This is a genomic window from Nocardia sp. NPDC101769, assembly GCF_044766925.1.
GTDB lineage: Bacteria > Actinomycetota > Actinomycetes > Mycobacteriales > Mycobacteriaceae > Nocardia.
Genome location: NZ_JBIWMX010000036.1, coordinates 1 through 56181, shown reverse-complemented (window position 1 = coordinate 56181; position 56181 = coordinate 1). Strand labels below are relative to the sequence as shown.

The window sequence follows — 56181 nt, the reverse complement described above, 5'->3', positions numbered from 1 at the left end:
GGTTCGCGGCGGGTCTCGTTCTGGACTGCGCTCCGCCTCCCCGCGCTGGGAGCGGACCCGGGAGCGAAGCGGAGGAGCGGAGGGAAGAACGAGACCTCCAGCGCCGCGAACCCGCCCGGAGCGAAGCGGAGGGCAAATTAGACACAGGAGGACTGACGATGCGCGATATGGTCGAGATCGGCATGGGCCGGACCGCCCGGCGCACCTATGAACTGGACGATATCGACATCGTTCCGTCCCGTCGGACCCGCTCGTCCAAGCAGGTGTCGCTGTCCTGGCAGCTGGACGCCTACCGCTTCGAGATCCCGTTCCTGGCGCATCCCACCGACGCGCTGGTGTCGCCGGAGTTCGCCATCGAGCTGGGTAGGGCCGGCGGTCTGGGCGTCATCAACGGTGAGGGCCTGTGGGCCCGGCACGCCGATGTGGCCGCCAAGATCCAGCAGCTGACCGAGGTCGGCGAGAAGGAGGGCACCGAGGCCGCGGTGGCGCTGCTGCAGGAGCTGCACGCCGCGCCGATGCAGCCCGATCTGCTGGCCGCCGCGGTCGCGCAGGTGCGCGCGGCCGGTGTCACCACCGCGGTGCGGGTGAGCCCGCAGAACGCGCGGGCGCTGACCCCGGCGCTGGTGCAGGCGGGCATCGACCTGCTGGTGGTGCACGGCACCATCATCTCGGCCGAGCACGTGGGCGACGGTGAGCCGTTGAATCTGAAGACCTTCATCGCCGAGCTGGATGTGCCGGTGGTGGCGGGCGGCGTGTCCGATCACCGCACCGCGCTGCACCTGATGCGCACGGGCGCGGCGGGCGTCATCGTCGGCTACGGCTCCATGCAGGGCGCCACCACCACGGGTGAGGTGCTCGGCATCGGGGTGCCGATGGCCACCGCCATCGCCGACGCCGCGGCCGCGCGTCGCGACTACCTGGACGAGACCGGTGGCCGCTACGTGCACGTCATCGCCGATGGCGAGACGCTGACCTCGGGCCACATCGCCAAGGCCATCGCCTGTGGCGCGGACGCGGTCATGCTTGGCGTGCCGCTGGCCATGGCCCGGGAGACCCCGGGCAACGGCTGGTACTGGCCGTCGGCCGCCGCGCACCCGTCGGTGCCGCGCGGCGCGGTGCTGCCGTACGCCGTCGACGAGGAGCGCGTCCCGCTGGACCAGGTCCTCAACGGCCCCTCCAACGACCCGTTCGGTTCGCTGAATCTGGTTGGCGGCCTGCGTCGTTCGATGGCGAAGACCGGCTACAGCGACCTCAAGGAATTCCAAAAGGTCGGTTTGAACATCCGCGCCTGACCGCGAATCACGGCCTAGCGCCCTTGCGTATTCACCCGAATGTGCAAGGGCGCGAACCATATCCGACATCCGCGCTACCGGACTTCGACCGCTGACGAAGTTCTGGATCGGTCGTCTCCTCCGCCTCCCCCGTGCCTTCAGCGCATGGCTTGGGAGCTGTGGATGGTCGTGCACGTATGCCGGCGGTCGGGTGCCGAAACGATTGTGGACCTATCCGACGAGTTACCCGGATCGGTCCGAAATCAGTTGTCACCTTTGCGAACGGAGTCAACGGCTCCCGAGTTGGGCGCTGAAAGCGCGGGGCGGCGGGGGAGCCAACCCGCGGAGGAATTCTCGGACGGCGGTGTTGACGGCCACGGGGTGGGTCATGTTCACCGTTTGGCGGGCGCCTTCGATTTCGAGGTAGTGGGCATTGGGGAGGCGGTCGGCGAGTTCGCGGGCGTGGGAGCGGAGGACGCCGGAGCGGGTGGGGTGGATGACCAAAGTGGGGCAGGTGATTTCGGATAGTCGGTCCAGGACCGAGTCGCGGCCCAGCAGGGCGCCGGCGGCCACCTCGGTGGCATTGGGGTCGCGGGCGAGCCAGCGTTTCACCCAGACGGCGCGGTACCAGTCGTCGTCGCCGATGAGCCAGCGGGCGAGGTATTCGGCGAGGGCGGGGCGGGGGCCGTCTTCATGCCATTTGTCGAGGAACCTCCGGGCGTTGGCGAGTTCGGTCGGGGTGGGTTCGTGCGCGTCGCAGGAGAGCAGGATGAGGGCGGCGACGCGGCCGGGGGCCAGTAGCGCGGTGCGCAGGGCGATGAAGCCGCCCTGTGAAATCCCTCCCACCACGGCGCGTTCCGCGCCGAGTTGATCCAGTACGGTCAGCGCGTCCCGGGCGGAGGTCCAGTACGTGAACGGCAGCCCCTCGTCGCGGGTGCGGCCGTGCCCGCGCGCATCCCAGGTCACGATCCGGAACTCGGGTGTCAGCGCCGCCTGTTGCGACGCGAACATCGTTCGGTCCATGAGGAATTCGTGCCCCAACAGCACCACCGGACCTTCGCCCCCGCTGTCCTCGTAGTGGATCTCGGCATCGATCGCACGGGCGAATGGCACGTGGTAGAGGATAGCCAGCACCGGTGACAATCCGGCGAGCTTTACTCCCCCGCCTCCCCGAATCTTCGGCGGGCAGCTGAGTGCCGTTGACTGTTGTGAACCCCGCACCTGGCCGAGGATTCGTCCTTTTCAGAGTTATCGGATGTTCGCTACCGGTCGCTGGGCGCGCTTCAACGGCGCCATGCCGAGGACGACGGGAACGGGGACGGAAGTCCCTATCGCCGGCTCGCGCGATGCGAATACCGTTCCGTTGCCACCACTTCCGGGCCGGGCCGGTCACCGCTTCCGAGGCCGCGGTGCGCCTCGGCCCGGGGTGGAGGTCCATCCCCGAGACTCCGGCGGGCGGCTCGGTGCCGTTGACTGCCGTGCACCCGTGCCGACGGTTGGGTGCCGAACCGATTGTGGACGTACCCGGTCAGTTGCCCGCATCTCACAAGATCAGTTGTCACCTACCGATCCGCAGGGATACCCAGCGGATGCTGAAGGCGGGGGAGGCGTGATCAATGTGGCGTGTATCGCTCACTAGACTGTGGGCCGTGGCAGAAACCCAGCGACCAGTCCTTGTCGTCGACTTCGGCGCGCAGTACGCGCAGCTGATCGCGCGCCGGGTGCGCGAAGCGAGTGTGTATTCCGAGGTGGTCCCGCACACGATCACCGTGGAGGAGATCGCGGAGAAGAACCCCGCCGCGGTGATTCTCTCCGGCGGGCCGAGCAGCGTGTACGCCGAGGGCGCGCCGCAGTTGGACGCGCGGCTGTTCGATCTGGAGCTGCCGGTCTTCGGTATCTGCTACGGGTTCCAGGCCATGGCGCAGGCGCTCGGCGGGACGGTGGCGCACACCGGGACTCGTGAGTACGGCCGCACCGAGCTGAGCGTGGACGGCGGCATCCTGCACGGCGGCCTGCCGACCCGGCAGCCGGTGTGGATGAGCCACGGCGACGCCGTCACCGATGCCCCCGCCGGGTTCGAGGTGACCGCGACCTCCGCGGGCGCACCGGTCGCCGCGTTCGAGGATCGGGCGCGCAAGCTGGCGGGTGTGCAGTACCACCCGGAGGTGCTGCACTCGCCGCACGGCCAGCAGGTGCTGAGCCGGTTCCTGCACGAGATCGCTGAGATTCCGGGCGCGTGGACGCCCGCCAATATCGCCGACGCGCTGATCGCCCAGGTGCGGGAGCAGGTCGGGGACGGGCACGCCATCTGCGGTCTGTCCGGCGGCGTGGACTCCGCGGTCGCGGCGGCGCTGGTGCAGCGTGCCATCGGTGATCGTCTCACCTGTGTGTTCGTCGATCACGGTCTGCTGCGCGCGGGTGAGCGTGAGCAGGTGCAGCGTGATTTCGTCGCCGCGACCGGGGCCAAGCTGGTCACCGTCGACGCGGTGGAGAAATTCCTGGGTGAGCTGAAGGGCGTCACCGATCCGGAGGAGAAGCGCAAGATCATCGGCCGGGAGTTCATCCGGTCGTTCGAGGACGCGGTCTCCGAGGTGGTCGGCGAGCAGGGCGAGACCAAGGTCGAGTTCCTGGTCCAGGGCACCCTGTATCCGGACGTCGTGGAGTCCGGCGGCGGTGCGGGCACCGCGAACATCAAGAGCCACCACAATGTCGGCGGCCTGCCCGACGATCTGGAGTTCGCGCTCGTCGAGCCGCTGCGGCTGCTGTTCAAGGACGAGGTGCGCGCGGTCGGCCGCCAGTTGGGGCTGCCCGAGGAAATCGTTGCGCGCCAGCCGTTCCCGGGTCCGGGTCTGGCCATCCGCATCATCGGCGAGGTGACCCACGACCGGCTGGAGCTGCTGCGCCAGGCGGATGCCATTGCGCGCGAGGAGCTTACGGCCGCGGGCCTGGACAAGTCGATCTGGCAGTGCCCGGTGGTGTTGCTGGCCGATGTCCGTAGCGTCGGCGTGCAGGGCGACGGCCGCACCTACGGCCATCCGATCGTGCTGCGCCCGGTCTCCAGCGAGGACGCCATGACCGCCGACTGGACCCGCCTGCCCTACGAGGTGCTGGAGCGCATCTCCACCCGCATCACCAATGAGGTGGCGGAGGTCAACCGCGTGGTGCTCGACGTGACGAGCAAGCCGCCGGGGACCATCGAATGGGAGTAGGAATTTCCCGCTGACAAAGAGATGGCCCGCACCCAGAGGTGCGGGCCATCTCGTTCCCTCGTCTCCCAGAGTGACAACTGATTTCGTGCCGACGGGGGTAACTCGTCGGGTACGCCCGAAATCGATTTGGCACTCGACCGCCGGCACGCGTGCCTGGCGGTCGACGGCACCCGAGTCGTGCGCTGAAGGGCCGGGGAGGCGGGGGAGCGGTGCGCTACCCCGGCGAGGGAAGGGGCAGCGCGGTCGGTCAGTCGCGGTTCTTTCTCGGGGTGAGAACCAGGACGATACCGACGACAATGGCGGCGATCACCACGATCCAGCCCAGGGACAGGCCGCCGGAGACGGGCCAGAAGTGGGGGCCGACGAAGGCCCACACGCTCACGCCCAGGCCGAGCAGGCCGGCCAGCAGGAGTCCGAACGAGGGACGACGGTTCTTGTTCCGGTTCTCAGCCACGGTTCACCTCCGCATTTCCCATCTGTACATCGACGGTCAGGTTCAGGACGGGACCCGTCGCCGGGCCGGACATTCCGCTCAGGCAATTCGAATCGCCCATGCGGACAGTGCATGTCGTATTGACGCGGAGGTTGGGCGGCAGCACCACGCGGGCGTCGCCCATGCGTACCTTCACGGCGACGTCACGGTCCTCGGTCAGCTGCAGCCTGCTCAGGTCGAGGGTGCCCGACCCCATCGTGACGTGGTACTCGGGCAGCAGTTCGGAAGCCGTTGCGGCGGTCCACCGGTGGTCGCCCATCGCGCCCTGATCGAATTCGATGGGACCCACCAGCGAGGCCAGGATGACGAATCCGGCCAGCGGTGCGAGCAGCACCATGAGGCCGTGGCCGCGACGCAGGAACGCGCCGATGATCAGTCCGAGCGCGATCACCGCGAGGGCCGCGGCCCCGATCCGGGCCGGGGTCATCCAGTCCACGCCCGAGGCGGCCACGGAACCCGCTGCGGCGGCGGCCAGGATCGCGAGGCCGATGGTGACCGCGGTCAGCCGGGAGCGAGGGCGGCGCGGGGGCGCCTGTACTGCGGTCTGCTGCAGCGGCATGCCAGGCTCGGGGAGCTGCCAGGCCAGCGGGGCCACGCCGAGCGGATCCCAGCCGGGCGGGGTGGGCCCGAAGTCGGGGGAGATCGGCGCGGGCCCGAATCCGGCCCGGGGGCGATCGGCGGCCGACGGAATCGGGTGCAGCACACGGGGTTCGCCGGTCTCGGGGATGGCGGGCGCCTGATTTCCGCCGCTGGCGCCATCGGCCGGTGCGGAGGGGCTGTCGAGGGCAGACAGGGCAGGGCTCGGCTTGCTCATGTCGACCGGTGCCGCAGGACCTGTGCTGCGGGGCTGCCCGGAATCCGTCGCATCGCCGCGTTGTCCCGGTCCGGTCCGGCTCGAGTCGGTCGTCCCCGCAGGGCCGGCACCGGCGGCAGCCTTACTCCCGGCGGATGCGTCCTGATTCGCGGTCCCGGTTCGAGCGGCGTCGGTCGGTTCTCCGGAAGCGACCGGGCCCGAGGGAGATCCGGACTTCTGCATCACCACGGTGTCGGCCACGGAGGATGCTGGGGCGTAGCGGGTGTCGAGGACTTCGGTGGTCGCGGTGTCCGGAAGGTGTTGCGGGGTAGGTGATTCCGGGTGCCGGACGGCGGTGTCGGCGTCGGGCGGATTGGCGCGGAGTACCGCCGTGTCGGCGTCGCCGGTCGGAGAGGGGTGCTGCGCCGTGCCGGGCTGCGACATGGGCTGGGCGGCGGCGGATTCCGGCGCGGGCGGCTGGTTGGGGTCGGGCTCGTAGTGGTCCGGGAGGGTGGTATACGGGCCGTAGGTTTGGAAGGTGACGGCGTTGGTGCCCGGGTAGCCGGTCCAATACGAATTGGTGGTGCCGGGGTAGCCGGTATTGAGGAGGCTGTCGGCGGCCGTCTGGTCGAAATAGGCGGCGGGCGGCTGGGTTTGGCGCTGGTAGAGCAGCCACCAGCCGGCCAGCATGAGCGCGAAGCTGATGACACCGGACCCGCCGAGCCCGACGCCGACGGGTCCCATCGTGCTCACGGCGATCCCCAACGCCACCATGAGCACGATGGTCCGGGACGAGTTCTGCGAGGACTGGCCGCGGCCGAACAGCGATTCCGCCGGCGAGGACTGGTCGCCCGCCTGCGGGAGCAGCAGCCAGCCGAGCAGGTAGAGCACGATGCCCGCGCCGCCGAAAAGCGCCGACACCACGAACGCCACCCGCACCAGGACGGGGTCCACGTCGTAGCGGCGGCCGAAGCCGACGGCCACGCCCGCGAGCGGTCCGTCCTTCGGGAAGCGCATCGGCCGGGTCCGCCACAGATCGTGAAGTTGATCGGAGAAGCCGGTACGCCCGGCGCCCTTGGACCAGTCGCTCGTTCTCGTCATGGCTTCCATCGTGCTGTTCGGCCTTGTCCGGGCGCATCGGGGATCACCCTGAATGGGTACCTGAACTTCGGCCCGGAGCTGTGCCCTACCGGCGGCGATGGGTTCGGTGCCGGGCACTACAGGGTGATGGGGTCGCCGTATACCGCGCCGCTGCCGCCGTCGGGTCCGGAGTCGGCGCTGATGAGTGTGTAGGGCCGGATGGTGAGTGGTCCGGCGCAGCCGCTGACCATGAGGTGGAAGTCCTGGATCAGCAGTGTCCCGGTGCCGCCGTCGCCCGGCAGGTCCTTTTCCCCGGCGACCACGTCGGCGATCTTGCCGGGGGAGATGGAGATGTCGACGCCGACGCCGCCGGTGACGGTGGGCCCGACGCTGAGGTCGACGCCGGCGTGCGGGCCGAGCGAGGTGTCGAGCCCGGCAGTGGCGGTGACGGTGGGGTTGAGGTCGAGTTCCGGGTCGATGTGCAGCTTGGCGTCGATGTCCGCCTGGCAGGCCACGTAGTACCCGGTCTTCAGGTGTCCGGTGCCTCCGGCGGGGACGGTGCCATAGGAAGTGCTGTCCAGGAACACTTCTCGATTGGTCGGCATGCCGTTCAAGGGCGCGATCGGCCGGGCGTCGAGGTCGCGCTGTCCGACGGTGAATGTGAATCCGCTTGCCGTCGAATAGGTTTTCTCGTGCGGCGCGTAGGCCGCGCTCGCGTGTGCTGTGATCATTGCGTATCCGACGGCCGCCGCGACAGCCGTCAGTACCCGTGCGCCCTGCATTGTTCTCCCCGCGATCCTGCCCAAATCTGCGGCACGCTGCGCGGGCCGTTGTCGATGATCTGCGGCGAATCTCCATGATCACTGCGGGGTTCCTGGGAGTCGGCTGTGGGGATCAGCGGCATCGAGGCGTCTCGCGGCATGCGCGCCCGGCGTCGTGGCGGTGACGTCCCAGTCGCCCCGGGCGCGCATCGAACCCGCGGAGGCGGATCGGAAACCCGGTTGTCAGCTCGCCTGCTTCTCGACCTCGCCGGAGTCCCAGCGGCGAGCCGCGCGGCGCAGCGCGCGCACATCGGAATAGCCGAGACGCTGGGCCAGCGACGACTTGCTGGTGGTCTCGGCTGCTTGCCGGGCCATCGTCTGCCGGGCGAGGTCCAGTTCGCGCCGCCAGGTTGTGCCGGATTCGGCCAGATGGCGCTGCAGGGTTCGCGGGCTCACGGTCAGGCATCGCGCGACGGCGTTCAGTGAGACATCGCCCGCACCGAGCATCTCCCGCAGCGCCCGCTGAACATGCTCGGGCCAGGAGAGCTTGTCGAGCAGCGGGGCAGAGAGCGACTCCGCGTGCCCACGCACGATTTTCGCGAGTACCGGATCGGCGGTGCGCAGCGGCAACGCCAGGTCGCCGGCCCGCAGCGTCACGCTGTCGAACGGGGCGTCGAAGTCGATGGCCGCGGTACCGAAGGCGTCGACGAACGCGCCCATGGCCCGAGGTGGTTTCTGTCGCAGGGTGATTCGAGCCGGTGTGATCGATGCTCCGGTGGCGTGCCGGATGCGAGCCAGCGTGCTGGCGTAGGCGGCCTGGATGGTCAGATCGGCGCCGCGCCCATCGCCGTCGGTCATCTCCAGCACCGTGGTGTACTCGCTGTCGCTCGTATCCCGTGCCGAGCTGTAGTGGTGATTGGTGGCCATCAGCGCGCCGTTGCGCCGCACGGCGGCGAGCCCTTCGGCGACGGTGGCGGCCGTGCTGAACAGGTAGTCGAAGATGCCGAATCGGCCGATCCGGTACGTCGTGGCGATCCGCAACCCGACTTCCGGTGCGTCCTGACGGAATTCGGCGTGCTCCCACAGCCGCAGGTAGGCGCCGCTGGACACCATGCCGTGCTCGGTGGTCAGCACCGACTGCGGCAGGCCGGCGTCACGCAGCAGCATGCGCGTGTCGACTCCTTCGCCCGCCGTGTTCAGTACGCATCGGGCCAATATTGCGCTATAGGCGGGCACCGAATCGAACACCTGATCATCGTAAGCGTTGACCGGAATCCGACGCCCAGGTCACGCTCTCGGCGAAATCGGTGGCGGATCGGCTTCGCTGCGGCGGCGGCCGGCCGAGGATGACGCATTCGGTTCCCTTCCCGACATGAACGGTCCTTCCGCGAGTCACCTCTGGTCGGCAACGCTGAGGCGGTGTCAGAGACTACGACCGGGCAATCGCGGCGGCTGGTGGTGGGAATCAGCGGAGCGACCGGAATCGCCTATGGCATCCGGGCACTGGAACTTGCGCGCAAGGCCGGGGTGCAGACCCATCTGGTGGTGACTCCCGCCGGGCAGCAGACAAGGGCCTACGAAACCGGGTTCAGTGCAAAGGATCTCGCGGCCATGGCCGACGTGGTCTATCGTCCCGCCGACATCGGGGCGGCCATCGCATCGGGCTCGTTCCGGACGGCGGGAATGCTGGTGGCGCCGTGCTCGATTCGAACACTGTCGGCCATCGCCTACAGCAACGGTGACAACCTGCTCACCCGCGCGGCGGACGTGACCCTCAAGGAACGGCGCCGGCTGGTGCTGATGGTGCGCGAAACCCCGCTGACACTGGGCCATCTGCGCGCGATGACCGCGGTCACCGAATCCGGCGGCATCGTGATGCCGCCGGTGCCCGCCTTCTATCTGCGCCCCGACAGCATCGACGAACTGGTCGACCACACTGTCGGCCGGGCGCTGGATCTGTTCGGCATCGATCTACCGGATATGCCCCGCTGGGGCGAGTGACACCTCCTCGAAGGAATCATCGTGAAACATCTGAAGAGCCTGCGCGAATTTCTCTCCGAGCTGGAGCAGATCGGCGAGCTGCAGACCATCGATCACGAGGTCGATTGGGATCTGGAAATCGGTGCGGTCACCCGACGCTCCTACGATCTGCGGGCTCCCGCACCGCTTTTCACCAATGTCACCGGATACGGCGACACCGGGTTCCGAGTGCTGGGCGCCCCCGGCGCGTTCAGCAGCGCCGAACATCAGTTGGCGCGCATCACGATGGCGCTCGGGCTGCCCGCCGAGGCGAAGGGCCAGGAGCTGATGGAGGCGCTGGTCGCTGCCCGCAGCAAGCCGGGTATTCCGCCGGTGCAGGTCCCCAAGGAGGGCGCCCCGTGCAAGCAGAACGTCCTGCTCGGTGACGATGTCGACCTGACGATCTTCCCGACGCCGCGCATTCACGGCAACGACGGCGGTCGCTACATCGAGACCTGGGGCATCAACATCGCCCGCACCCCGGACGGGTCGTGGACGAACTGGTCGGTCAACCGCATGATGATCCACGACAGCAAGAGCCTGGCCTGCCTGATCGCTCCGGTGCAGCATCTGGGCATCGTCCGCTCGAAGTGGGCCGAGATCGGCAAGCCGATGCCGATCGTGCTGGCGCTGGGCGTGGAGCCGGGACTGCCGTTCGTGGGCGGAATGCCGTTGCCGGAGGGCGTATCCGAGTGCGACTTCATCGGAGGCTATTTCGGTGAGGGCATCGAGGTGGTGCCGGCCGAGACGGTCGATCTGCTGGTGCCCGCGACGGCGGAGATCGTGATCGAGGGCTATGTGTCGATCGACGAAACCGTCATGGAGGGCCCATTCAACGAATTCCCGGGCTACAACGCCACTGTCGCCTCCCCGAAGGCGCGTTTCGATGTCACCGCGATCACCTATAGCGATGGTGCCATCCTGCCGGTGGTCGCCGCGGGCCCGCCGGTCGAGGAAGATCACACCTGCACCGCCACCATGCACGGAGCGGAACTGCTCTACCAACTGCGTCAGGCCGGGCTGCCGATCTCCTCGGCCTGGCACACCCCCGAGGCCGCGATGCACTGGCTGACCCTGTCGGTGCGCCAGGACTGGCACAAGACCCTCGGGATCTCCTCGGCCGAATTGGTACAGCGGGTCGCCGATGTGGCGTTCACCGGCAAGGCATCGGTCAACGCACCCAAGATCCTGCTGGTCGAGGACGATGTCGACATCACCAACGTCAACGAGGTGGTGTGGGCGTTCGCGACTCGGTCGCACCCCGACGTGGAGCGCGGTGAATTCCATTTCCCGCACAAGCTCAGCGACGACCTGCCGGTGTACCTCGATGACGAGGAGAAGCACACCTTCATGGCGGGCAAGGTGGTCTACAACTGCCTGCTCGCCGACCTCTACCCGGAGGGCAAGCGCCCGGTGAAGGGCAGCTTCGAAAACGGTTGGCCCACCGAGATTCAGCAGCGCGTGCTGTCGAATTGGCAGAAATACGGATACCGCTGATCCGTATTCCGAGAAACGAAGGAGAAATTGATGAGCAATCCCGAAACCACCCACGCCACCGGCCGGATCACGGTCCACAAGTACGAGCCCACGGCCTACGAGGAGCCGGCCGAGGGCCCGGTGCTGACCCGGATCCACGTCGAGGAGAGCTTCAGCGGCGACATCTCCGGTGAGGGCGTGGTGGAGTTCCTGCAGTCCGCCAATGCGGACGGCTCCGCCAGCTTCGTCGGCATCGAGCGGGTCACCGGCACCATCGCGGGCCGGGAGGGCACCTTCCTGCTGCAGGATCAGGGCAGCGTCGCCGACAATATCGTCAGCGGCGAGTGGTTCGTGGTACCCGAGTCGGGCACCGGCAAGCTCGCCGGCTTGCGGGGTACCGGTGGCTTCAAGGCCAATCTCGGTGAGAACGCCGAGATCTGGCTCGACTACTGGTTCGAGTAGAAGGTAAGGGACACCGCATGTCTGAATCACTGGCCGGCAGAACGGCCCTCGTGACCGGGGCGGCCACCGGTATCGGCACGGCCATCGCCCGTGCCCTGGCGGCCGCGGGCGCGCAGGTGGTGATCAATCACCCGCACACCCCAGATCTCGCCAAAGCCGCTGTCGCCGAGATCGAATCGGCCGGTGGCAGCGCGATCGAGCTCGCGGCGGATGTGACGAACCCGGACGAGTACCGGGCGATGGTGGAGCAGTTGCTTTCCACCTTCGGTCGCTGGGACATCCTGGTGAACAACGCGGCGGTGGCCATCACCAAGCCGTTCGACCAGGTCACCTCCGAAGAGTTCGATCGCAGCTTCGCGGTGAACGTCAAGGGCGTGTTCCACGGTCTGCAGCTGGCCTGGGATCACCTGGCCGACGGCGGGCGTATCATCACGATCTCGAGTTCGACGACCGGATTGATGTTGCCCGGCTACGCGGTCTACGACGCCACCAAGGGCGCGGTCGAACAGTTCACCCACATCCTGTCCAAGGATTTCGGCAAACGCGGCATCAGCATCAATACCGTCAGCCCCGGCGCGACGGAGACCGAGACCTACCGGATCGGCAAGAGCGAACAGTTCCTCGCCGGCCTGGAAGCGTTGAGCGCCTTCGGAAGGCTCGGACGGCCCGACGAAATCGCCGCCGTGGTCGCATTTCTCGCCTCCGACGCGGGCGGCTGGGTGACCGCCCAGAACATCCGCGTCAACGGCGGCACTGTCTAGTACTGCCGCATTCAGGTGAGTGGGTGGCCTCGCCGTCGTCTTCGTTGTCGGCGAGCCACCCTTTGCGGCAAGGGTTTTCGTGGCCGCAGGCCAGGCCGGGCGAGCATCGACAGGGTGATGTGGGCACACCAGGCCCGCCATGTGCGGGCCTGCTGTGGCCGAGCCCGGCCTCGCCTTCGGCCTGCTCGAACACCTCTTGGGCGTGCAGGGTCAGCCGTGTCGGAACCTGCCACCCAGCCGATCAGGCCGCCTGCTGCTGCACCAGCGCACGATTCTCGCGTTCTACCCGGGCGACGGCCCATTTGGCTTCGGGCCGTTGACCGTCGAGGCCGCGGTCATGCGGAGGTGGCGATCTTCCAGAGGTGGCCGTCGGGGTCGGCGATGTAGCCGAAGTAGCCACCCCATTGGGCGGCGGTGGCGGGCTTGACGATTGCGCCGCCGGAGGAGATGGCGGTGTCGATCACCGCGTCGACTTCTTCGGTGGTGTCGACGATGTGGTGGAAGGAGACGCCGCGGAAGCCGGTGCCCTCCGGGGAGACTCCGGCGTCGCCGGCCGCGTGGGCCACCGGGTAGATGCCGAGGGCGGAACCGCCGTCGAGTTCGAATGAGGCGAAGTTCGGGAAATCCTGGCCGAGCTTCGCGCCGAGGGCGACGTAGAACTTCTTGGAACGCGCCATATCGTCCACTGCCAGCATGATGGTGGTGACCTGCAGAGCCATTGTCTTCTCTTTCCTGCCGTTGTTTGCGGTTCACTCTCTCGACCGGCCGCGCCGGCCATATGTGACAGGCAGTGGCATGTGTCACATCGACGGAATTCGGGTGCGATCAACCGAGCGAACTGCCTCCGGCGCCAAACCTGTTACGCGCCTGCATCATTCACAGCCAATTGGCACCGGACGCCGATCGTCCTCGCATCTTCGGGTGATTGGCTCGAGCCGACGGCACGCCGGGTTGCGGCGGCCCACGATGATCCTAGGAGAGCGTTGTCCACTCCACCCGTGTCCCGTACCAGCAGAATTCTCGCCGCCGCCCTGATGGCCGCCGCACTCGCCGGGGCTCCGGCCATCGCCGCCGCAACCACCGGTGACCCCGGCGGCAGCGCGAGCACACCAGCGGCCACCACACCCGACGCCACCGGCACGGGCGGCGGCACTGCGGCGGGAACCGGAGCCGGCACAGGAGGAGGGACGGGAACCGGGGCAGGGACGGGAGCCGGGGCAGGGACCAGCTCGGCCCCCGGGTCTCCGGGCGGGGTGAATCCCGGTGGACCCGATATCCCTTCGTCCCCCACCCCGGTCGCCCCGACTCCCCCGACCTCGACACCCGTGCCGACTCCCCCGACCTCGACACCGACACCCGTGCCGACTCCCACGACACCGAACCTGACCGAACCCTGCGATCTCACCGATACCGCCTGCCTGATGGCCAATCCGCAGGATCCCAACAGCCCCCTGAACCCCGACAACCCGGCGAGCCCGTACTACTACCGGAATCACCGGCAGGACGACTCGACGATCCCCGGTGCCGGACAGGGCGGTTCGAACAACCCGGGAGGCGGGCTGGGCGGACTGTTGCCGAGCCTCAGCGGCTAGCTCGAGTTTCAAAGCTCTGCGGCGTGGTCGCGGTCCGGCGGGTTCGAGTGCACCGACGCCGTGACCGCCGGCAGCATCGCGCTGGTCATCGCCTCCTGGGCGCTCCGCCCCGCCAAGGCACGCTCCCTCGTCAGATGGGATCCGCTGTTTGTTTCAGGCGGTTTCGCGGTGCACCGCGATTACGGGAATCTTGCGGGTCGTCTTGACCCGGTATTCGGCGAACACCGGCATGAGCTCGACCATGCGGTCATAGAGCTCGTCGGCTTCCGGCCCGGTGACGAATTCCGCCTTGCCCGTGTACGTTTCGTCACCGACCTCCACCGTGAGCCGGGGATTGGCACGCAGGTTGTGGTACCAGGCGGGATGCTTGTCCGCACCACCGTTGGATGCGATGAGAACGATGCGCTCACCGTCGGGGACGTAGACGAGCGGATTGGTGATCGCCCGGCCGGATTTCGCGCCGGTCGTGGTGATCAGCACCATGTTGGTGCGGCCCTCGAACGTCCCGCCGACCTTCCCGCCGTTGGCCCGAAACTCCTCGATCACGGATTCGTTGAATGCGTTCATATACCCTGTCCTGTCCCAGATCTGCTGCTGCCAACCGAGCGGGCCGGGGAGAAATTCCGCTTTGTCAGTGGGCGGGGCAGGGCGGGTGGTAGGGGAGGTGGCGGTGCCAGAGGTCCGCGGTCCACATGGTTCCGGTGATCACGCAGATCCGGCCGGGGTGGTCCGGCCGGCCATCCGGTCCGGTCGGGGCACGATCGGCTGCGAGACCGGACGACCCCGCGCAGCATCCGATTGTCGACCAGGTCAGCGGCGCTTCCTGTCCGGTCCGGACAAAACGGCGCCTCAGGGATCGAATCGGGGTGTTTCCTGATGTCGGGTGTCACCGGCCCGTGCCAGTATCGAAGGCATGTATCCGTCCGCGCCCCTGTACGACCCTGCCCGCGGGGCGGTCACACCTGTGACCCAGCCCAGGCTGGTGCGGCGTACCGGCGGGCGCATCGTGGGCGGGGTCGCGGGCGGGCTCGCCGATCACCTCGGGATCGACGTGTTGCAGGTGCGGATCGGTTTCGTGCTGCTGTCCGCGCTGGCCGGGGCCGGGATCGTCGCCTACGGGATGCTGTGGATCTTCACGCCCGCCGGGGGCGATGCGGCTCCGCCGACCGGGTCGGAGCGGCGGCAGGCCATCGGATTGGCGCTGCTCGGTATGGCTTTGGCGGTGGCCACCGCGTGGGTGTTCAACGGGACGGCCGCGCATGTGGTGGGGCCGATCATCGTGGTGGCGGTCGGTGCGGCGCTGGTGTGGCGCGAATTCGACGCGGACGGGCCGAGATCCGTCATCGGGCTGCCCGCCAAACCGTCGGTGGTCACCTGGGCGCGCATCGTCGGCGGGGCCACCCTCATCGTGGTCGGGCTGGGTGTGGTGGTGCTGGGGCGGATCAACCTCAGTTCGCTGGGGTCGGCGCTGCTGGCGGTGGCGGTGACCCTGGTCGGGGCCGGGCTGCTGACCGTGCCGCTGTGGCTGCGCATGATGCGCGCGCTGAATGCCGAACGCTCGGCGCGGATCCGCAATGACGAACGCGAGGAGATCGCCTCGCACCTGCACGATTCCGTGTTGCAGACGCTGGCCCTGATCCAGCGGCAGGCCGGCGACCCGCAGGAAGTGGTGCGGCTGGCCCGCAGTCAGGAACGCGAGCTACGCAGGTGGCTGTTCGAGGACACCGGGCCGGCGCAGTCCAGCCTGGCCGCCGCGCTGCGCACCATCGCCGGCGAGGTGGAGGACCAGCACGGGGTGAAGGTCACCCCGGTCACCGTGGGCGATGTGTCCATGGACCTCGACGACAGCGGAATCGGACTGCCCAAGGAACATTTCACCGCGCTGCTCGGGGCCTCCCGGGAGGCGCTGGTCAATGCCGCCAAGCACGCCGGGGTACCGACCATCGACCTGTACGCCGAGGTGGAGCCGCATCAGGTGAGCGTCTTCGTGCGCGACCGCGGCAAGGGCTTCGACCCGGACGCGGTGTCGAAGGACCGGCAGGGTGTAGCCAAATCCATCCACGCCCGCATCGAGCGCCGCGGCGGGCACGTGGAGATCAAATCCGCGCCCGGCAACGGCACCGAGGTGCGAATCTTCATGCCGCGCAAGGACGGTGGCGACGAGCGGCTGGTGGTGCAGACCGACACCCCGGAAGACGCCGCCAAGCTGTGAGCCGCGGAGTGTGGTACCGATGGGGGCAGAGGTTCGGTTCGGCGTCAGGTGAGGAGTCTTAGGTGAGCGTCCGGGTCTTTCTGGTCGACGACCATGCCGTGTTCCGGTCCGGGGTGCGGGCGGAACTGAGCCGCGAATCCGATATGGAGGTCATCGGCGAGGCGGGCGGGGTGGCCGAGGCCATCGCCGGGATCAAGACGACCGCGCCGGACGTGGTGCTGCTGGACGTGCACATGCCCGACGGCGGCGGGGTCGCGGTGCTGCAGGGCATCGACCCGGGACCGGTGTGCCTGGCGCTCAGCGTCTCCGACGCGGCCGAGGACGTGATCGCGGTGATCCGGGCGGGCGCGCGCGGGTACGTCACCAAGACCATTTCGGGGCCGGAACTGGCCGACGGGATCCGCCGGGTCTCCGGTGGGGACGCGGTGTTCTCGCCGCGGCTGGCCGGCTTCGTGCTGGACTCGTTCACCGGCAAGTCACCGGTGCCGGAGCCGCCACTGGATCCGGAACTGGACTCACTGACCCCGCGCGAGCTCGAGGTGCTGCGTCTGCTGGCCCGCGGCTACACCTACCGTGAGATCGCCGAGACGCTGTTCATCTCGGTGAAGACGGTGGAGACCCACGCTTCCAATGTGCTGCGCAAGACCCAGCAGTCGAACCGGAACGCCCTCACCCGCTGGGCGCACCGGCGTCGCATCGATTGAAATATCCAAGGTGACAACTGATTTCGTGCGTCGAGGGTAACTCGTGGGGTACGTCCGAAATTGGTTCGCCACCCGACCGCCGGTACGCGTGCAGGACTGTCGACGGCACCCGAGCCGTGCGCTGAAAATTCGGGGAGGCGGCGCAGTGGCGGCTACAGCACAACGAGAACGACGATGATGATCAGCAGGCCGATGAGCAGGCCGATCGCCACCGCGAGCGGGCCCGCGTTCGGGCCCAGGGCGCTCAGGTCGAAACCCTTCGACTTGGGTTGCGGGGCAGTCGCAGCCGCGACCGCCTGCCGCTGCGGGCGGGGGAGCGGGCTGGAGTGCGGGCTGCGCAGCCCGGCGGCGGAATTGCGGGCCGCCCAGGCCGGAATCGTCCCGTCCTCGGTGCGGACCGGCGCGCCCAGGATGTAGGGCGCGGTGCCAGGACCGAAGGCGGCGGTGAGGATTTCGTTGCGCGCCTCGGTCATGGTGGGGCGGCGCTGCGGGGCCGGCTCCATCATGTGCAGCAGGACCTCGGTGAGCGGGCCGCTGCGGGCGGGCGGGGTGATCTGGGCCATGGCGGCGCGTTCCACGATGACATTGCTGTCCTCGTCGAAGCCGTAGGGCGGCCGCCCCTCGATGGCGGTGTACAGCGTTGCGCCGAGTGAGAATACGTCGCTGGCGGTGGTGGGGCCGGCGCCGCGCGCGACCTCCGGCGGCAGGTAGGCCGGGGTGCCGGTGATGATGTCACTGATCTCCTCGGTGGCGTCGTTGGCGCCGCTGGAGATGCCGAAGTCGCTGAGCTTGACCTTGCCGACCTCGTCGCCGCGGTCGGCGACCAGGATATTGCCCGGCTTGATGTCGCGGTGCACGATGCCGGCGGCGTGCGCGGTCGCCAGCGCGTCCGCCACCTGCGCGCCGATCTGCGCCACCTCGATCGGGGACAGCTGATCCACCAGCGCAAGGGCTTTGGCCACACTGCGTGAGGGCAGATACTCCATCACCAGCCAGGGCTCACCGGCCTCCAGCACCACGTCGTACACGGCGATGGCGTGCTCGTGCGACAGCTTGGCCGCCACCCGGCCCTCGTGCATGATCCGGCTGCGGACCTCCTGCGCCTCCTCCTCGCTGAGCCCCTGCGTGGTGAGGACCTGCTTGATGGCGACATCGCGGTGCAGCAGCCGATCGGTCGCCAGCCACACGGCACCCATGCCACCACCACCCAGCTTCGACTGCAGGCGGTAGCGGCCGGCCACCAGATAGTCGGGGCCGACAATGGGACGGGCGCGTTCGGTCACGGGTGCAGGGTAGCGGAAAACCATCCTGACTGGCCTGCTTCGAAACCCGAGGTTTGCTGGTATCCGGGTGTGGATCTGGACATTTCATTCCAGACCCATACGGACACAGCACGTTTCGCTTCGTGGCGCCCGCGGGCCGGGTTCGGAGAGAGTCTTGCGTGGTCCGGGGACGATCTCGCGGGTATCTGGCTTTCCGGACGAAACTCACCGAACGGCGGTCAGGGCAGTCTCCAGCGACGCGTCGATCCGCTCTTATCACAATGTGCCGCGATGACGCCCGCCCCTATTTTTCGGGGGTTTCTTTTCGCAATCGGTAAGTCGATGACTCGCGATATTCGCGTCCGGGACGAAAGCACGGCGTGCTACCGAGCGAACTCTAATTCCGAACCGGCAATTGGAGGGTCGGCCGTTACGCCAATTGCCTTATCTCGTCGGCCTCTACCGCGATGGCGGGTTTCGGCGCCGCACCGCAGCTGGCCTGGCGGGGCGGGTAGGCGATGGTGCGGGTGGTGACCAGCCAGCGGCGGCCGTCGCGATGGGTGACCTGGGCCGCGCCGGCGAAAGTGGCCGGGTCGGTGGAGTGTTCGGCGTGATCCGGGGCCGGTTCGACGGTGAGGTCGTCGATGCCCGCGGTCGGGTCGGCGTCCCCGGGGACGGTGGTCGTCAGGCCGGTGTCGTCGAGGAGGGGAGCGGCCAGAGTGTAGGTGGCGTCCGCGATGCGCTGGCGGACCGCGACTTCCGCGACCTGCTCGACCGGGGTGTAGCAGCTGCGGCCGCGCAACCCGGTGAGCGAGACCTCGCCCTTGTCGGCGGCGGCGAGCATGGCGTGGGCCGAATCCTCGTCCAGGCGACCGTAAGTGAGCCCGGTGGGGAGGACGATAACGGCGGGGGCGAAGCGGTGGCCGCCGGTGTGGGAGCACTCCCATACCCGGTCGGGGTGGGCGGCGGACAGGCTCGCGGCGATGGGGCGGCCCAGCAGGGCGCAGCACTGGTCGCGTTTGCCGTGCGCGCAGACCAGGACCAGCGGATCCGTCACGGCCGCACCGATTCCCGGGGCCGGGCCGTTGAGCAGATGCAGGTCCAGGTCCAGCAGCTCACGCAGGTCGCTGATCTCGACGCGCTCGCACCAGGATCCTTCCGGTCGTGAACTGGCGAGCAGAACCGTTCGCACACCCGTGAATTCCGTGCGCCCGGGCCGCCGGATCAGGGTCGGCCGGACGTGCGCCGCCTTGGTGCGCGCCGCCAGTTCCGGCGTGATGTCGGGCCCGAGCACCTCGTCGCCGATCACATCGCGTCCCCACGCCCCGGGCTGCTCGACACACAGCCAGCCGGTGATGCGGGTCGCGCTCCCGGGTAGCGGAACCTCCAGCGTCGCAGCCGAACACGACAATCCCTCGAACCCCGTCACAATGCTCTCGAACTCCGTCACAGTGGCTTCCCGTCGATCAGCTTCCGGATCACCTGCTGCAGCCGCCGCGCTCGCGCCTCCGGCCGCACCGCGTTGCCCGGGTGGTAGTCGACCGCGATGCGCGACCGCATGGGCAGCGTCTCGAAGCAGGCCGCCGCCTCCGGATGCCGGGCCCGCGCCGCGTGATTGGCCGACAGCCAGTCCCGGAACGACTGCTCGTCGGGAAACCGCCGTGCGGGACGCTCGGATGCGGACACCGTTCAACTGTAGATTCCGGCAGCTCATTGCCCCAGAAAGGGGAGTACTTCGGCCTCGAACCGGTGGTAGCGGTCGCGGTGGATGCTGTGCCCGCAACCGAAGGTGCGAACCGTGCAATCGGGCAGGCTGGCGCACATCTGTTCGAGCTTGTCCGGGTCCACCATGCCGCCGGGCCCGCCGCGCAGGAACAGCGTGGGCGCGGTGATGTCGGACAACCCCTCCCACCACTCCGGATACGGCTTGCGGAACTGCTCGAGCGCCATCCCGGTCATGGATCGATCGAAGGCCAGCACCGCGCGCGGATGCCGGATGACGCTGGTGGTGGCGTGCCACAGTTCCGGGATCGACGGCAGCCTGCGCGTGAACCGCATCTGCTCGTCGCCGGAGCGCAGCGGCAGCGGCTGTTCCTCGATCACCAAGCGCCGCACCAGTTGCGGGCGTTCCATCGCCAGCCACGAGATGGCGTATCCGCCGAGCGAGTGCCCGACCAGATCCACCGTTTCCAGTTCGAGCCGATCGCACAGCCGCAGCAGGTCGGCCCCGAATTCCGGGAATCGGTAGGAGGCGGTGTGCCCGCTGCGTCCGTGCCCGCGCAGGTCGGGAATGATCACCCGGCGTCCGCGCCGCACCAGCTGTGTGGCGAATCGATCCCAGGTGTGCCCGTCCCCGCCCATGCCGTGCACCAGCATCACGGGTATGTCGCTGTAGAGATGCCCGCCCGTCGCGCCGGAGTCCCGGTACGCGATCTGGACGTCTTCGAACTCGACCCGGGTGACCGCTGACTCCACGATGGTCCAGAGTACGGATCGGGGTCCGGGTGAGGTCCCGGTTTGTGCGCAGCGCCATATCGAATTACCGATTCGGTTGCCTATTCATTCCTGTGACGAATGATGGCGAAACCCTGCACGTCCTGGCATGATGCCCGGTTGTCCAGGATGTGAAATAGATCACTTTCACATTCTCGATAATCGGTCAACCGTGACGGTAGCGTCATTGCCGATTCACCAAAGCTTTTTCTGTCGGGGAAATATGGTTCTCAATGCTGCCGCCCCCGCGGTCGATCTCCAGGATCTTCAGGAACCGAGCCCGCCGCGGCCCACCTTCGCTACGGCGTGGGTCCTCCTACTAGCCGCACTCAGCGGGGCCTTTCTCGCCATCCCCACGCTGCGCTACGACTTCTTCGGCGACGAACTGTATTTCGTCGCCGCGGGTGCGCACCGCAGCATCACCTACGCCGACCAAGGCGTGCTCATACCGCTGATGGCCCACCTGGCCGACGCCGTGGCGCCCGGCTCGGCGCCCGTGCTGCGATTGCCGGCGGTCCTGATGACCGCGGCCGCGGTCGTGATCAGCGCTGCGGTCGCCTACGAGCTGGGCGGCTCGCGCACTGCGCAACTGCTCGCGGCCGCCGCCTACGGGATCTCGCCACTCGCCGCCACCCAGGCCGTCCAGCTGAGCACCTTCTCCTTCGACGCCACACTGCAGGCCGCGGTCATCTGGTTGCTGATCCGCTGGATCCGCACCCGCGACGACCGCCTGCTCATCGCGCTCGGCCTCGTCGCCGCCATCGATCTGCAGGTCAAATGGTTCATCCCCACGATCCTGCTGTGCCTGGGCGCGGGCGTGCTCGTCGCGGGGCCGCGACAGCTGCTGTGGCGGCCCGCGCTGTGGCAGGGCGCGGCGATCTTCGCGGTATCTGCGTTGCCCGGCCTGTGGTGGCAGAACACGCACGGCTGGCCGGCGCTGGCCATGAGCAAGGTGATCGGCGCCGAACAGGACGCGGCCGGCGGCGGGCCGCTTGCGTGCATGCCGCAGATGATCGGACTGACTGGTTTGCTGGGCGGTCTGTTGGCCGGCTGGGCCTTCTGGTGCCTGGCCCGGCAGCGCTGGCTGCGGCCCTACCTGTTCATGCTCGTCGCCTCGGCGCTGCTGGTGCTCGTGGTGCTCGTCGGGCACGGACGCCCGTACTACACAGCGGGATTCCTGCCTGTGCTGTTCGGCATCGGTGCGGCCTCGCTGCCCTACTCGGTGAACGACCGCGGCGGCCGATTGCTGCGGGTCGTCGCGCCGCCGATCGTGGTGCTGTCGCTGGCCATCATCGCCGCGCTCGTGGTCACCCTGCCGCAGCCGCCCTCCCGCGTGCACGGCGTCATCCGGACCCAGGCCGACTTCGCCGTCCGGGCCAGCATTTTCGGCTACTCGGGATGGTCCGATCTGACCGCGAAGGTCGCCGACGCCTACCGGCAGCTCCCGGAGGCGGAACGCCCGAAAGCGATCATCGCCCAGAACTATTGGCAGGCGGCCGCGATCCAGAACTTCGGCCGCGACTACGACCTGCCGCCCGTCTACAGTCCCAACCGCGGCTTCGGCTACTTCGGCCCGCCGCCGTCGGACGCCGACGCCATCCTCTATGTCGGCCTCGACAGCGCCGAACCCACGCTGCGGCGGCAGTTCGGCCAGGTGACGGTCCTTGCGCACCTGAACATCCCGAACGGATTCCCCGGCGTGAACAGTGATATCGCCATCGCGGTGTGCCGCGAACCCGTGCACCCCTGGACCGAGCTCTGGCCCACCATGATGGATCTGCGCCTGCCGCTGGGCATTTGAGCGGCACCGCCGCTGGGCATTTGAGCGGCACCGCCGCAGTGCATTTGAGCGGCACCGCCGCAGTGCATTTGAGCGGCACCGCCGCAGTGCATTTGAGCGGCACCGCCGCAGTGCATTTGAGCGGCACCTACTCGTAGAGCCCCTCCACATGCCAGGCGCCGTTGTAGCCGAGCAGGAGCAGCGCGCGCAGGCGGGTGGCGTCCTCGGCGTCCAGCTGCACCTGGGCGCGGGCGGCGAAGCCGTGCTCGAAACGGTGTGTCCACCAGCGATCGTCGACCGGCCAGGGTCCGGCCCAGCCGGTCAGCCCCCAGGAGCTGCTGCCCCAGTGCAGGTGGGCGGGATCGGCGGTGAACAGGCCGCGCTCGGTGACCCAGATCGGGGAACCGTCGGCAGCCTCCAGGCGCACCTCCGGATGATGGGTGAGCACCAGCGCCGGAGCGGGCTCGGGAAGCCGGCCGGGCCAGGGCTGGGCCGGATCGGTCGCGGGCACCGGCTCGTCACCGAGGGGGACCATGGTGATGCGCTCCCCTGGGCCGCGGCCGCCGCTGAGCACACCCATGCGCACGGCGTCACCGCCCAGCAGGCTCTGCACCCGGATCAGGGCGCGGCGCGCTCGCTCCTCGTCCTCGCCGACCCCACCCCACAGACCGAGTTGCAGGGCGCCGGCCGACACCACCTCGACGGGTTCCAGGCGCAGGAGGGTGATGGCTGCGTTCGGGCCGGCATCCCGGTCGTCGTGTGCCCCCGGCGAACCGGGAGCCGCGACGCGGGTCCGGCCGCGATCGAGGGCACGGCGGGTGAGCCAGCCGTCGAGCTGCCAGCGGATGCGGTCGGCGGTGCTGTCCGGGGTGAGCGGTTCGGCGCAGCGCCAGATGCGGGAGAACTCCTCGCCCGCTTCGGTTTCGGCGTGGATGACCAGGCGGGTGCAGGCCACGGCGGCGGCGGAGAGCTTGGTGTGCAGCTCGGTGGCGAGCAGTCGGCCCGCGAAGGCGGCCATGTCGACGCGTTCGATCGGGGGATCGCAGCGGTGCTCCACGGTCAGGTCGGCGGCGGGCAGGCGGGCGGCGGGCGGGCGCTCCGGGACCGCGCGGGCGCAGCGGTGCGCGATGATCGCGTCCGCGCCGAACCGCGACGCCACCTCGGCGGGAGTGAGGGCCGCGAAGTCGCCGATGCGGCGCAGGCCCAGCCGGTGCAGCAGATCCACCAGTTCGACGCGCTGCGGCGCGGCCAGCACCGGTTCCACGGCCAGCTCCGAAACCGGCATGGGCGCAAGGAATTCCGCGCCCCGGCCGGGCGGGACCAGGGTGGCGCGGCGGGCGGCGAAGACCGCGGTGGACAGCTCGTCGGCAATCCCGATCTGGCATTCCACGCCGACCGCCGCCACGGCGTCCACCAGCCGCTCGGCGGCGGCCTCCTCGGAGCCGAAGAACCGCGCCGCGCCCCGCGCCGAGAGCGCCAGCATGCCCGGGCGTAGTACCTCCACGCCCGGCACGGTCGCGTCCACGGCCGCCACCACGGGCTCGAACAGACGGGCGTCGCGATCCGGATCATCCTGCGCCACCAGCAGATCCGGGCAGCGGCCCTGAGCCTCTCGCTTCCGCAGACCCCGGCGGATCCCTTCCGCCCGTGCCACCGCCGTACAGGCCACCACCCGATTGGCCGCGAACACCGCCACCGCGCGAGTGGCCTCCGCGCCTGCCTCGGCGGCCGCCGCCACCGCGGGCCAATCCAGGCACCACACCACGAGCACCCGCCGCGCCTTCACGACCGGCCCATTCTCGCGGCGCTACCGCATCGGTCGGCGGCCGGACGACAAGCGCGGCGGTCAGCCCGCGACACGACGCCCGCCCACACACGGGGGCAACCGGAAGACACGGGAAGTCCGCTGCGCCGCAGGCTCTATCGTCTGGCGGGCGGCGGTCGGCGATCGGTCAGGACGCGGCATGACGCGCCGGCCGCAGTGGTTCGGGAGCGGCGGCGGGCCGGACGGGGCCGGGGGCGGCGACCCATTCGACGCGACCGTCGGCGGGGCTGAGGGCCAGGTGGCCGGAGCGGGATTGGGCGGAGCGGCCGCGGACGGAGACGTCGAGGCGGACGATGCGCAGGCGGCCGCAGCCGCGGCCCAGGCCGCTGTATCCGGCGATCCGGGTGTCGATGTGCAGGGCGGAACCGGACCAGGAGCCGTTGGTCACCATCAGGGTGGAGTTCTTGCTGCGGGCGCGGGCGGCGAGGATACGGGCGCGGGACATGGGGACGGCGAGACCGTTCAGCCCGAGCACCACCAGGTCCAGGCCATCCAGCAATACGGAGGCAACTTCGAGCGGGTCCGGGCCTGGATCGGAGACCACCGCCAGCCGGTCGAGCCGGGCCCCCATCTCAGCGGCGGCCAGCAACCCCAGCCGCGGCAGCCCGACCACCGCGGCATGCCCTCCGGAGCCCGTCACCGCGGCCAGCAGCCCCGAGATCAGCGACCCCGCGCCGTTGTAGACGACCACCGACCCCTTGGCCAATCCGCCATCGGGCAAGAGGTTTTCGAGCGCGCCCGGCACCGGCAGGGACTCCCGCCGCGGCTCCTCGGACACGGGTGCGTGGGCCGACGACTCCGTGCCGCGCGCGGGTATCGCGGCCATCCGCCGCCGCAGCTCCGTCAGCTGCGCCCGCCTGGCCTCCGCCGCCGCACCCATCTATGTGACCACCTCTCCAGTCGACGGGAACTCATCCTCGGAAACTCGAGCCAGCACCGACCCAGCTACCTAACATAATCGAAAGTTTGTTCGAACAGTAGAACTCGAGTCTCGAGACGCGTCAAGAGATGTGTGGCCCGCCACGCCATCTGTTACCGGATCGCCGTGACCGCCGCCCGCGCGGCGGCTTCAGGCGAGGTGGTTGCGGAGCCAGGTGGTCATGAGGGGGGCCTCGGGAAGCTTGGAGGCGGCGACGTGGCCGGTGCCGGGAATGTCGCGGCGGCCGGAGAAGGTCAGGGTGTCGGACGCGGTGATATGTACGCCATCGGCGCCATTGCCGATCGGCATCGGCGAATTGGCTTCTCGCGCAAGCAGATCGGCGACCTGCCGCAAGTAGGCGATCCCGGACGGTGCCACGCTCCGTGATTCGGGGCGGGGGGTCAGTCGAGGGTGATCACCACGGTTTCGCCGTGCCGGGTTATTTCGATGCTGCTGCCTGCCGGAGCTTTGGCCGTGAGCAGGACATCGCGTATCACTTCGATCGCCGTGCGCCAATCGTCGATCACTGTCAGGGGGAGGTCGTCGACCCAGCTGCCGTCCCTTCGGCCCAGGCGGGCGGGCCCGTGCTTGGTGGTTCCCAGTCCAGCGGCTCGGAGGGCGGCGTTGAGGAAGGGCTTCAGCTGTGATGCCGGGCCGTTCCGAGGAGCTTCGGAGGAGGAAACGGGCAGGTAGGCGTGGGCGTGGTAGCGGCGGGGCGGTGGGGACGTGTGGTCGGAGCGGGTTCGCGGCAGGGTGTGGGGGTCGACGCCGAGGAGGAGCTCGGTCATGACCAGGGCGCGGAGTTCACCCGCGCCGGGGGACAGCGCCGACAGGACGGACCGGTCGGCGCAACCCGCGGTGTGCAGCGCGGTGGCCAGGGCTGTCCGGTGCGCCGCTGTCGGATCGGCGGCGAAGGTCTCGGCGGCCGCCTCGACCTCGGGGTGTCTCGACCAGGGCTGGTCGCGGACGGCCGCGCAGCGGGCGCGTGCCCGGTCGATAGCGGTTGCCAGTGCGGCGAAGGGGAATTCGGGATCGTCCGGGTCGCGCATCGAGTACAGGTCGCCGGTGGGGTAGTCCGGATCATCGCTATAGGGATTGTCCGGCTGCTCGACGTAATCGAGGTACCACCAACCGGTTTCGTCGTCCCGCAGCCAATCCACGCCGAATGCCCGGATATCGCCGTGCGCGGCATACGCGCGCCGCTGATAAGGGTCCAGGCCCGGAAGGGCGGCGAATGCCTCACGCAGCAGCGGGACGGCGATCGCGGCGTCGGCGTCGGTGCACAGCGGGGCGAAACGGCCGAGCAGGGCCAGGTACGGGCCAGGGTAGGCCGCGTCGGGGTCGGCCAGTGCGGTGGCGCGGCAGATCAGGTCGACCTCGGACCAGCGCAGGGCGTGCGGATGCCAGTGCGCGAGATCGTCCCAGCCCAGCTCGACCGGGCGGGTGGCGCCGGGATGACGCAGGGTCAGCGAGGAACCGTAGGAGCCGGACTCGACCTGGAATACGTAACCGTCGCCGAGGTCGTACTCCGCCTCGAAGTCGTCGTACTCCTCCTCGCGGCCTGCGCGGTCCCCGCCGGGCACATCGGAGGCGTACTCGTCGAGAAAGCTCGCCGCCCAGAGTTCCGGTCGTGAGAACAGGGAATTCGGCTGCCGGACCTCGGTCATGCCGAGATCCTGCCAGGTTCGATCCTGTCGGCAACCCTTGGGGCGCACCGGCTTCGGCGCGCCGCAGCGTGGCGTGCATGGCTGGCCGTCCTCACCGCGCGGCGATGACGCCGCCCGGTATCCGGCGTAGCTGGAGGCCATGAGCCACGGCATGCCGCACGGCGGCTTCGCCATCGGGCTGGAACGTTGGGTGTCGCGGCTGCTCGAGGCCGACAACATCAGGTGGGCAGCGCTTTTCCCGCGTGACACCCACCGGGTGCGGCCCTGAGCAGGGCGGGTCCGGGTCTGCGGGTGGTCACCAGTGGGTGCCCGGGACCAGCCGGGCCGCGCGGCGCAGGGCCGTGCCGGTGACGCGGACCGCGGGCGGGACGGTGCGGCGGCGCTGTTGCGGGGCAACGATGTCCGTGTCGACCGTCTTCGGTTCGGGCACTGCCTCGCCCTTGGCCGCGGGGGAGTCGGGGATGGCGCGATAGTAGCGGTGCAGGACCCGCTCCTTGATGCCGGGCGCGAACATGGAGCCGTACTCGGCCAGGGTGCCGAGCGGCACGTCGATGCGGCGGGGGCGCTCGGTGAGGGCCCGCACGATGAGCGCCGCCGCCCATTCCGGGGACTGGGTGCCGGTGCCCTGATCGCCGCTCGGGGTGATCATGGGGGTGCGGACCAGCGGCATGTGGATGGTGGTGAAAGTGATATTGCTGGAACGCATTTCGGCAGCGGTCACCTCGGCGAACTTGTCCAGGGCGGCCTTGCTGGCCAGGTAGGCGGCGAAGCGCGGGGTGGCGACCTGGACGCCGGCGCTGGAGATGTTCACGATGTGACCGTCGTGGCGCTCCCGCATGCCGGGCAGCAGGCCCAGGGTCATGCGCACCGCGCCGAAGTAGTTGACGGCCATGGTGCGCTCGAAGTCGTGCATGCGGTCGGTGGAGCGGTGCACGGCGCGGCGGATGGAGCGGCCGGCATTGTTGACCAGCATGTCGACGTGTCCGTGGGTGTCGAGCACCGCCTGCAGGGTCCGGTCTACCGAGTCCTGATCGGTGACATCGCACGGGTAGCCGAACGCGGTGCCGCCCGCGGCGGTGATCTCGTCCACCACGGTGGACAGCTCGTCGGCGCGGCGGGCCAGCAGGATGACGACCGCGCCCTTCTCGGCGACGGCGAGCGCGGCCGAGCGGCCGATGCCGGAGGATGCGCCGGTGATGACGACGTGCTTGCCGGTCAGATCGCGGCGGGCGCGCCGGCGGGCCAGGGAACCGCTGCCGTTGTCGGTCGAGGTATCGGGCCCGCCCGTCGCCCCGCCGCCACCCCTGACCGAATCGCTTCGCGATGCCATCATTTCTGCTCCCTTGCAGTTGATTTGCCTCGAACTTACTTCAAAGTAAGTTACTGCGCCACGGTGTGGTTGCCCACCGCCGAATCGGCCTCCGGGGATTTGGCGTATGCCGCTGTAGAGACCAATCGGTTTCGAATGTATGTTCGATATCGAGACCGGTCGGATTGTGGAGGAGGTGCGTCATGGGCTGGCACAACGGCCCGCCTTCGTGGGCCGAGATGGAACGGGTGCTGTCCGGACGGCCCGATCCGGTGCGCAAGCCGGTCGACGGCGACGGCGGCGACAGCCCGGCCTGGTCACGGAAGCGGGAGAAGTACGAGGCCGGGGAACTCGGGCGGGTCGCGCGATCGGCGGTGCCGTACGCCGAGCTGCACACGCATTCGGCCTACAGCTTCCTCGACGGCGCCAGCCAGCCCGAGGAGCTCGTGGAGGAAGCTGTGCGACTGGGCCTGGAGGCCCTCGCGCTGACCGACCACGACGGGTTCTACGGGGTGGTGCGGTTCGCGGAGGCGGCACGGGAATGGCGGATGCCGACCATCTTCGGGGCCGAGCTGTCCATCGGCACCGCGGCCCGCGCCGGCGCGCACCTGGCACCCCGCGGGCGGCGGCGCGGCCGCGAATCCGACTCGGACGCACTGAATTCCGAGCCGCGCACCGGCATACCCGACCCGGCCGGACCACACCTGCTGGTGCTGGCGCGCGGACAGGAGGGGTATCGGCGGCTGTCGCGGGAGATGGCCGCCGCGCACATGGCGGCGGGGGAGAAGGGCATCCTGCGCTACGACCTGGAACGGCTCACCGCCGCGGCGGGCGGGCACTGGCACATTCTCACCGGCTGCCGCAAAGGGACTGTGCGACAGGCACTTCAGCAGGGCGACGTGGCGGCCGAGGCAGCGCTGCGCGATCTGATCGAACGGTTCGGACGCGAGCACGTGAGCGTGGAGCTCACCCACCACGGCATCCCCGAGGACGATGAGCGCAATGCCCGGCTCATCGCCCTCGCCGACCGGGTCGGGCTGCCCGTACTCGCCACCACCGGAGCGCATTTCGCGGCCCCGCCGCACCGGCGCAGAGCCATGGCGCTGGCCGCCATCCGGGCCCGCTCCAGCCTCGACGACATGGCCGGCTGGCTGGCCCCCACCGGCGGCGCGCACCTGCGCTCCGGCGACGAGATGGCGCGGCTGTTCGCCGCCTGCCCCGAGGCGGTGGCGAATGCCGTTGCGCTGGGCCGGGACTGCGCGTTCGACCTGCGGCTGATCGCGCCCCAACTGCCGCCCTTCGATGTGCCGGACAGCCACGACGAGAACTCGTGGCTGCGCGAGCTCACCCTCCGCGGCGCGGGCCGCCGCTACGGGCCTCGTGCCGGTAACCCGGACGCCTACCGGCAGCTCGAACACGAACTGGACGTGATCGCCACCCTGAACTTCCCGGGCTACTTCCTGGTCGTGCACGATATCGTCAGCTTCTGCCGCGACAACGACATCCTCTGCCAGGGCCGGGGTTCCGCGGCCAATTCGGCGGTCTGCTACGCCATCGGCATCACCAATGTGGACCCGGTCGCCAACAAGCTGCTGTTCGAGCGGTTCCTGTCGCCGGAGCGGGACGGGCCGCCGGACATCGACGTGGACATCGAATCGGATCGGCGCGAGGAGGCCATCCAGCACGTCTACGCCAAATACGGGCGCGAGTACGCGGCACAGGTGGCCAATGTGATCACCTATCGCGGGCGCTCCGCCGTGCGGGATGCCGCACGCGCCCTGGGCTTTTCGACCGGACAGCAGGACGCCTGGAGCAAACAGGTGAGCCGCTGGACGGGCGTGGCGGAAGAGCAGCACACCGACATCCCCGACGACGTGCTCGCGCTGGCCGGTGAATTGGAGGGGCTGCCGAGACATTTGGGCATCCACTCCGGCGGCATGGTGATCTGCGACCGGCCCATCGCCGACGTGTGCCCGACCGAATGGGCGCGCATGGCCGATCGCAGTGTGCTGCAGTGGGACAAGGACGACTGCGCGTCGGCGGGACTGGTCAAGTTCGACCTGCTCGGGCTGGGCATGCTGTCGGCGCTGCACTACATGATCGACCTGGTGGCCGAGCACAAGGGGCACACCATCGAACTGCACCGGCTGGACCTGGGCGAGGAAGCCGTCTACGACATGCTGTGCCGCGCAGACTCCGTCGGCGTCTTCCAGGTGGAGTCCCGCGCGCAGATGGCGACCCTGCCGCGCCTGAAGCCGCGGAATTTCTACGACCTGGTGGTGGAGGTGGCGCTCATCCGGCCGGGACCGATCCAGGGCGGGTCGGTGCACCCCTACATCCGTCGCCGCAATGGCAGGGAGGAGCCCGAATACGACCATCCGGCACTGGAGAACGCGCTGGAACGTACCCTCGGCGTGCCGCTGTTCCAGGAGCAGCTCATGCAGATGGCCGTGGACGTCGCCGGATTCACCGCCGCCGAGGCCGATCAGCTGCGCCGCGCCATGGGATCCAAACGGTCACCGGAGAAGATGGAACGGCTGCGGGCTCGCTTCTATCAGGGGATGAAGGACCTGCACGGCATCACCGGCGAGGTGGCCGACCGCATCTACGAGAAGGTGTACGCCTTCGCGAATTTCGGTTTCCCGGAAAGCCATTCGCAGAGTTTCGCCTCACTGGTCTTCTACTCGGCGTGGTTCAAACTGCATCACCCGGCCGCCTTCTGCGCCGGACTGCTGCGCGCCCAGCCGATGGGGTTCTACTCGACGCAGTCGCTGGTCGCCGACGCGCGACGGCACGGGGTGGTGGTGCACGGGCCCGACATCAACCACAGCCTGGCCGAGGCGACCCTGGAGGCACAGGGCCTGGAGATCAGGCTGGGTCTGGCCGCGGTCCGGCACATCGGCACCGAGCTGGCCGAACAGATCGTGGCCGCCCGCGAAATCGGGCCCTACACCACATTTCTCGACCTCACCGGGCGCGTGGAGCTGAGCGTGCCGCAGGCCGAAGCGCTGGCCACCGCGGGCGCGCTGAACAGTCTCGGCGGCACCCGCCGCGAGGCGCTGTGGGCGGCGGGCGCGGCCGCCGCGGAACGACCCGACCGGCTGCCCGGCACCGGCGCGGCCACCACCGCACCCGCCCTGCCCGGAATGAGCGCGCTGGAACTGGCCGCCGCCGACGTATGGGCCACCGGCGTCTCTCCCGGCAGCTATCCGACCGAATTCCTGCGCGAGCGCCTCGACGCGCTCGGTGTCATCCCCGCCGCGCAGCTGCTCGACATTCGCGACGGCACAAGGGTTCTCGTCGGCGGCGCGGTCACCCACCGGCAGCGTCCGGCCACTGCGGGCGGGGTCACCTTCCTCAATCTGGAGGACGAGACCGGCATGGTGAACGTGGTCTGCTCGGTCGGCCTCTGGGCCCGCTACCGGCGCCTGGCCACCACCGCGCCCGCCCTGCTCATCCGCGGGCGGGTGCAGAACGCCGAGGGTGCGGTCACCATTGTCGCCGACCATCTGCAGCGCATGGACCTGCGCATCGAGGGCCGTTCCCGCGACTTCCGCTGAAGGCGGCCGCCGGCACCATATTTCGGTTGGGCGGCGCGCCCCTCACCCGGGTGAGATACAGGGTGCGCCAAGGGTTGTCGCCTGGATCGGCGAACGGCTAGAAGTCGCCGCTCCCGGAATCGCCGCCGCCGCCGAAGTCGCTGCCGCCGCCGAAGTCGTAGTCACCGCCGCCTCCGCCCCACTCCTGAGGGCCGGGGTCGTAACCGCCGTAGCCGCCGGACTCCGGGGGCGGGCCGTACTCCGGGCCGCGGTCGTGCTCGTGTTCGCCTTCCATCCGGCCGAGTTCGTAGCCGAGCAGGCCGCCGCCCAGGGCGCCGCCGACCGCGCCGAGACCGGCCGCTGCACCGGGGCTCATGCCGGGACGGCCACCGCCGTAGGGCGGCGGGGGCGGGGCGCCGTAGCCCGGCCCGCCCGGGGCGTAGCCGCCGCCGAAACCACCGCCGCCGAACGGGGCGGGCGGCGGCGGGGTGCCGCGGCGACGGCGGAAGAACGCGACGGCCGCCGCGATGATGCCGCCGATGACCAGGATCGGGCACAGCAGGCCCAGCCAGCCCCAGCTGCTGTTCTTGCTCGCGGGCTTGGCGGCGGGCGGGTGCACGGGGGCCGGGTTGCCGGCCTTGGCACCGGTGGGCGCGCCCTGATCGGCGGCCGTCTTCAGCGCGCCCAGCGCCGCGATGGTCGCACCCGTGTAATCGCCGCTGCCGAGGGCATTGCCGAAAGCCGTTCCCGCTGACGAGGTGTCGCGGATGTGCGAGTTCGCGCCGGTGCGGATCGACAGCCACTTGGTCTTGGTGTTGATAGCCAGCACCACGTCGGTCGGATTCTTGACATGGGTCTGGGCCCTCGCATCGAATGCGGCGCGATCGTTGGCGAGCTGTTCGGTGGTGAAGATCTGCACCGGATCCGACAGCTGCAGCGCCGCATTCGTCACCTTGGCGACATCGAGCACCTTCGAGTCGTCGTGCACGTCGACAGGACCGGCCATGGCCGTTCCCGTCGCCAGCAGGATCACCCCAGCCACGGCCGACAGTAGTAACAGCAAACGCTTGACCATCTGAACTTCCTTCCCGGGCGCCCGCCCTGCTCGCCAGGCATCGCTTGCGACCCTACGACGTCCCGGCCTCGATCGCCGCCCCCGATCCTGTGTGCTGTATCGCAGGCCCCATCTGTTAACTCGAATCCCGTCCGAGACAATGGGACCAGGTTCGGGAAGGAGTGCGGCGTGGCCACAGTGGTCCGGGCGACCATCAAACCGGGGAGCAAGAAGGGGCCCCTGGTCGAGATCCTCGACGACGGGGCGCTGCAGTTGTACGTGCGCGCCCCGGCGGTGGAGGGCAAGGCCAACAAGGCCGCCATCGAGCTGCTGGCCGCCCACTACGGCGTCCCCAAGTCCGCCGTTCGTCTGACGGGCGGCGCGACCTCCCGCTTCAAGCGCTTCGAAATCGACGACTGAGATCAGTATTCGAGTTCGGTCCACGGGATACGGATCGGGAAGGGGTGATCGATCTCGATGTCGTTGGCCTCGGCGCGAATCCATTCACCGGCCAGGATGTAGTTGACCGGATGCAGAGGGCGAACCCCGTCCGCAAGCTCCCCATGTCCGGTCTCGAGGGCGTAGGCGCGGACTGACGCGATCTGGCTCGCCCCGCGGGTCGGCTCGACCTCCCAATACCAAGGGATTCCCGCTTCCGCGTAACGCGCCTCCTTGGCCACGATCTCGGATGGCGTATTCGAGGGAGACAGTACTTCTCCGGCAAGTAGGACGTCGGAGGCACGTACGTCCTGCCACGATGACCCAAGGCACCGATGTATCAAGAAATCCGGTGTCACGAAGTCGGATTTCCCGGTCGTTCCGAAGAAGACATTCGTCTCGAGGTTCGCGACCCAGCAGTGTTCGGGGTGTGACGACATGTCCTTGCGCGCCCATTGTTCAAGGCTGTTGGTCAGGCGACGGGTGAAGATTTGATGCTCGCCCGGCGCGTGGCGAACCCATACGACCCGTCCGCGCCAGAGCTCGATCTGATTCGCGATCTCCTCGGGCAGGCGCTCGAGCTCTTCCCATGTCATGAACTCGGGGATATCCGGCTGCTCGACATGCGGAATCGACATGTGGTCAGGGTATTTCGCCATGTCCGCAGCCTCCGGGTGTTCGCGGATCGACGTCCGATTCGTCCGCATGTCGGTGGGTTTCGATGTCAGTAGACCGCTCGGGCGGCAATCTGTCACTAGACCGCGCCGGGAAAACCCAGTTGCCGCCAGGCTTCGTAGACGGCGACGGCGGCGGCGTTGGAGAGGTTCATCGAGCGGCGGCCCGGGAGCATGGGGATGCGGAGTTGGTCGGTGATGCGGGAGTCGGCGAGGACCTCGTCGGGGAGACCGGTGGGTTCGGGGCCGAAGAGTAGGACGTCGCCCTTGCGGTAGGCGATGTCGGTGTTGCGGGTGGTGGCGGTCGCGGTGAAGGCGAAGATCCGCTCGGGCCTGATGTAATCCCATGCGGCGGCGAGACTCTTGTGCACGGTGACGACGGCCAGGTCGTGGTAGTCCAATCCGGCCCGGCGCAGCTTCGGCTCGGATAGGTCGAAGCCGAGCGGTTCGATCAGGTGTAGTTCGCACCCGGTGCCGGCTGCCAGCCGAATGGCATTGCCGGTATTCGGAGGGATGCGAGGTTCGAAGAACACGAGATGGAACACGGGCTCCAGCATCGCAGAGGGCCGGATAAGCTCGTGCGGTGAGTCCAGCCCATGCCGCACCCGAGAGCCGTAGCAGTCGTGCGGGGGGATTCGTCCGGGACAATCTGCCCATACTGCTGGTAGCGCTGGTGCTGGTGGTGGCCGTGGTCTTCCTCGCCTGGGACCGCTGGCGGCGCGGCACCTTCTTCTTCGGCGGCGGGACGCTGCTGGCGGCGGCACTGCGGCTGATTCTGCCGACCGACCGGGCCGGCCTGCTCGCGGTGCGCAGCAAGGGTTTCGACGTCGCCTGGCTGACGGTGCTGGGCGGCGCGATCATCGTGCTGGCCGCGACCATCAGCAGCCTCGGCGTCACCTAGACCGCGCCGAGGTCGGGGCCGCGACCGGAGTCGCGGCACTGAGTATTCGATCGGAGGGTGGCCGCGAACCCGCGGCGCTGGGGGATTGCTAGACCGAGGTCATGCGGCGGCCGAGTTCACGGCGCAACACTTCCTGGTCGGGGAGTCTGTGCAGGACACGGAGTATGGCCGGGCGAAGTTCACGCTGCTCGTCCTCGGAGAGCAGATCGACGAGATCGCGTAGATCCATGTCATCGAATGCGGCGGTCATGCCTGAATACATTACGTGTGCCGAGCCTTGCGCACACGCATTCCGGGCCGCCGGTTACGGAGGTGTCATGTGCGCGAAACCGGAAGCGCGTCACGGCAATTCGAGCGAAACGGACACGATACGCGAGGTAACGCGCCTCCGGGTGAGGCAGCGGGGTTACAGCGGACGGGCAGCGTTGTTTCAGCGGTCGGACCCGCGCTGGGCGCGGGCCAGATCCATCGTCTCGAGCATGAGCTTGCCGACCGCCTCGGTCTCGGTCAGGAACCCGTCGTGGCCGTCCCGGGACCGGATGATCTCCAGCCCCTTGGAACCCGGCAGCAGATCGGCCAGCTCCTGCAGGGTGTGCAGCGGGAAGAGCCGATCCGAGTCCACCCCGCCGACCACGCACGGCACCGGCGTGGACCCCAGCGCCGCCGCGATACCGCCGCGGCCACGGCCCACGTCGTGGCGGTTCATGGCCTCGGTGAGCAGCACGTAGGTGGCCGGGTCGAACCGTGAGATCAGCTTGTCGGCCTGGTACTCCAGATAGCTCTGCACCGCGTAACGCCCACCCGCCCACGGGTCCTCATCGCCCTGGGCATGGTTCTCGAAGCGGTGGTCGAGCTCGAACTCGGCGCGATAGGTCAGGTGCGCGATGCGCCGGGCGATGCCCATACCGGTCATCGGGGCGCGCCCGGTGCCGTGGTAGTTGCCGCCCTGCCAGTCCGGATCGGCCGTGATGGCCGCGATCTGGGTGGTCTGGGTGCCGATCTGGTCGGCGGTGCCGCGCGGGCCGACCGCCAGCACCAGGGCCGCGCCGACCCGCTCGGGCCGGTCGATCATCCATTCCAGCACCCGCATGCCGCCCATGGAGCCGCCCACGACGGCGGCCAGGCGATCGATGCCGAGCAGGTCGAACAGCGTGATCTCGGCGGTCACCTGATCGCGGATGGAGATCTCGGGAAACCTTGCGCCCCAGGGCTTTCCGTCGGCCGCCAGCGAGGACGGCCCGGTGCTGCCCTTGCAGCCGCCGAGCACATTGGTGGCGATGACGCACCACTCCCGGGTGTCCACCGCCGCGCCGGGACCCACGATGCCGTCCCACCAGCCGGCCTGGCCGTGGTGTACGTCGGCCGGACCCACCACGTGCGAATCACCGGTCAGCGCGTGCTCCACGAGCACCACGTTGTCCGCGTTCGCCGATAGTTCGCCCCACCGCTGCACAGCCAGCGTCACATCGGGAATGACGGCACCGGTCTCGAGCTCGACATCCCCGATGGCGATGCTGCCGAGCGTCCCGTCGGGCGGCGGCAGCAGAAGCTCCGCCGCGTGACGGGACGTGCTCGATTCGATGTTCACGGTCAACTTGCCGCCGCCGTCAGTCCGGCGCGCAGATCCGCCAGGATGTCGCCGATCCCCTCGATACCCACGGCCAACCGCACCAGACCCGGTGTGACACCGGAAGCCAGTTGCTCGGCGGGCGTCAGCTGGGAATGCGTGGTGGAGGCCGGGTGGATGACCAGCGACCGCACGTCCCCGATGTTAGCGACGTGGCTGTGCAGCACCAGCGCCTCCACGAACTTCTTCCCGGCGTCCACGCCGCCGGCCAGCTCGAAGGAGACGATGGCGCCGACGCCCTTGGGTGCCAACTGTTTGCCCCGCTCGAACCACGGGGAGCTGGGAAGCCCTGCGTAGTAGACCTTCTCGACGCCGGGCTGCCCGGCCAGGAACTCGGCCACCGCCTGGGCATTGGCCACGTGCCGCTCGACGCGCAGGCTCAGCGTCTCGATGCCCTGCGCGATGAGGAAGGCGTTGAACGGCGACACCGCCGCGCCCAGATCGCGCAGCAGCTGCACCCGCGCCTTGAGCGCGTAGGCCGGCGCGCCGAGATCGGCGAACACGGCGCCGTGGTAGCTGGGATCCGGGATGGTGAAACCCGGGAAGCGGGACTCGCCCGCCGCGTCCCGCACGGTCCAGTCGAAGTTGCCGCCGTCCACGATCACGCCCGCGACCGCGGAGCCGTGCCCGCCCAGGTACTTGGTGGCCGAGTGCACGACGATGTCCGCGCCCAGCCGCAGCGGCTGGATCAGGTACGGCGTGGCGACGGTGTTGTCCACGATCAGCGGCACACCCGCGGCGTGCGCGACCTCGGCGATGCCCGGGATGTCGAGCACCGAGCTGCTCGGATTGGCGACCGTCTCCCCGTAGAACGCCTTGGTGTTGGGCCGCACGGCCGTGCGCCACTGCTCGAGATCGTCCGGATCCTCGACGAAGCTGACCTCGATGCCCAGCTTGGGCAGCGAGTAGTGCAGCAGGTTGTAGGTGCCGCCGTACAGGTGCGGGCTGGCCACGATGTGGTCGCCGGCCTGCGCCAGATTCAGGATCGCGTAGGTCTCCGCTGCCTGGCCGGAGGCCAGCAGCAGCGCGGCCACACCGCCCTCGAGCGCGGCGATGCGCTGCTCCACCGCGTCCTGGGTGGGGTTCATGATGCGGGTGTAGATATTGCCCGGCTCGGCGAGCCCGAACAGCGCGGCGGCGTGATCGGTGTCGCGGAAGGCGTAGGAGGTGGTCTGGTAGATAGGCAGGGCGCGGGCTCCGGTGGCCGGATCGGGAGCCTGTCCGGCGTGAATCTGCTTGGTCTCGAAGGACCAGCCGGCCGGATCCAGGGTGCCGTCAGCCGCAACGGCCGCGGGCGCGGTCGAGTCACTCATGTGTTCTGCTCCAAAAACAAGGTCGCCGAATGGCGGAAGTTTGACGTTATCGAGAGGCGAATGGGCTTCGACAACAACACATTTCGGTGGACCTCCTAGTTGCGCTTGCGTTCGGCCTTCGAACGCCCGGTCTGCACCCGGAGCACCCCACCGCAGCTGGAGGGTTGCCGATCAGCAAGCCGGGGCCTTATCGCTGATGCTCTTGACCTGTTGCGCGATTCTAGCGGGCGGACGCCGCTGTTTCGGAAGTGGGGCTGGCCACAGCGGGCTCCGCGCAGGTGCGCACGAATTCGTGGTACGCGGTGACCACGGCCTCCGCCATGCGGCGCGGTGACGCGATCAGACGCTCGTCGGCGAAGCCGGAATCGACGTCCGACTCGGTGCCGGCCCGCATGATGGCGTGGAAGGTGCCGAGCAGCAATCGGACTCGTAGATCCTCGACGGTGGTGCCGAGGCGTTCGGCCAGCACCTGCGCGGTCTGCTCGGTCTTGTTCTCGGTGGCGGCCATGCTGCACGCCCGCACCGCGGCGGTGGACCGGATGATGCGCTGCATCTGCTGGAACCAGCGGAAGGGCAGCGGTTCGTCGTGGTCGACGACGCGGTCCACGATGGCCAGGAAGCTGTCCAGCAGCGCTTTCAATTCGTTGCCGGTATTCGGCTGCTCGCGCAGCGCGTCCGCGTGTGCCCGCGCCCAGTCGGCGATGGGCGCGATGACGATGTCTTCCTTGCTGTCGAAGTACCGGTTCACGGTGCGCGGCGAGACGTCGGCCTCGTCGGCGATCTGTTCCACGGTGGTGGCGTCGAAGCCCTGCTCGTCGCACAGCCGCAGCGCGACGTCGATGATCCGCGCCCGGGTCTGTTCCTTCTTCCGCTCACGCAGACCCGGCCGGTGACGTGCGATCACGCCGAGGTGACTTGACAACTCCGACATGCCTCCATGGTAAGCGCTCGAGCGCTTCTCCTGTCCAATTATGCCAACTGTCGCAGTGCGACAAATTTCTCTTGACGCCAATTGGCCGCAGGGGCCAAGATTGTCGGGGGTGTCCCGGACCGTCCGTGAGGAGACGACATGACCGCAGCGACAACAACACTCGAAGACGAATCACAAAGCTCGGACCAGCGCGGACCTGCGCGCTGGTGGGCCCTGGGCGTACTCGCCATCGCCCAGTTGATGGTGGTGCTGGACGCCACCATCGTCACCATCTCCATGCCGTTCGCCCAGCGTGACCTGGGCATCAGCGACGGCGACCGGCAGTGGGTGCTCACCGCCTACACGCTGATCTTCGGCGGCCTGCTGCTGCTCGGCGGCCGTCTCGCCGACTACCTGGGCCGCCGCCGCATGTTCCTGATCGGCCTGGTCGGCTTCGCCGGGGCGTCGGCGCTGGCCGGGCTCGCGCAGAACGGCGCGGAACTCTTCGCCGGGCGCGGGCTGCAGGGCGCGTTCGCCGCCTTGCTCGCGCCGGCCGCGCTGTCACTGGTGTCGGTCACCTTCACCGAGGCCAGGGAGCGCGCTCGCGCGTTCGGCGTCTTCGCGGGTGTGTCCGCGGGTGGCGCGGCCATCGGCCTGATCGTGGGCGGCGCGCTCACCGAATACGCCAACTGGCGCTGGTGCCTGCTGGTCAACACCCCGATCGCGCTGATCGCCTTCCTGGGCGCGCTCGCCTTCGTGGCCCGGGACGTGCCCGCGCCGCGGACCGGCGGCTACGACCTGCCCGGCGCGGTGACCGCCACACTCGGCCTGGTCTCGGTGGTCTACGGCTTCAGCCGCGCGGCCTCCGACGGCTGGACCGCGAGCACCACCCTGGCCCTGCTGATCGCGGGTGTCGCGCTGCTGGCCGCCTTCGTCGCCATCGAGCGTCGGTCTTCGAATCCGCTTCTGCCGCTGCGTATTCCGGGGGAGATCAACCGGGGCGGCTCATTCCTCGTGGCGCTGCTGCTGCCGATCGCCATGTTCGCCATGTTCATCAACATGAGCTACTACTTCCAGATCACGCTGGGCTGGTCGGCGCTGAAGGCGGGGGTGGCGTTCCTGCCCTTCCCGATCGGCATCGTCGTCTCCGCGGGCGTCGCGAGCGGGCTGCTGCCGCGGATCGGACCGCGGCCGCTCATGATCACCGGTTCGGTGCTGGGCACGGCCGGGCTGCTGTACCTGTCGCGGCTGAGCTTCGGCGACAGCTATGCCGGGGGCGTGCTGCCGGCGGTGATTCTGATCGCACTCGGCATGGGCGGGCTGTTCGTGGCCATGCAGACCACGGCGCTGCACCAGGTCGAGGAGCGTGACTCCGGTGTCGCCAGCGCGCTGCTCAATGCCGCCCAGCAGGTGGGTGGCGCGATCGGCACCGCGCTGCTGTCGACGATCGCGGTGCAGGTGGCCGAGCGGTTCGCGCGGAACAATCCGGGCGTCGACCATGTGATGGCCCGGGCCGCGATTCATTCCTATGACATCGCGTTCCTGATCGGTGCCGGATTCTTCCTTGTGACCATTCCGATCATCGCGTTCATGGTGCGGGACAAGCCGGAGAATCTGCTCGAAGGCGCCGAGCACGTACACGTGGGCGTCTGACCGGCCGACTGTTCACCCGCGGGTCGCGACACCATATATCCCGCGGTCCGCGGGTTTGGGGGTTGCCGCGAGCCGCGGGTTTTCGCATCCTGGAAAGTGCGGAAAGTCACGCGAAAAGCTACTAATCGGTAACCGCACTGAATCCCGCACAGCGGGGGCCACCCGAGCGGTGAGATCGATAGCAGCAGTACGCTTGTCTTGCTTGACGCCACAGCGTACGTGGACTTGGCACCACAGGTCCCGTGCCGAGCGCCATGCGTATACGTTGTCTGTTGAACAGCTGGGGTCCGCTACAAGCGGTGCTCACCGGCCGTGCAATGGGAGCACCACCTTCCTAGGAGGACACGAAGATCCATGTCCAAGATCAAGGTTGAAGGGACCGTCGTCGAACTCGATGGCGACGAGATGACCCGGATCATCTGGCAGTTCATCAAGGACAAACTGATCAACCCGTATCTCGATGTGAACCTCGAGTATTACGACCTCGGCATCGAGTATCGCGACAAGACCGATGATCAGGTGACCATCGACGCCGCCAACGCCATCAAGAAGCACGGCGTGGGTGTGAAGTGCGCGACGATCACCCCCGATGAGGCCCGCGTCACGGAGTTCGGCCTGAAGAAGATGTGGCGGTCGCCGAACGGCACCATCCGCAACATCCTCGGCGGTACCATCTTCCGCGCGCCGATCATCATCTCCAATGTGCCGCGTCTGGTTCCGGGCTGGACCAAGCCGATCATCATCGGCCGCCACGCCTTCGGCGACCAGTACCGCGCCACCGATTTCAAGGTGCACCAGGCCGGCACCGTCACCCTGACCTTCACGCCCGAGGACGGCTCCGAGCCGATCCAGCACGAGGTCGTCCGCATGCCGGAAGACGGCGGCGTGATCATGGGCATGTACAACTTCAAGGACTCGATCCGGGACTTCGCGCGGGCCTCGCTGAACTACGGCCTGCAGCAGAACTACCCGGTGTACATGTCGACCAAGAACACCATCCTCAAGGCCTACGACGGCATGTTCAAGGACACCTTCCAGGAGGTGTACGAGACCGAGTTCAAGGACGAGTTCGACGCGGCCGGTCTCACCTACGAGCACCGCCTCATCGACGACATGGTCGCCTCCGCGCTCAAGTGGGAGGGCGGCTACGTCTGGGCCTGCAAGAACTACGACGGCGACGTGCAGTCCGACACCGTGGCGCAGGGCTTCGGCTCGCTGGGTCTGATGACCTCGGTGCTGCTCACCCCGGACGGCCGCACCTGTGAGGCCGAGGCGGCGCACGGCACCGTGACCCGGCACTACCGTCAGCACCAGCAGGGCAAGCCCACCTCCACCAACCCGATCGCCTCGATCTTCGCGTGGACGCGTGGCCTGGCTCACCGCGGCAAGCTGGACAACACCCCCGAGGTGATCGGCTTCGCCCAGACGCTCGAGGATGTCGTCATCAAGACGGTCGAGTCCGGCCAGATGACCAAGGACCTCGCGCTACTGGTCGGCGGCGACCAAGGCTACCTGACCACCGAGGAGTTCCTCGGCGTGCTGGACGCCAACCTGGCTCGCGAGCTGCGCTAGAAACCCAACTCCGGGTGGACGCTTCGACGTCCGAGGAGAGAACGCGCCGACGAACGTGAACAGCGCGAAGCGGTGGAGATGGTGGCCGGGACCACAGTCCCGGCCAGGACCATCCACCGCGCCACACGGGCACCTGCCCCCACCGGAACCGGTGGGTGGGCGGGTGCCCGAACTGTTTTCGGGGTTGTCCCGGCCGTGATCACGAAACGTTCATACGGTCCTTGCCAGCATGGCCGCGTGCCGACGGGTCAACGCACCCGACCGGACGGTCAATACCCCTGTGACAGAAGGGGTTCGGCTGCGGTACGCGCGGCGGCGAAGGAGGAGCGATGGCGGCGATCGGTGGTGAGCTGCGCACTGTGGTGCGGGGCCGGGTGCTGGTACCCGGGGACGAGGGTTTCGAACAGGCGAGCACCCCGTGGAATCTCGCCGTGCGGCAGCGGGTTTCGGCGGTGGTGGAGGTCGCGGACGCGGCGGACGCCGCGGCGCTGGTGCGGTTCGCGGCGGCGGCCGAGCTGCCGCTGAGCACGCGGGCGACCGGGCACAGTCCCTCCTCGGCGGCGGACGGGACCGTCCTGGTGACGACCCGGGCGTTGGACGGGATCGAGATCGACGCCGCGGCGCGGGTGGCACGGGTGCAGGCGGGGGTGGCCTGGCAGCCGGTGCTGGAGCGGGCCGCCGCGTACGGATTGGCCGGAGCCTGCGGCAGTTCCGCGGTGGTCGGGGTGACCGGGTACATGCTGGGCGGCGGTGTCGGCTGGTTCGCGCGCAGCCGCGGCTACGCCGCGCACGCGGTGCGAGCGCTGGAGGTGGTGACCGCGGACGGCGATCAGCGCCGGGTGACGGCGGACTCCGAGCCCGATCTGTTCTGGGCTCTGCGCGGCGGCGGCGGCGATTTCGCGCTGGTGACCGGCATGGAATTCGAATTGTTCGACGCGACCGGGCTTTTCGGCGGCCGCATATTGTGGCCGGCCGAGCGGACCGAGGCGGTGGTCGCGGCCTTCCGGCAGGCCACTGCGGAAGCCGAAGAGGGACTGAGCCTTTGGCTGACTCTCATTCAATTCCCGCCGTTCCCCGAGGTTCCCGAGATGCTGCGCGGCCGGGCGATGGTGGCCGTGGATGTGGTTGCGCTGGGCGCGGTCACCGGTCCGCTGCGGTTGTTCGAGGAGATTCCGGGCGCGGTGCTGGATACCCGGCGGCCGTTGGATGCCGCGCAGGTCGGCGGTGTCTGCATGGAGCCGACCGACCCCAGCCCGGCCCGGGTGCGCGGTGAGCTGCTCGCCGAGTTCTCCGGGCGGGTGAGCGATGCGCTGCTGGCCGCCGCCGCGCCGCAGGGCGGAGTGGGGCCGCTCGCGCTGGTCCAGGTCCGGCACCTGGGCGGCGCGCTGACCCGGCCGTGCGCCGACGCCGGCTGTGCGGGAGGGATCGCCGAGCCGTACCTGTTGTCGTTGCTCGGCCCCGCGCCGACCCCGGACTTCGAGGCGGCCGTCGCCGAGCGCAGCGATGCCGTGGTGGATGCGCTGCGTCCGTACCTGAGTGGCCGGAAACCGTTCACCTACTTGGATTCCGGTGAGACCCCGGCCGCGGTCTTCGATCCGGTCACCCTGGCGCGGTTGCTGGAGATCAAGGACCGGTACGACCCGGATGGCTTGTTCCGCAGTAACTTTCCCGTCATCCCGCCGCTCGGCGAGGAGGATCCCAGCCGGGTCGCCGCACCGGTCACGGTCTGACCGGGGTCGCGCGGGCAGCCCGCCGGGCCAGCGTCCCGGCGGTCGCGTGGCGTGGGCCGGCCCAGGATCCGGGCTGGTCGGTGAGTGAAATCACCAGACCGGGCGGTATCGGGACGGTTCGCCACTGTGTTGCGCTTGGTTGTGCCCGAATCCGTGTCCGCAGCCACCACCGCATCCGCTCCCGACGAGATGAACCCCGACGGGATGGACCGTCCCGTCGGGTCACGCGAGCGGTGGCATGTGCCCGCCATGCTGGCGCTGGCCCTGGGCGGGTTCGGGATCGGTACCACCGAATTCGTCACCATGGGTTTGCTGCCCGATATCGCCGACTCCATGAAGGTCTCCGAACCGACTGCCGGACATATTGTTTCGGCCTACGCGCTGGGCGTGGTGATCGGCGCGCCGGTGATCGCGGCGCTCTGTGCGCGGGTCCCGCGCAAGCGGCTGCTGATGGCGTTGATGGTGGCATTCACGCTGGGTAATGCGGCCAGTGTGATCGCACCCAGCTTCTCGACGCTGACCGTGGCGCGGTTCGTCTCGGGCCTGCCGCACGGCGCGTACTTCGGGGTGGCGTCGCTGGCGGCGGCCTCGCTGGCGCCGGTGGGGCAGCGCGCCAAGGCGATTGCCGCAGTTATGCTGGGCCTGAGCGCCGCCAATGTCGTCGGCGTTCCTGCAGCCACCTGGCTGGGCCAGAACCTCGGCTGGCGAAACGCTTTCGTCGTGGTCGCCGTGATCGGCATCGCGACCGTCACCGCCATCTCCCGCTTCGTGCCGGACCTGCACGGCATTCGCATGACCGACCCCCGCACCGAACTGACGGCCCTGCGTCGTCCCCAGGTGTTGCTGACGCTGCTGGTCGGGGCGGTGGGCTTCGGTGGCATGTTCGCGGTCTACACCTACATCACCACCACCCTCACCGATGTCGCCGGCCTGCGGGTGGGTCTGGTTCCGTTGGTGCTCATGCTCTTCGGCCTGGGCATGGTGGCGGGCAATATCGCCGGCGGCGTGCTCGCCGACCGCGGCGTCGACCGCGCGGTGTTCATCTCCCTGCTGGCCATGGTGGTGATCCTCGCCGGATACGTTGCGGCAGCGCACAACCCGTATACCGCGGCCCTCGGCGCGTTCCTGGTCGGCGCATCCGGCGCGGCCCTCGCCCCGGCGCTGCAGACCCGCCTCATGGATGTCGCCCACGACGCCCAGACCCTCGCCGCCGCCCTCAACCACGCGGCCTTGAACATCGCCAACGCGGCCGGCGCATGGCTCGGCGGCCTGGTGATCGCCGCGGGTCTCGGCTATACCGCCCCGGCGGCGATCGGCGCGGGCCTGGCGGTCGTCGGCACCGCACTCCTCGCGGTGACGGTCGTGGCGGGCCGTCGAAATGTGCACGGCACACCGGTGTAGACCTCACATTCAGGATCAAGGACTCACAGCGTTCATCTCACGGTGCGGGCCGGACTCCGCCCGCACCTCCGGCGCGAACATACACGAGTGTATGTAAGTGTAAGATCCTCCCATGACCAGCTCCGCCGTCTCGAAACCCCCGCGCCGCACCCAGGAACAGCGCAGCAGTGAGACCCGGACGCGACTGCTGGACGCCACCATCGACTGCCTCGTCGAGTACGGCTACACCGGGACGACGACGCCGCGGGTGGCCGAGCGCGCGGGCGTGACCCGGGGCGCCCAGGTGCACCATTTCGGTTCCAAGAGCGAGCTGGTGGTAGCGGCGATCAGTCATCTGGCGCAGCGGCGCACGGAGGCGGCGATGAAGGAGATCCGGCGGGTCCGCATCGGGGACGATCCGATCGGCGCCACCCTGGAGGCCATGTGGGAGTTGCATCAGGGCCCGCTGTTCATCGCGGCCATCGAATTGTGGGTGGCCAGCCGCACGGATCGGGTGCTCGCGGTCGAGATGGAGAAGGTCGAGCCGTTCGTGAACAACGCGGTGCTGCTGGCCGTCGCTCAGTTGGTGCCGAATGAGCTGGACCGCAAGAACGTTCGCGATTTCGCCTACACCGCGATGGATACGCTGCGCGGAATCCTGGTGACCAACTTCATTTCTCCCGATCCCGAGCGGGCGCACCGGCGCTGGCTGCGGGCCTCGGCGCAGTTGCGCCTGGCGGCCGAGGCTCGGATGCCCGACTTCCGGATCGCCGACGAATAGCTGATCGATTCGGCCCGAAGGCCCTCGTCGCTGTGTGCGGCGGGGGCCTTCGCCGTTTGCGCGGGTGGGGTCACCGCATCGGCGGTATGTCCGGGTATACCGGCCGGAGCTGCCGATCTTGTGCTCGATGCCGAGAACACCGTCGCCCTCTTGCCTAGTTACATACAGCTTTGTATGTTTGTTTTCATTCCCCTATGTGAGGAGTTCGATGACGAACAAGGCCCACCCGTCGCCCCACCCCCACCCCACATCGGGCCGCTTCGCGAACCGCGTTTTTATCGTCGGCGTCGGCATGACGAAGTTCGAGAAGCCGGGGCGGCGCAAGAACGAGGACGGCAGTGGCTGGGACTACCCGGACATGGCCCGGGAGTCGGGGACCACGGCCCTCGCCGATGCCGGGATCGACTACCGCGAGATCGAGCAGGCCTATGTCGGCTACGTCTACGGTGAATCCACCTCCGGCCAGCGCGCCGTCTATGAACTGGGCCTGACCGGCATTCCGGTGGTCAATGTCAACAACAACTGCTCCACCGGCTCGACCGCGCTCTACCTTGCGGCACAGGCGATCCGGGGCGGGCTGGCCGACTGCACGCTGGCGCTGGGCTTCGAGAAGATGCAGCCGGGCTCGCTCGGCTCCACGTGGGACGATCGCGAACAGCCCATGGCGCGCCACATCATGGCGCTCGCGGAGATCTCCGAGGTGCTCTTTCCGGTGGCGCCGTGGATGTTCGGCGCGGCCGGACGTGAACACATGAAGAAGTACGGCACCACCGCCGAGCACTTCGCCAAGATCGGATACAAGAACCACAAGCACTCTGTGAACAACCCGTATTCACAGTTCCAGGACGAGTACACGCTCGACGACATCCTGGGCTCGCGCATGATCTACGACCCGCTCACCAAGCTGCAGTGCTCGCCGACCTCGGACGGGTCCGGCGCGGTCGTCCTGGCCTCGGAGGAATTCGTGGACCGCCACGACCTGTCGCGGCAGGCGGTCGAGATCGTCGGCCAGGCCATGACCACCGACTTCCAGTCCACCTTCGACGGCAGCGCCAAGAACCTCATCGGCTACGACATGAATGTCCGGGCGGCGGAGAAGGTGTACGCGCAGGCCGGGCTCGGCCCCGAGGACTTCCAGGTCATCGAGTTGCACGACTGCTTCTCCGCCAACGAGCTGCTGCTGTACGAGGCGCTCGGCCTGGCGAAGGAGGGCGAGGCCGGGCACCTCATCGACTCCGGCGCGACCACCTACGGCGGCAAGTGGGTGGTGAACCCCTCCGGCGGGCTCATCTCCAAGGGACACCCTTTGGGCGCAACGGGTTTGGCGCAGTGCAGCGAGCTTACCTGGCAACTGCGCGGCGCCGCCGAGAAGCGGCAGGTCGGCAATGTCACCGCCGCCCTGCAGCACAACATCGGGCTCGGCGGCGCGGCCGTCGTCACCGCCTACCAGCGCGCCGACCGCTGATCCTCCCCCTCCATCCGCGACTACGAAGAGGTAATCCCGTGGGACACATCGAAGCTTCCAAGGATCTGACCGCCACCCCCGACGGCCTGTGGGCCGTGGTCTCCGATCCACAGACCTGGGACAGGTGGTTCTCCATCCACGAGCGCTGGATGGAGGAGCCGCCGGCCGTGCTGGCGCCGGGCGCGAAGCTGACCGCCAAGATCATGATGCTCGGCATGGCCAACAAGATCGAGTGGGTGGTCGAGAGCGTCGAGACCCCGAACAAGCTGGTGCTCAGCGGCACCGGCATGGCCGGTGTGAAGGTGCAGTTCGCCTTCGACATCACCCCGGAGGGCGCCGGCAGCCGCTTCTCGGTGTCCGGTGATTTCGAGGGCGCGCTGATCAAGGGAGCGCTGGGCAAGGCGGTGGAAAAGGATGGCCTCACGCAGCTGGACAAGACTCTCGCCGCGCTCGACGCGCTCGCCGCGGCGGCCTGACGGCGAGCGGGTACCCGAGATGGCTTCCACCGCTGTCGAATTCAACGAGTCGGGGCTGGGTTCCTGGTCCGACGAGGAGGCGTTCGAGGTCACGCGCGAGCGGATCGCCGAATACGCCGCGGCCACCAACGATCCCATTCCCGCGCACCTGAAAGGCGATGCGGCCCCGCCGGTCTTCGCCATCGTGCCCGTCTTCGAGGCCATGATGATGCCGGTCATCGAGGTGGCCCCGATGAACGTCTTCGGGCGGGTGGTGCACGGGGAGCAGGACTTCCATTTCCACCGGCCCATCCGGCCCGGCGACAAGCTGGTGTCGCGGGCCAAGGCCATCGGTTTCGAGGGCATGGACAACGGCTCGACCATCACCATCCTCATCGAATGCCGGTCCGAGGCCGGGGAACTGGTGAACGAGCAGTACCTGACCGCCTTCTTTCGCAATGTCGACGCGGGCAAGCAGGTGGGCGATCCGGCCCCGGCGCACCGGTTCGATCCGGCACTGCTGGAGCAGGAGCCGCTGGCCACGGTGGCCGCGCACGTGGACGCCGACCAGACGTACCGGTACTCCCCGGCCTCCGGTGATCCGGTGCCGCTGCATCTGGACGATCAGGTCGCCCGGGACGCCGGTCTGCCCGGCATCATCGCGCACGGGCTCTGCACCATGGCCATGTCGTCGTGGGGGGTGCTGACCCAGGTCGCGGGCTCGGATGTGGCTCGGCTGCAACGGTATGCGGTGCGCTTCGCCAAGATGGTGTTCCCGAACGACGACCTGGAGACGCAGATCTGGAAGGTCGGCTCGGCCGACGGGGTCACCACCTACGCCTTCCGCACGGTCCGCGGCGGCGACATCGTCCTCAGCGACGGCCTCGCCGAAATTTCCGACAACTCTTAGGGAGACATTCATGGGTGCACTCGACGGACGGGTCGCCATCATCACCGGAGCCGGCCGGGGGATTGGCCGGGAGCACGCGCTGCTGTTCGCGCGGGAGGGCGCGGCGGTCGTGGTGAACGACCTCGGCGGCAGTAATGCCGGTGAGGGCGCGGACACCGGCCCGGCGCACGAGGTCGCGGCCGAGATCGTCGCCGCAGGGGGGAGGGCGATCGCCAACACCGACAGTGTGGCCGACTGGCAGGGCGCGAAAAACCTGGTGGAGCAGGCGGTGTCGGAGTTCGGGCGGCTGGATGTCGTGGTGAACAACGCGGGCATCCTGCGCGACGCCTTCGTGGCGGGCATGGACGAGTCGCAGTGGGACGCGGTGCTGGCCGTGCACCTCAAGGGGCATGCGGCGGTGCTGCGGCACGCGGCCGGGTACTGGAAGGAGCAGTCCAAGGCGGGCAATCAGCCCGTTGCGGCGGTGATCAATACCGCGTCGGCGTCGGGCACCACGGTCCCCAATGCCGGGCAGGCGAATTACGGTGCCGCCAAGGCCGGTATCGCCGCGCTCACCCTGGTGGCGGCCGATGAGCTGGCCCGCTACGGGGTGCGTGTGAACGCCATCGCGCCGATCGCCCGCACCCGGCTCACGCTGGCCACGCCGGGCATGGGCGAGATGATGGCCGCGCAGCAGGCCGGACTGGAAGAAGGCGAGTTCGATGCCTTCAGTCCGGCCAATATTTCGCCGCTGGTGGCGTATCTTGCCACCGAGAAGTGCCCGATCACCGGCAAGGTGTTCGCGGTGCAGGGTGGCGCGATCTCCGAACTGGCGGGCTGGCACGACGTGAAGACCATCGAGACCGAGGGGCCCTGGTCCATCGACGATATCGCCGGGCGACTGCCGTAATCAGGAAGGCGGACAACGATGTTCGAATGGTCCGAGACCGATGAGCTGATCCGCGGCGCGGTGCGAAGCTTCATCGACAAGGAGGTGCGCCCGCACCTGGACGCCCTCGACAGCGGCGAGATGCTGCCCTATCCGATCATCCGGAAGCTGTTCGCCGAGTTCGGCATCGACGCGCTGGGTTCCGAGGCGGTCGCCAAACTGCTTGCCGGGCAGCGCAAGCGGGAGGAGGCGCTGGCCGCCGGGGAGTCGCTGCCGGAGAAGACGGCGAAGCCCGGCGGCGACGGCGGGCCCTTCTCCGGGCAGGAATCGCTGATGGCGGTGCTCGTCAGCGAGCTGTCCGGGGTGTGCATGGGGTTGGTCACGGCTCTGGGTGTGAGCATCGGGCTCGGTGCGACGACCATCCTCTCGCGCGGCACCCTCGCCCAGAAGGAGCGCTGGCTCGGCGACATCGTGACCATGAAAAAGGTTGCGGCGTGGGCGATCACGGAGCCGGACTCCGGGTCGGACGCCTTCGGCGGGATGAAGACCTACGTCCGCCGCGACGGTGACGACTACATTCTCAACGGGCAGAAGACCTTCATCACCAATGGTCCCTACGCCGACACCGTCATCGTCTACGCCAAGCTGGACGAGGGCGACGGCGCCCCGGAGTCCAAGACGATCGCGGCCAAACGCGACCGGAAGGTGCTGACCTTCGTGCTCGACAAGGGCATGGAGGGCTTCACCCAGGGCAAACCGTTCAAGAAGATGGGCCTGCACGCCTCACCCACCGGCGAATTGTTCTTCGACAATGTGCGATTGAGCCGGGACCGGCTGCTCGGCGAGACCGAGCAGCACGAGGGCGGCGACGGACGGGAGAGCGCCCGCTCGAGTTTCACCTCCGAGCGCATCGGCGTGGCCTTCATGGCGCTGGGCATCGTCAACGAATGCCACCGGCTCTGTGTGGATTACGCCAAGACGCGCAAGCTGTGGGGGCAGGAGATCGGCCGCTTCCAGCTGGTCCAGCTCAAACTGGCCAGGATGGAGATCGCACGAATCAATGTGCAGAACATGGTCTTCCACGCCCTGGAACGCTCCCGCGCCGGTAAGCCGCCGACGCTGGCCGAGGCCTCGGCCATGAAGCTGTACTGCTCGGAGATCGCCACCGAGGTCGCCATGGACGCCGTCCAGCTCTTCGGTGGCAACGGCTACATGTCCGAGTACCACGTCGAACAGCTGGCCCGCGACGCCAAGTCGCTGATGATCTACGCGGGCAGCAACGAGATCCAGGTGACCCACGTCGCCAAGGGACTGCTCGCCTACTAGGCGCGCGGGAAGGCCGGGGCCGCCACCAGTCGCCGGCGGCGGCCCCGGACGCCGGGGATCGGCACGGCGCCGTTCGACGTAACGATCTACGGGACGGAGACCGGGCGCAGGCAGCTCTCCAGGGGCAGGATGATCGAGCACAGGGCAGGTTTGCGGGTAGGGCGGTAGTCGGCGGGGACGCCGCCCTGGGCGGTGATGGATTTGAAGGCGGCTACGGCGTCGGTGGGGCGGCGGGTGAGGGTCGGGTCGGTCTTCGCGTCGACGGTGTAGAGGCCGAATCGCGGTGAGTAGCTGCCCCATTCGTAGTTGTCGGTGAGGCTCCAGTAGTTGTAGCCGATCACGTCGATGCCGTCGGCCTTGGCGCGTTGCAGCCAGTAGACGGTATCGCGCAGGTGGTCGGCGCGGTCGTAGCCGTCGCTGCGCGGGGCGGCATTGTCGGTGGGAAGTCCGTTCTCCACCACGTAGATCGGCAGGCCCGGGAACTTCTCGGTGTAGGTGCGCAGGTCGTAGTAGATGCCCTCGGGCTCGATGGCGTTCTTCCATAGTTCGTCGCCCAGCAGCGCGGTGCTCGGCAGATGCGTCAGCGAGGCGCCGTAATAGAAGTCGACGCCGATGAAGTCGAGCTTGCCGCGGATGCGGTCGGCGAACAGCAGGTCGGTGAGGTTCTGCACGATCGGGTACTGCGCGATATTGCTGGTCACCCGCGCGCCGGGCTGGCGGCTGTGGATGTAGTCGTAGATCGCGGTGTGCGCCTGCACCAGCCGGTCGAACATCGGCAGCGCGTCGAGCACACCGATGTCACCGATCTTGATCGACTGCGCGACATAGCCCATGGGCTCGTTGATGGTCACCCACATCGGGTCGTCGGGCGCGTATCGGTCGACCACCTTGCGCATATTGGTGAGCCAGTCCGACACCATGCCCTGGTTCTTCCAGCCCCCGCGATCCGCCTCCCACCCGGGGATCACCCAGTGGTCGAGGGTCAGCATGGGCCGCATCCCCGCCGCGCGGATCTTCTGGATGACCTGATCGTAGAAGCGGAACCCGTTCTCGTCCCAGGCATTCGGCTGCGGCTGCACCCGCGCCCATTCGATGCTGAGCCGGTACACCTTCAGGCCCATCCCGGCCGCCAGATCGATGTCCTCGGCGTAACGGTCGTAGAAGTCGACCGAATTGCCGTACGGGTCATGCGCCTTGCCGGAATTCGCGTACCGGCTCCAATTGCTGTCCGGCGCATGGCCTTCGGATTGGAATCCCGCCATGGCCACGCCCCACATGAAGTCGGGGCCGAGCGACGGCACGCTGGTCGGCGCACCGCCGGCGCTACCGGTCCCGGATCCGCTGGCGCTGCCCGACCCCGAGCCGCTGGAACTCCCCGACCCCGAGCCGCTGTCGGCCGGCGCCGCCCCGGCCGCGGCAGACCCGCTGGACACGATGGCCAGGGCCGACAGGACCGAACACAGAACCCGCGCAGTTCTCATCTCAGCGAAATCTCCCACTGTGCTTCGGACGCGGCCCCTTGCCGCGCGGCCGGGTGGCCCGTCCAGACTCTACTGGTCACATGTCCAACATAAGGGTGTTTCACTCAATATCGGTTTGTCGGGGGTCGTGGCTAGGGTTCGGGGCGTGACCGATCGTGAGAGTTTCGCTCCACTGATGTTCTTCGAATACGACCACAAGCCCGGGCACTACTGCCTGATGCTGTCCGACAACCACATGCTCACCACCGAACCCGTCTTCGCCGAATTCGGTTACGAAGGAAACGGTTACGGCTGGGCTGGAGTGGCGCGGTCGGCGGTGGCGACGCACGAGGCCGGGCTGGGGGAGCGGGTGAGCTTCGACCCCGAGGCGGGCATGTTCGTCGCGTACGGCCAGGACGCGCCGGCGCTACGGGCGCTCGGGGCGCTACTGCGGGACGCGTTCGCCGATCCGGCCGTTCTGCGCGAACTCATCGCCGCGGGCGATCCGGAGTGGTTCGACTGAACACCCGCTGATCGCGTGCTGCGATCAGCAGGCGGCGCAAGGGGTTTCGGGGCTCAGGGCTTGCGGGAGAGGGCGGCGGAGATCAGCTGCTCCCAGACGCTGAGGTCGTGGTGGTCGCTGCCGATGCGGGCCACGCCCTCGGCGGTGGGTTCGGGGCGCCAGAGGGAGCAGGGCACCAGGCCCGGCTCCAGGATTTCGAGATCGCCGAACAGGCCCAGGATCTCCTCGTCGGTGCGCCAGCGGCCGCGGCCGAAGGTGGACTGCAACTTCTGCTCGGCGACCCGCGTCTGCTCGTTGAAGCCGGACCGGAAGTGGGAGATGTAGAGCATGCTGCCGGAAGAGATCTGGTCGGCCCAGTAGCGGACCACCTGCTCGGGCTTCTCGTCATTGTTGAGGTGATGCAGGATGGCGCTGAAGATCACGGCCACCGGCTGCGAGAAGTCGATGAGCCGCTCCACTTCCGGATGGTGGCGGATGCCCTCGGAATCACGCAGATCGGCCTGGATGACGGTGGTGAACTCGTCGGTCTCCAGGATCGCGCGGCCGTGCGCCAGCACGATGGGGTCGTTGTCGACATAGACCACGTGCGGCTCGGACTGATGCCGCTGCGCCACCTGGTGCACATTGTCGGCGGTGGGCAGGCCGCTGCCGATGTCGACGAACTGCTTGATCCCGGCGCGCGAGATCTCGCCGATGGCGCGCACGAGGCAATTCCGATTCGCGTACGCGATATCCACCGAACCCGGCAGATCCTTGATGAAGAAGTCCCCGACCTCCCGGTCGGGCGCGTAATTGTCCTTGCCGCCCAGGAGATAGTCGTACACCCGGGCGATGCTGGGCTTGGACTGGTCCACCTGCGGTTGTTGCGTCATTTCTCCACACACCTGTCGATATCGAATTTGCCCTCCGCTTCGCTCCGGGCGGGTTCGCGGCCCTGGAGGTCTCGTTCTTCCTCCGTGCGTTCCCCCGCCTCGCTCCTCGGCTCCGCTCGGTCCAGAACGAGACGGGCCGCGAACCTGGCGACGTGGATTCGCCGTAATCCTATGTAACTGAACGAGTTCCGGTGCACGGTTCCAGGTAACGCCGAGCGTGCCGGAGAGCGTAGGTGATTCGGGCTCGTCAGACCGCCCGCAGGCGGGTGCGGCTGGCGTAGACGTGCTCGGCGATCAGCGTCGCGATGCGGTCGGGCGCCTCGAGCATGGGGACGTGGCCGACGTCGTGGACCAGGATGCGGTCCGCCGATTCCGGTAGTTCCTCCAGGAACCGCCGGGCGTACAGGCGATTCGGGATGATCCGGTCGTTCTCGCACATGAGCAGCCGCACCGGGGTGCGCAGCGTGGCCAGGTGCTCGAGGGCCGGGAATCGCAGGCCGCTCACCAGCATCGGCAGCATCGCCTTGCAGTGCATGGCCGAGGTGATGGCCGCCTCGATGCCCGCCCGCGAGGCCGCCTCGGTGTTCTTGGTGAGCAGCAGCGCCACCGCCTGCCGGACGAACCCGCTGTAGGCGATGGCGGCCGGCAGATGCTTGCCGATCTCCACGAACGGCACCATCGACAGGAACTTCAGCCCGACTCGGAGTTGCAGCGTGGAGGGGGTTTGCCAGCCGCCCGCGGGCGCGATAGCGGTGAGGGTGCGGGCGCGGCCCCGGCGGGCCAGCTCGAAGCCGACCCAGCCGCCGAGCGAATTGCCCGCGACATGGCAGGTGCGCCAGCCCATCTCGTCGAGCTGGTCCTCCACGCGGTCGGCAAGGGCACTGATGTCGAGGTACCAGCCCTCGAGCTCGGGACCGCCCCAGTGCCCGGTGAAGGCCGGAGCGAACACTTCGCAATGGCTCGACATGCGCTGTGCCACCTGCTCCCAGCAATGCGGGGACAGCATGAATCCGTGCAGCAGGAGCAGTGGTTCGCCGGAGCCGGTGTGGAGCGCCCGGATGGGCGCGGGCGGGGCGGTGGGCCGGGTGGTGCCTGACGTCATCGTCGTCACCCCTTCCTGGACCTCGATGTCCGTGAAGAGAGTCGGTAAGCCGCATTGTACGGTCGTAAAGTGGCGAAAATCATCAGTACGTGCAACGTGAACGGGGTGCGTGCCGCGGCGGGCAAGGGATTGCTCGAGTGGCTGGCCGCGACCGAGGCCGACATCGTCTGCCTGCAGGAGACTCGGGCGACCGATGAGCAAACGCGTAGCGCGCTGGCGCCCGCGCTGGACGCCGGATGGTTCCTCAGCCATGCCGAACCGGGCCTGAAGGGGCGGGCGGGCGTGGCGATCCTGTCCCGGCACCAGCCCGACGCGGTGCGTGTCGGCGTCGGCCTGTTCCAGGACGGAAGCTGGTCTCCCGTCGAGGAATTCGCCACGCTCGGCCGCTATGTCGAGGCCGACTTCAACGATCTGACCATCGCGAGCGTCTACGTCCACACCGGCGAGGCCGACACCCCGCTACAGGACGAGAAATACCGCTTCCTGGACGCCATCGGTGCGCGCATGCTGGCCCATCCGGGCGAGTTCGTGATCATGGGCGACTGGAATGTCGCGCACACCGAGCTCGACATCAAGAACTGGAAGGGCAACGTCAAGAACGCGGGCTTCCTGCCGCAGGAACGCGCCTGGGTGTCGTCCATGCTGGCCGCCGGCTACGCGGACGTGGTCCGCGAACTGCATCCCGGCGTGCCCGGCCCCTACAGCTGGCACTCCTACCGCGGCCGCGCCTTCGACAATGACGCGGGCTGGCGCATCGACTACCAGCTGGTGCGCGGCGAGATCGCGGCCCGTGCCAAGCAGGCCGTGGTGGAGAAGGCCGCGACCTACGCCGAACGCTGGTCCGACCACGCGCCGGTGACGGTGCAGTACCGATGAAGAAGCTTCATCGGATGCGTTCCGATCGCCTGGAGCTACCAACCGAGAGATACCCCTCCGAGGCAGTACGCCCGACCGTCCAACCGGGTTCCTGTATCAGCGCTGGTCCAGGTCTTCCCTGGGGACCTTGGTCCGCCAGTGATGACACGCAGCAGGGTCGACGGTCTGGAGTTCAGCGAAAGCTGTTACACGCCTTGGATTTCCACCGACATGAGCGAGTGACGGTGTGATCACCACAGCACAGTCGATCTGCCGAAGAAGCCGGTACAGCATCCCCATCCGATCCTGATCGGAGTTGTCCACCACCAGCACCCCGGAGACACGCAAGCCCAACTGCTGGGCTCTCTGCCGGGCGAAGAACTCCGCCCAATCCCGATCCGCTTTCGTGGTCAGCAACGGCCGGAAGATGTAGATCACTGCCTTGTCCGGCTCAGTCATGGCACGCGCCACGTCGATTGCTTCCGTTAGGGATTCAGGCAAGCCGTCTGGTTCCATCTCCGCCCCTTCCGTGGAGTGGCAGTCCAGGGCAGGGCCTCTCGTACCTACCCTGGACGCCAATCCCGACACTAAGCCTCGATCCACCGACGTAATTGGGAATCGAGAGTGCGGTGAAATAGCGAAAGTGCCCTCTGACCTGGAATGATTGGTGTTCTTGACGCAACAA

The 56181-nt window shown here is 68.5% G+C and carries 53 protein-coding genes and 1 riboswitch; of the genes, 26 read left to right on the top strand and 27 right to left on the bottom strand.

The window, feature by feature from the left end:
- Positions 1-158 precede the first annotated feature (158 nt).
- Complete coding sequence (locus ACIRRA_RS38085; RefSeq protein WP_402778691.1) at positions 159-1292, top strand: GuaB3 family IMP dehydrogenase-related protein; 1134 nt, start codon at positions 159-161, stop codon at positions 1290-1292.
- A gap of 267 nt (positions 1293-1559) precedes the next feature.
- Here the strand turns inward: ACIRRA_RS38085 and ACIRRA_RS38080 are convergent, their stop codons facing one another.
- A complete protein-coding gene (locus tag ACIRRA_RS38080) occupies positions 1560-2384 on the bottom strand; it encodes an alpha/beta fold hydrolase (protein ID WP_402778688.1) in 825 nt (274 codons plus the stop codon).
- A 503-nt stretch (positions 2385-2887) separates the two neighbouring features.
- Here ACIRRA_RS38080 and guaA point away from each other — a divergent pair.
- Entirely contained in the window at positions 2888-4480 is a 1593-nt protein-coding gene (gene guaA, locus ACIRRA_RS38075) for a glutamine-hydrolyzing GMP synthase (RefSeq protein ID WP_402778685.1), read from the top strand.
- A 247-nt stretch (positions 4481-4727) separates the two neighbouring features.
- Here guaA and ACIRRA_RS38070 read toward each other — a convergent pair whose 3' ends face one another.
- From ACIRRA_RS38070 to ACIRRA_RS38055, 4 genes are all read right to left on the bottom strand, one after another.
- Entirely contained in the window at positions 4728-4934 is a 207-nt protein-coding gene (locus tag ACIRRA_RS38070; protein ID WP_356997121.1) for a hypothetical protein, read from the bottom strand.
- A complete protein-coding gene (locus ACIRRA_RS38065) occupies positions 4927-6867 on the bottom strand; it encodes a PspC domain-containing protein (protein WP_402778680.1) in 1941 nt (646 codons plus the stop codon). Before ACIRRA_RS38065 ends, ACIRRA_RS38070 begins: the two co-directional genes overlap by 8 nt.
- Positions 6868-6983: 116 nt before the next feature.
- Positions 6984-7577: an MspA family porin gene (locus ACIRRA_RS38060; protein ID WP_402778677.1), complete on the bottom strand. Its 594-nt coding sequence runs from the start codon at positions 7575-7577 to the stop codon at positions 6984-6986.
- Positions 7578-7850: 273 nt separating this feature from the next.
- A complete protein-coding gene (locus ACIRRA_RS38055) occupies positions 7851-8843 on the bottom strand; it encodes an AraC family transcriptional regulator ligand-binding domain-containing protein (RefSeq protein ID WP_402778810.1) in 993 nt (330 codons plus the stop codon).
- A gap of 183 nt (positions 8844-9026) precedes the next feature.
- Here ACIRRA_RS38055 and ACIRRA_RS38050 point away from each other — a divergent pair, with 183 nt between their 5' ends.
- The 4 genes from ACIRRA_RS38050 to ACIRRA_RS38035 are packed head-to-tail and all read left to right on the top strand — an operon-like array spanning position 9027 to position 12325.
- Positions 9027-9608, top strand: coding sequence for a UbiX family flavin prenyltransferase (locus ACIRRA_RS38050; RefSeq protein WP_402778674.1), 582 nt, complete (start codon positions 9027-9029; stop codon positions 9606-9608).
- Positions 9609-9629: 21 nt separating this feature from the next.
- Entirely contained in the window at positions 9630-11123 is a 1494-nt protein-coding gene (locus ACIRRA_RS38045; RefSeq protein WP_402778671.1) for a UbiD family decarboxylase, read from the top strand.
- Between the two features lie 30 nt (positions 11124-11153).
- Positions 11154-11564: a DUF3224 domain-containing protein gene (locus tag ACIRRA_RS38040; RefSeq protein WP_402778668.1), complete on the top strand. Its 411-nt coding sequence runs from the start codon at positions 11154-11156 to the stop codon at positions 11562-11564.
- 17 nt (positions 11565-11581) lie between these two features.
- Positions 11582-12325 carry an SDR family oxidoreductase gene (locus ACIRRA_RS38035; protein ID WP_402778665.1) on the top strand — a complete coding sequence of 248 codons (744 nt, stop codon included), beginning with the start codon at positions 11582-11584 and terminating at the stop codon, positions 12323-12325.
- A gap of 335 nt (positions 12326-12660) precedes the next feature.
- On the opposite strand, the gene ACIRRA_RS38030 is transcribed toward ACIRRA_RS38035, so the two are convergent.
- Entirely contained in the window at positions 12661-13044 is a 384-nt protein-coding gene (locus ACIRRA_RS38030; RefSeq protein WP_402778661.1) for a VOC family protein, read from the bottom strand.
- A gap of 279 nt (positions 13045-13323) precedes the next feature.
- Between ACIRRA_RS38030 and ACIRRA_RS38025 the strand changes: the two genes are divergently transcribed.
- Positions 13324-13917: a hypothetical protein gene (locus tag ACIRRA_RS38025; RefSeq protein ID WP_402778658.1), complete on the top strand. Its 594-nt coding sequence runs from the start codon at positions 13324-13326 to the stop codon at positions 13915-13917.
- A gap of 153 nt (positions 13918-14070) precedes the next feature.
- On the opposite strand, the gene ACIRRA_RS38020 is transcribed toward ACIRRA_RS38025, so the two are convergent.
- Positions 14071-14484 (bottom strand): nitroreductase family deazaflavin-dependent oxidoreductase, encoded by a 414-nt coding sequence (locus ACIRRA_RS38020; RefSeq protein WP_402778655.1) that lies wholly within the window; start codon positions 14482-14484, stop codon positions 14071-14073.
- A gap of 346 nt (positions 14485-14830) precedes the next feature.
- On the opposite strand from ACIRRA_RS38020, the gene ACIRRA_RS38015 reads away from it, so the two are divergent.
- Together ACIRRA_RS38015 and ACIRRA_RS38010 are read left to right on the top strand one after the other, a co-directional pair.
- Positions 14831-16129, top strand: coding sequence for a PspC domain-containing protein (locus tag ACIRRA_RS38015; protein ID WP_402778652.1), 1299 nt, complete (start codon positions 14831-14833; stop codon positions 16127-16129).
- A 62-nt stretch (positions 16130-16191) separates the two neighbouring features.
- On the top strand, positions 16192-16833 hold the full coding sequence (locus tag ACIRRA_RS38010) for a response regulator (protein ID WP_402778649.1): 642 nt from the start codon (positions 16192-16194) through the stop codon (positions 16831-16833).
- Between the two features lie 152 nt (positions 16834-16985).
- On the opposite strand, the gene ACIRRA_RS38005 is transcribed toward ACIRRA_RS38010, so the two are convergent.
- The 4 genes from ACIRRA_RS38005 to ACIRRA_RS37990 form a co-directional block, all read right to left on the bottom strand.
- Positions 16986-18116 (bottom strand): serine/threonine-protein kinase, encoded by a 1131-nt coding sequence (locus ACIRRA_RS38005; protein ID WP_402778646.1) that lies wholly within the window; start codon positions 18114-18116, stop codon positions 16986-16988.
- A gap of 409 nt (positions 18117-18525) precedes the next feature.
- Complete coding sequence (locus ACIRRA_RS38000; RefSeq protein ID WP_402778643.1) at positions 18526-19545, bottom strand: sucrase ferredoxin; 1020 nt, start codon at positions 19543-19545, stop codon at positions 18526-18528.
- Positions 19542-19781, bottom strand: a complete 240-nt coding sequence (locus ACIRRA_RS37995; RefSeq protein WP_402778641.1) for a hypothetical protein — start codon at positions 19779-19781, stop codon at positions 19542-19544. The genes ACIRRA_RS38000 and ACIRRA_RS37995 overlap by 4 nt, the downstream gene beginning before the upstream one ends.
- Before the next feature lie 24 nt (positions 19782-19805).
- A complete protein-coding gene (locus ACIRRA_RS37990; protein ID WP_402778638.1) occupies positions 19806-20570 on the bottom strand; it encodes an alpha/beta fold hydrolase in 765 nt (254 codons plus the stop codon).
- Positions 20571-20811: 241 nt separating this feature from the next.
- Here ACIRRA_RS37990 and ACIRRA_RS37985 point away from each other — a divergent pair, with 241 nt between their 5' ends.
- A complete protein-coding gene (locus ACIRRA_RS37985) occupies positions 20812-22389 on the top strand; it encodes an ArnT family glycosyltransferase (protein WP_402778636.1) in 1578 nt (525 codons plus the stop codon).
- A 127-nt stretch (positions 22390-22516) separates the two neighbouring features.
- Here the strand turns inward: ACIRRA_RS37985 and ACIRRA_RS37980 are convergent, their stop codons facing one another.
- The 4 genes from ACIRRA_RS37980 to ACIRRA_RS37965 form a co-directional block, all read right to left on the bottom strand.
- Positions 22517-24154, bottom strand: a complete 1638-nt coding sequence (locus ACIRRA_RS37980) for a DNA polymerase Y family protein (RefSeq protein WP_402778634.1) — start codon at positions 24152-24154, stop codon at positions 22517-22519.
- A 166-nt stretch (positions 24155-24320) separates the two neighbouring features.
- Positions 24321-25073 carry a hypothetical protein gene (locus ACIRRA_RS37975; protein ID WP_402778632.1) on the bottom strand — a complete coding sequence of 251 codons (753 nt, stop codon included), beginning with the start codon at positions 25071-25073 and terminating at the stop codon, positions 24321-24323.
- 189 nt (positions 25074-25262) lie between these two features.
- Complete coding sequence (locus ACIRRA_RS37970; protein WP_402778629.1) at positions 25263-25490, bottom strand: hypothetical protein; 228 nt, start codon at positions 25488-25490, stop codon at positions 25263-25265.
- Positions 25491-25513: 23 nt separating this feature from the next.
- Positions 25514-26779, bottom strand: coding sequence for a hypothetical protein (locus ACIRRA_RS37965; RefSeq protein WP_402778627.1), 1266 nt, complete (start codon positions 26777-26779; stop codon positions 25514-25516).
- Positions 26780-26918: 139 nt separating this feature from the next.
- On the opposite strand from ACIRRA_RS37965, the gene ACIRRA_RS37960 reads away from it, so the two are divergent.
- On the top strand, positions 26919-27047 hold the full coding sequence (locus tag ACIRRA_RS37960; protein WP_402778625.1) for an amino acid--tRNA ligase-related protein: 129 nt from the start codon (positions 26919-26921) through the stop codon (positions 27045-27047).
- Between the two features lie 27 nt (positions 27048-27074).
- Here ACIRRA_RS37960 and ACIRRA_RS37955 read toward each other — a convergent pair whose 3' ends face one another.
- Positions 27075-28112, bottom strand: a complete 1038-nt coding sequence (locus tag ACIRRA_RS37955; RefSeq protein ID WP_402778623.1) for an SDR family NAD(P)-dependent oxidoreductase — start codon at positions 28110-28112, stop codon at positions 27075-27077.
- 179 nt (positions 28113-28291) lie between these two features.
- Here ACIRRA_RS37955 and ACIRRA_RS37950 point away from each other — a divergent pair, with 179 nt between their 5' ends.
- Entirely contained in the window at positions 28292-31648 is a 3357-nt protein-coding gene (locus tag ACIRRA_RS37950) for an error-prone DNA polymerase (RefSeq protein ID WP_402778621.1), read from the top strand.
- Between the two features lie 97 nt (positions 31649-31745).
- On the opposite strand, the gene ACIRRA_RS37945 is transcribed toward ACIRRA_RS37950, so the two are convergent.
- Complete coding sequence (locus ACIRRA_RS37945) at positions 31746-32702, bottom strand: hypothetical protein (RefSeq protein ID WP_402778617.1); 957 nt, start codon at positions 32700-32702, stop codon at positions 31746-31748.
- A gap of 168 nt (positions 32703-32870) precedes the next feature.
- Here ACIRRA_RS37945 and ACIRRA_RS37940 point away from each other — a divergent pair, with 168 nt between their 5' ends.
- Positions 32871-33101, top strand: a complete 231-nt coding sequence (locus tag ACIRRA_RS37940; protein WP_040855679.1) for a DUF167 domain-containing protein — start codon at positions 32871-32873, stop codon at positions 33099-33101.
- Between the two features lie 2 nt (positions 33102-33103).
- Here the strand turns inward: ACIRRA_RS37940 and ACIRRA_RS37935 are convergent, their stop codons facing one another.
- Positions 33104-33757 carry a Uma2 family endonuclease gene (locus ACIRRA_RS37935; protein ID WP_402778614.1) on the bottom strand — a complete coding sequence of 218 codons (654 nt, stop codon included), beginning with the start codon at positions 33755-33757 and terminating at the stop codon, positions 33104-33106.
- A 116-nt stretch (positions 33758-33873) separates the two neighbouring features.
- Positions 33874-34350, bottom strand: a complete 477-nt coding sequence (locus tag ACIRRA_RS37930; protein ID WP_402778612.1) for a tRNA (cytidine(34)-2'-O)-methyltransferase — start codon at positions 34348-34350, stop codon at positions 33874-33876.
- 26 nt (positions 34351-34376) lie between these two features.
- Between ACIRRA_RS37930 and ACIRRA_RS37925 the strand changes: the two genes are divergently transcribed.
- On the top strand, positions 34377-34694 hold the full coding sequence (locus ACIRRA_RS37925; RefSeq protein ID WP_402778610.1) for a DUF3017 domain-containing protein: 318 nt from the start codon (positions 34377-34379) through the stop codon (positions 34692-34694).
- 88 nt (positions 34695-34782) lie between these two features.
- Here the strand turns inward: ACIRRA_RS37925 and ACIRRA_RS37920 are convergent, their stop codons facing one another.
- The 4 genes from ACIRRA_RS37920 to ACIRRA_RS37905 form a co-directional block, all read right to left on the bottom strand.
- Entirely contained in the window at positions 34783-34944 is a 162-nt protein-coding gene (locus ACIRRA_RS37920) for a hypothetical protein (protein WP_169336776.1), read from the bottom strand.
- A 180-nt stretch (positions 34945-35124) separates the two neighbouring features.
- Positions 35125-36288 carry a homoserine O-acetyltransferase gene (locus ACIRRA_RS37915; RefSeq protein WP_402778608.1) on the bottom strand — a complete coding sequence of 388 codons (1164 nt, stop codon included), beginning with the start codon at positions 36286-36288 and terminating at the stop codon, positions 35125-35127.
- Entirely contained in the window at positions 36285-37634 is a 1350-nt protein-coding gene (locus ACIRRA_RS37910; protein WP_402778606.1) for a bifunctional o-acetylhomoserine/o-acetylserine sulfhydrylase, read from the bottom strand. The genes ACIRRA_RS37915 and ACIRRA_RS37910 overlap by 4 nt, the downstream gene beginning before the upstream one ends.
- 96 nt (positions 37635-37730) lie before the next feature.
- Positions 37731-37842: riboswitch (SAM riboswitch) on the bottom strand.
- Positions 37843-37854: 12 nt separating this feature from the next.
- The gene (locus ACIRRA_RS37905) at positions 37855-38565 is read right to left on the bottom strand and encodes a TetR/AcrR family transcriptional regulator (RefSeq protein ID WP_402778603.1); all 711 of its coding nucleotides are present in this window, start codon (positions 38563-38565) and stop codon (positions 37855-37857) included.
- Between the two features lie 138 nt (positions 38566-38703).
- Between ACIRRA_RS37905 and ACIRRA_RS37900 the strand changes: the two genes are divergently transcribed.
- The 10 genes from ACIRRA_RS37900 to ACIRRA_RS37855 all read left to right on the top strand — a co-directional run bounded on the left by ACIRRA_RS37900 (position 38704) and on the right by ACIRRA_RS37855 (position 50684).
- A complete protein-coding gene (locus ACIRRA_RS37900) occupies positions 38704-40197 on the top strand; it encodes an MFS transporter (protein ID WP_402778601.1) in 1494 nt (497 codons plus the stop codon).
- Between the two features lie 354 nt (positions 40198-40551).
- A complete protein-coding gene (locus tag ACIRRA_RS37895) occupies positions 40552-41769 on the top strand; it encodes an NADP-dependent isocitrate dehydrogenase (RefSeq protein ID WP_354830238.1) in 1218 nt (405 codons plus the stop codon).
- 329 nt (positions 41770-42098) lie between these two features.
- Positions 42099-43499, top strand: a complete 1401-nt coding sequence (locus ACIRRA_RS37890) for an FAD-binding oxidoreductase (protein ID WP_402778599.1) — start codon at positions 42099-42101, stop codon at positions 43497-43499.
- A 189-nt stretch (positions 43500-43688) separates the two neighbouring features.
- Positions 43689-44900 (top strand): MFS transporter, encoded by a 1212-nt coding sequence (locus tag ACIRRA_RS37885; protein WP_402778807.1) that lies wholly within the window; start codon positions 43689-43691, stop codon positions 44898-44900.
- 112 nt (positions 44901-45012) lie between these two features.
- Positions 45013-45660 (top strand): TetR/AcrR family transcriptional regulator, encoded by a 648-nt coding sequence (locus tag ACIRRA_RS37880; protein WP_402778597.1) that lies wholly within the window; start codon positions 45013-45015, stop codon positions 45658-45660.
- A gap of 208 nt (positions 45661-45868) precedes the next feature.
- On the top strand, positions 45869-47125 hold the full coding sequence (locus ACIRRA_RS37875; RefSeq protein ID WP_402778595.1) for a lipid-transfer protein: 1257 nt from the start codon (positions 45869-45871) through the stop codon (positions 47123-47125).
- Positions 47126-47163: 38 nt separating this feature from the next.
- A complete protein-coding gene (locus ACIRRA_RS37870; protein ID WP_402778593.1) occupies positions 47164-47601 on the top strand; it encodes an SRPBCC family protein in 438 nt (145 codons plus the stop codon).
- A gap of 19 nt (positions 47602-47620) precedes the next feature.
- Complete coding sequence (locus ACIRRA_RS37865; protein WP_402778591.1) at positions 47621-48490, top strand: MaoC/PaaZ C-terminal domain-containing protein; 870 nt, start codon at positions 47621-47623, stop codon at positions 48488-48490.
- Between the two features lie 10 nt (positions 48491-48500).
- Positions 48501-49379 (top strand): SDR family oxidoreductase, encoded by an 879-nt coding sequence (locus ACIRRA_RS37860; RefSeq protein WP_402778589.1) that lies wholly within the window; start codon positions 48501-48503, stop codon positions 49377-49379.
- Positions 49380-49397: 18 nt separating this feature from the next.
- Entirely contained in the window at positions 49398-50684 is a 1287-nt protein-coding gene (locus ACIRRA_RS37855) for an acyl-CoA dehydrogenase family protein (protein WP_402778586.1), read from the top strand.
- 86 nt (positions 50685-50770) lie between these two features.
- On the opposite strand, the gene ACIRRA_RS37850 is transcribed toward ACIRRA_RS37855, so the two are convergent.
- Positions 50771-52165 carry a family 1 glycosylhydrolase gene (locus ACIRRA_RS37850; protein ID WP_402778584.1) on the bottom strand — a complete coding sequence of 465 codons (1395 nt, stop codon included), beginning with the start codon at positions 52163-52165 and terminating at the stop codon, positions 50771-50773.
- 145 nt (positions 52166-52310) lie between these two features.
- Between ACIRRA_RS37850 and ACIRRA_RS37845 the strand changes: the two genes are divergently transcribed.
- Complete coding sequence (locus ACIRRA_RS37845; RefSeq protein ID WP_402778582.1) at positions 52311-52667, top strand: immunity 51 family protein; 357 nt, start codon at positions 52311-52313, stop codon at positions 52665-52667.
- A gap of 53 nt (positions 52668-52720) precedes the next feature.
- On the opposite strand, the gene ACIRRA_RS37840 is transcribed toward ACIRRA_RS37845, so the two are convergent.
- Both ACIRRA_RS37840 and ACIRRA_RS37835 read right to left on the bottom strand, forming a co-directional pair.
- Positions 52721-53539 carry an SAM-dependent methyltransferase gene (locus tag ACIRRA_RS37840; RefSeq protein WP_402778579.1) on the bottom strand — a complete coding sequence of 273 codons (819 nt, stop codon included), beginning with the start codon at positions 53537-53539 and terminating at the stop codon, positions 52721-52723.
- Between the two features lie 247 nt (positions 53540-53786).
- Complete coding sequence (locus tag ACIRRA_RS37835) at positions 53787-54641, bottom strand: alpha/beta fold hydrolase (RefSeq protein WP_402778577.1); 855 nt, start codon at positions 54639-54641, stop codon at positions 53787-53789.
- A gap of 69 nt (positions 54642-54710) precedes the next feature.
- On the opposite strand from ACIRRA_RS37835, the gene ACIRRA_RS37830 reads away from it, so the two are divergent.
- The gene (locus ACIRRA_RS37830; protein ID WP_402778574.1) at positions 54711-55517 is read left to right on the top strand and encodes an exodeoxyribonuclease III; all 807 of its coding nucleotides are present in this window, start codon (positions 54711-54713) and stop codon (positions 55515-55517) included.
- Between the two features lie 96 nt (positions 55518-55613).
- Here ACIRRA_RS37830 and ACIRRA_RS37825 read toward each other — a convergent pair whose 3' ends face one another.
- On the bottom strand, positions 55614-56012 hold the full coding sequence (locus tag ACIRRA_RS37825; RefSeq protein WP_402778571.1) for a hypothetical protein: 399 nt from the start codon (positions 56010-56012) through the stop codon (positions 55614-55616).
- Between the last annotated feature and the right edge of the window lie 169 nt (positions 56013-56181).

What these genes read in the sequence shown, in the direction of transcription:
- ACIRRA_RS38085 (WP_402778691.1), top strand. Translation starts at nt 159, where the DNA reads ATGCGCGATATGGTCGAGATCGGCATGGGCCGGACCGCCCGGCGCACC.
- guaA (WP_402778685.1), top strand. Translation starts at nt 2,888, where the DNA reads ATGTGGCGTGTATCGCTCACTAGACTGTGGGCCGTGGCAGAAACCCAG.
- ACIRRA_RS38065 (WP_402778680.1), bottom strand. Translation starts at nt 6,867, where the DNA reads ATGACGAGAACGAGCGACTGGTCCAAGGGCGCCGGGCGTACCGGCTTC.
- ACIRRA_RS38060 (WP_402778677.1), bottom strand. Translation starts at nt 7,577, where the DNA reads ATGATCACAGCACACGCGAGCGCGGCCTACGCGCCGCACGAGAAAACC.
- ACIRRA_RS38040 (WP_402778668.1), top strand. Translation starts at nt 11,154, where the DNA reads ATGAGCAATCCCGAAACCACCCACGCCACCGGCCGGATCACGGTCCAC.
- ACIRRA_RS38035 (WP_402778665.1), top strand. Translation starts at nt 11,582, where the DNA reads ATGTCTGAATCACTGGCCGGCAGAACGGCCCTCGTGACCGGGGCGGCC.
- ACIRRA_RS38030 (WP_402778661.1), bottom strand. Translation starts at nt 13,044, where the DNA reads ATGGCTCTGCAGGTCACCACCATCATGCTGGCAGTGGACGATATGGCG.
- ACIRRA_RS38020 (WP_402778655.1), bottom strand. Translation starts at nt 14,484, where the DNA reads ATGAACGCATTCAACGAATCCGTGATCGAGGAGTTTCGGGCCAACGGC.
- ACIRRA_RS38015 (WP_402778652.1), top strand. Translation starts at nt 14,831, where the DNA reads ATGTATCCGTCCGCGCCCCTGTACGACCCTGCCCGCGGGGCGGTCACA.
- ACIRRA_RS37985 (WP_402778636.1), top strand. Translation starts at nt 20,812, where the DNA reads ATGGTTCTCAATGCTGCCGCCCCCGCGGTCGATCTCCAGGATCTTCAG.
- ACIRRA_RS37975 (WP_402778632.1), bottom strand. Translation starts at nt 25,073, where the DNA reads ATGGGTGCGGCGGCGGAGGCCAGGCGGGCGCAGCTGACGGAGCTGCGG.
- ACIRRA_RS37965 (WP_402778627.1), bottom strand. Translation starts at nt 26,779, where the DNA reads ATGACCGAGGTCCGGCAGCCGAATTCCCTGTTCTCACGACCGGAACTC.
- ACIRRA_RS37960 (WP_402778625.1), top strand. Translation starts at nt 26,919, where the DNA reads ATGAGCCACGGCATGCCGCACGGCGGCTTCGCCATCGGGCTGGAACGT.
- ACIRRA_RS37955 (WP_402778623.1), bottom strand. Translation starts at nt 28,112, where the DNA reads ATGATGGCATCGCGAAGCGATTCGGTCAGGGGTGGCGGCGGGGCGACG.
- ACIRRA_RS37950 (WP_402778621.1), top strand. Translation starts at nt 28,292, where the DNA reads ATGGGCTGGCACAACGGCCCGCCTTCGTGGGCCGAGATGGAACGGGTG.
- ACIRRA_RS37945 (WP_402778617.1), bottom strand. Translation starts at nt 32,702, where the DNA reads ATGGTCAAGCGTTTGCTGTTACTACTGTCGGCCGTGGCTGGGGTGATC.
- ACIRRA_RS37935 (WP_402778614.1), bottom strand. Translation starts at nt 33,757, where the DNA reads ATGTCGATTCCGCATGTCGAGCAGCCGGATATCCCCGAGTTCATGACA.
- ACIRRA_RS37930 (WP_402778612.1), bottom strand. Translation starts at nt 34,350, where the DNA reads ATGCTGGAGCCCGTGTTCCATCTCGTGTTCTTCGAACCTCGCATCCCT.
- ACIRRA_RS37920 (WP_169336776.1), bottom strand. Translation starts at nt 34,944, where the DNA reads ATGACCGCCGCATTCGATGACATGGATCTACGCGATCTCGTCGATCTG.
- ACIRRA_RS37910 (WP_402778606.1), bottom strand. Translation starts at nt 37,634, where the DNA reads ATGAGTGACTCGACCGCGCCCGCGGCCGTTGCGGCTGACGGCACCCTG.
- ACIRRA_RS37905 (WP_402778603.1), bottom strand. Translation starts at nt 38,565, where the DNA reads ATGTCGGAGTTGTCAAGTCACCTCGGCGTGATCGCACGTCACCGGCCG.
- ACIRRA_RS37900 (WP_402778601.1), top strand. Translation starts at nt 38,704, where the DNA reads ATGACCGCAGCGACAACAACACTCGAAGACGAATCACAAAGCTCGGAC.
- ACIRRA_RS37895 (WP_354830238.1), top strand. Translation starts at nt 40,552, where the DNA reads ATGTCCAAGATCAAGGTTGAAGGGACCGTCGTCGAACTCGATGGCGAC.
- ACIRRA_RS37890 (WP_402778599.1), top strand. Translation starts at nt 42,099, where the DNA reads ATGGCGGCGATCGGTGGTGAGCTGCGCACTGTGGTGCGGGGCCGGGTG.
- ACIRRA_RS37885 (WP_402778807.1), top strand. Translation starts at nt 43,689, where the DNA reads ATGAACCCCGACGGGATGGACCGTCCCGTCGGGTCACGCGAGCGGTGG.
- ACIRRA_RS37880 (WP_402778597.1), top strand. Translation starts at nt 45,013, where the DNA reads ATGACCAGCTCCGCCGTCTCGAAACCCCCGCGCCGCACCCAGGAACAG.
- ACIRRA_RS37875 (WP_402778595.1), top strand. Translation starts at nt 45,869, where the DNA reads ATGACGAACAAGGCCCACCCGTCGCCCCACCCCCACCCCACATCGGGC.
- ACIRRA_RS37865 (WP_402778591.1), top strand. Translation starts at nt 47,621, where the DNA reads ATGGCTTCCACCGCTGTCGAATTCAACGAGTCGGGGCTGGGTTCCTGG.
- ACIRRA_RS37860 (WP_402778589.1), top strand. Translation starts at nt 48,501, where the DNA reads ATGGGTGCACTCGACGGACGGGTCGCCATCATCACCGGAGCCGGCCGG.
- ACIRRA_RS37855 (WP_402778586.1), top strand. Translation starts at nt 49,398, where the DNA reads ATGTTCGAATGGTCCGAGACCGATGAGCTGATCCGCGGCGCGGTGCGA.
- ACIRRA_RS37850 (WP_402778584.1), bottom strand. Translation starts at nt 52,165, where the DNA reads ATGAGAACTGCGCGGGTTCTGTGTTCGGTCCTGTCGGCCCTGGCCATC.
- ACIRRA_RS37840 (WP_402778579.1), bottom strand. Translation starts at nt 53,539, where the DNA reads ATGACGCAACAACCGCAGGTGGACCAGTCCAAGCCCAGCATCGCCCGG.
- ACIRRA_RS37835 (WP_402778577.1), bottom strand. Translation starts at nt 54,641, where the DNA reads ATGACGTCAGGCACCACCCGGCCCACCGCCCCGCCCGCGCCCATCCGG.
- ACIRRA_RS37825 (WP_402778571.1), bottom strand. Translation starts at nt 56,012, where the DNA reads ATGGAACCAGACGGCTTGCCTGAATCCCTAACGGAAGCAATCGACGTG.